This window comes from Occultella gossypii (assembly GCF_019947135.1).
Classification (GTDB): domain Bacteria; phylum Actinomycetota; class Actinomycetes; order Actinomycetales; family Beutenbergiaceae; genus Occultella; species Occultella gossypii.
Window position 1 is genome coordinate 1 of record NZ_JAGSHT010000031.1, and the last position, 55,984, is coordinate 55,984.

The following is a 55,984-nucleotide window of genomic DNA, read 5'->3' on the forward strand; positions in this document are numbered from 1 at the left end:
CCACCCAAAGGCAGCCACAAGCACCGACACTACGAAGCAACCCCCACCACAACCAAAGCTGCAATGGAAGCCGATTCAAAACCCGGCCCGACCAGCCATCTGGCACAACTGGTCAAACCAAATAAACAAACTATTCGGCATCGATTATATGACACACTGTTGAGTTCTCAAGGAGCGGACGCGCACCAACCCAGACCCGCTAAGATCCTCGCTGGGGCAACCTCTCTACCCTAGCCCAGCTTGTCCGTGTCTTCCAAATCGAGCACCGGCCGTATTGCACCGACACCGATCGTCTGACCGATCGAACTGAGTTCCGGTTCCTGGCCTTCCAGGCGCTTCGCGCCGGCCGGACCGGATCCAGGGGCTGCCTGACCGGGGACTGGCCACCTCTCGGTGTCCGTTCCTCCCTGTCGGGGCAACGAGATGTAACACTACGCGGATCGGGGGTAGTGGTCAAATCATGGTCGAGCGGCCCGAATGCGCGCGGATGAACCTTGCTCTGGCCTCGGCGGGCTGTCAGGAACGGCAGGATTCCGCCGTTCTGGCCGCGCGGGGTGCGGCTCCGGCAGCGCGTCGGGGCGGAATCTGTCGGCACCCCGGACCGGTCCGTGTGGGGCGGAACACATCACGGGTTGATGAGGTCGAATCCCAGCGCCTCGGCGGCTGCGGTCGGGTGCGCCGGCCCGGCCCAACGGCCGGCCAGGCTCTCGTGCGCCAACGACCTCGGCTCGGCGCGGTCGAGGTAGAGCTCGCCGGCGAGGTGATCGGTCTCGTGCTGGACGATCCGCGCCGGCCACCCGTGTAGGACCTCGTCGATCGGTGTGCCCTCGGGAGTCTGGGCACGCAGCCGAACCGTGCGCCATCGCCGTCGGACGGCCAGCCATCCCGGGATCGAGAGACAGCCCTCGTAGAACGCGGCGACGTCGGTGCCGACCGGTTCGTAGGTGGGGTTCGCCAAGATCATCGGCGGGCACGGCCGCCGGTCCCGCGCGTCCGCGACCGCCGGGTCGGTGGCCCCCGTGTCCTCGATGACGGCGAGCGCCAGCGGCAGCCCGATCTGAGGAGCCGCCAGGCCGACCCCTGGGGCCGCGTGCATCGTACGGAACATCGCCGCGACCAGCTCGTTGCGCAGTCCCGGGTCCAGGTCGCCCCGGTAGGGCAGGGCGCGGCGCCGAAGGACGGGATCGCCGGCCCGCACGATCGGCAGGACGCCGTCCTCGGCGCGCTCGAGCAACTCCCCGACCCGCGCCGCCAACGAGTCTGTGGCCCTCGGCCCTTCGGTCATCGACTCATGCGAGCGCGAGCCTGGTGAGGACCACGTCGCTGAGCGTGCGCGCCTCGGTGTCCGCCTGCTCCTGGTTGGCGGCTTCCACCATCACCCGCACCAGGGGCTCCGTCCCGGAGGAGCGCAGCAGCACCCGCCCGGTGTCGCCGAGCCGTTCCTGTGCGGCGCTGACTGCGGCCGAAACACCCTCATCGGAGTTCACGCGGGACTTGTCCACGCCGGGCACGTTGATCAGGACCTGAGGCAGCCGCTGGATCGCAGAGGCGAGGTCCGCGAGGGTGCGACCGGTGGCTGCCACCCGGGCGGCGAGGTGCAGCCCGGTCAGGATCCCGTCACCGGTGGTCGCGTGATCGGACATGATCACGTGACCGGACTGCTCCCCACCGAGGCTGAACCCGCCGGCTCGCATGGCTTCCAGCACGTAACGGTCTCCGACGCCGGTCTGCTCGGTGCGGATCCCCGCCTCCCGCATCGCCAGGATCAGGCCGAGGTTGCTCATCACGGTGACGACCAGGGTGTTCTGGGCCAGCCGCCCCTCCTCGGCCAGTGCCAGCGCAAGCAGGCCCATGATCTGGTCGCCATCGACCAGGGCGCCGGTGTGGTCGACCGCGAGGCATCGGTCGGCGTCTCCGTCGTACGCGACCCCGAGGTGGGATTCGGACGCCACCACGGCGGCCTGGAGCTGCTCGGGATGCGTCGAGCCACACTTCTCGTTGATGTTGCGACCATCGGGTGAGGCGTTGATGACCACGACGTCGGCCCCCGCGGCCCGGAGCACGTCGGGGCCCACCTGGCTGGCGGCGCCGTTCGCGCAGTCGACCGCGATCCGCAGACCCGAGAGGTCGTGGCCGATCGTGCCCAGCAGGTGCTGCACGTACCGGTCACCGCCCAGGCCACGGTCGTGCGTGATGCGACCGACGTCGGCGCCCGTGGGCAGTTCCCAGTCCCTACCGAGCTGGGCCTCGATGGCGTCCTCGACAGCATCGTCGAGCTTGACGCCGCCGCGCGCGAAGAACTTGATGCCGTTGTCCGCCATCGGGTTGTGCGAAGCCGAGATCATGACGGCGAGGTCCGCGTTCTCGGCGGCGGTCAGGTAGGCCACAGCCGGCGTCGGGAGAACCCCGAGGTCCTCGGTGTCCACCCCGGCGCTGGCCAGTCCGGCGATCACGGCGGCCGAGAGGAACTGTCCGGAGACACGCGGGTCGCGGCCCACGATCGCGTGCGGGCGGCGGTCGGCGAAGGTTCCGCGTTCACCCAGCACGTGCGCGGCGGCCGTGCCCAACTGCAGCGCGAGTTCGGCAGTCACCTCCCGGTTCGCAAGTCCCCGCACCCCATCGGTGCCGAAAAGTCGTGCCATGGCTCTGCCTCTCTCTGCTGCCGACGCCGCGCCCGTGGGGCGACATGACATCGGCCCCGAACGGACCACAGGGGTCGTTCGGGGCCGATGGTAGTACTGCGCCGATCAGCGCTTGGAGTACTGGGGGGCCTTACGGGCCTTCTTGAGACCGGCCTTCTTACGCTCGGTGACCCGGGCGTCGCGGGTGAGGAAACCAGCCCGCTTGAGCGTGGCGCGGTTGGACTCGCCGTCGATCTCGTTCAGCGCCCGCGCGATCGCCAGGCGCAGCGCGCCAGCCTGGCCGGACACCCCGCCGCCGGTGATGCGTGCGACGACGTCGAAGCGGCCGGTGAGGTCGAGCAGAGTGAACGGTGCGCCCACGAGCTGCTGGTGCAGCTTGTTCGGGAAGTACTCCTCGAGGGTGCGGCCGTTGACCTTCCAGGTCCCGGTGCCAGGAACCAGCCGCACGCGGGCGATGGCCTCCTTGCGGCGGCCGAGGGCTGCGCCAGGGGCGGTCAGGGAGCGGCCGGCGCCGGTGGTCGCGGCAGCGGTGGTCTCGGTGGTGTACGACGAGGGGGCTTCGCCCTCGAGCTCGTCGATCTCAGTGATGGTCTCGGACACGATTCTCCTAAGTTCTTCTTCGCGGCAGTAAGCGCGGGGCGCGTTACTGCGCGACCTGGGTGATCTCGAAGGTCGTGGGCTGCTGCGCCGAGTGCGGGTGCTCCCCACCGGCGTAGACCTTCAACTTGCGCATCTGGGCGCGGCCCAGGCGGGTCTTGGGGATCATGCCCCGGACGGCCATCTCGACGGCCCGCTCGGGGTGCTTCTCAAGCAGCTCGGCGTAGTTCGTCGCCCGCAGACCACCCGGGTAGCCGGAGTGGCGGTAGGCGAGCTTGTTCTCCCGCTTCGCACCGGTCAGCGCGATCTTCTCCGCGTTGATGACGATGACGAAGTCGCCACCGTCCACGTGCGGGGCGAAGGTGGCCTTGTGCTTGCCCCGGAGCAAGGTGGCGACCTGGGTGGCCAAGCGGCCGAGGACGACGTCGGCAGCGTCAATGACGTACCAATTGCGCTCGGTCTCGCCTGCCTTGGGGGTGTACGTACGCACGGTCGTAGCCTTCGTTTCTCTGCTGGTCTGCTTGCGGCACGCTGCCTGCCCCCTCGGCCCCTCGCGGGGCGCGGACACACAGTGGACCGGATGGTCACTTCGGTGGTTGGTGAGCGTCATCATCACGCGCGATGCGGTGAGTGGGAGGCACCGACCAGCGAACGCGGACGCACAACGACTCCACAGAGTACTCCGAGCGTGCCGTCACGGTCAAAGCGAGATGGGTCACGGCCGGAGCGACGTTCGTCACGCCGCGGTCGCGGTAGCCACAGTTCAGCGGCGCCGGAGCGCTCCGTCATCGGACCATACCGGTTCATCGGTCTCCACCACCCGCCCGTCAGCCCGCACCTGCAGGAACCTGTCGAAGGTCCGGGTGAACCACCGGTCGTGGGTCACCGCGATAACCGTGCCCTCGAACGCCGTCAGGCCCGCCTCCAGCGCCTGCGCGGAATGCAGGTCCAGGTTGTCCGTGGGCTCGTCGAGCAGCAGCAGGGTCGCGCCGGCGAGCTCCAGCAGCAGGATCTGCAGCCGGGCAACCTGCCCACCGGACAGCGTCTCCACCCGCTGCTCGGCGGCGGCCGCAAGTTCGTAGCGGTCGAGCACCCGGCCGGCCTGCTCCCGCGGGATGCCGTGCCTGCGCCCCTCACCGCGGCCGAGGATCTCCACGAGCGTGCGGCCGACGAGCGCCGGCGGCAGCGCCTGCTGCGTGAACCAGCCGGGCAGCACGCGGGAGCCGAGCACCGCGCGCCCGGTGTGCGCGACCGGGGCGGGCAGCACGTCGGTGACCGGTCGGTGCTCCACGTCGGGGTCGCTGCCGCCGCCGGCCAGCAGCCGCAGCAGGTGGGACTTGCCGGTGCCGTTCGCGCCGAGCACCGCGACGCGCTCGCCGAACCAGATCTCGAGGTCGAAGGGCTGCGTGAGCCCGTCCAGCGCGAGCCCGGTGCACACCACCGCCCGTTTGGCCGTGCGGCCGCCGGTCAGCCGCATGGTCACGCGCTGGTCCTTGGTGACCTCCTGCGGTGGCCCGACCTGCTCGAACTTCTCCAACCTCGTCCGGGCCGCCTGGTACCGCGAGGCCATATCGGCGTTGTAGGCCGCCTTCTGCTTGTACATCAGCATCTGGGTCCGCAGTTTCTGATGCTCCTCGTCCCATCGGCGGCGCAGGTCCTCCAACCGGGCCATCCGGTCGATGCGCGCCTGGGCGTAGTTCGCGAAGCCTCCTCCGTGGATCCATGCCGTGGAACCGGTGCCGGCCGGCTCCAGCGTCACGATCTGCGTGGCGGTCGCGGCCAGCAGCTCCCGGTCGTGGCTGATGTAGAGGACGGCCTTGCCACTGGCCCGCAACTGCTCCTCGAGCCAGCGTTTGGCTGGTACGTCAAGGGAGTTGTCCGGCTCGTCGAGCACCAGGATGTCGGCCGGCCCGCGTAGCAGTGCGGTGAGTACGAGGCGCTTCGCCTCACCCCCGGAGAGGCTGTCCGCGCGGCGCCACTGCGCACGCTCGTAGGGCTGTGCGAGTACGGCCATGCACATCTCGTCCCACTCGGCCTCGAGCTGGTACCCGCCGACGTCGGCCCAGTCGGCGAGGGCCTGCGCGTAGGCGAGCTGGGTGGGCTCGTCGTCGGCGAGCATCATCGCCTCCTCGGCGGCCTCGATGCGGCGCGCGACGGCGGCGGGTACCGGCGGGGCGTGCTCGACGAGCAGGTCCCGCACGGTGCGCTCGTCCGAGTCGCGACCTACCCACTGGTCCATGACCGCGAGCGACCCGGAATGCGTCACCGTGCCGGCATGCGGCGCCGATCGTCCGGTCGCGATCCGCAGGAGGGTCGACTTGCCGGCCCCGTTCGGGCCGATGAGGGCCATCCGGGCCCCCTCGCCGACGCGCATCGAGACGTCGTCGAGCAGGACCCGGCCGTCCGGGAGACTAAAGCCGATCCCGGCCAGTTCGAGGTGTGCCACGGACCCAGCATGCTGCCCGGGCGGCCGGCGAGCCAACCTGATTCCGCCTCCGACGGCCGGGGCGGACCGGAGCGGGCGGGCCGACCACCTCGGGAACCGTCCCGGGTCCGGGCGGATCTGGTGCGCACTCGGCCCGGAGGTGCCAGTCTGAGGGTATGAGCGGAACCGAGGAGACCCCAGGCACCAGCACCGATCCCGAGCTGCCCGGCGAGGGTGACAACGATCAGCTGGCGCGTGAGGACATGCTCGAGTCGCGGGCGGTGGATGATCTGCTCGACGAGGGCTACTCGCCGCCGGAGCGCGATCGAAACAACCACTGGGGTGAGACGGCCTACGAGGAGTCCCGCGGAGAGAGCCACGACCAGCAGCTCGCCCAGGAGCGACCGGAGGCCTGGCAGGAGCGCGGTGCGACCGAGTACCGCCAGGCCGACCGGGCCGGCCGGCTCGAGGACGTCCGGGACGGTTCCCGCGAGCAGGACGGCTGGGGTCGCGACGCGGGCGTGGCGGGCGGCGCCGCCTCCGCCGAGGAGGCGGCGATGCACATCGTGGTCGGCGAAGATGAGGACGCGGACGGCGAGCCCGATCCCGAGGGCGTGGTCGCCTACGTGCGCGGTGATGAGGACGGTCTGCCGGACCAGGACCGTCCGGACCGCGATGACGAGGACGACGACGAGGGCGGACCCGGTCGCCGTCGCCATTGACCGAGCCGGTCAGACCGGCCCGGAGGGCCGGTTCGGCAAGGTGCGGACCGCCCGGGAGACGCGCGCACGCTCCGCGAGTTCGCCGTCGGGCGGGTAGGCGACCTCCTCGAGGGTGAGCCCGCGCGCCGGGGCGACCGTGACGCGCGGATCGCGTCGGGCCGCGGCAAGGATCAACGAGGGCCAGTCCGGCTCGGCGCGCCCCTCCCCCACGACCAGGCACCCGCCGACCAGCGCCCGCACCATCGAGTGACAGAACGCATCGGCGCGCACGCGGGCCTCGACGAGCCCGGACTCGGGGTCCCGGTGCCACCCGAACTCCTGCAGCGTCCGGATGGTCGTGGCCCCTCGGCGGGGCTTGCAGTACGACGCGAAGTCGTGTTCGCCGACGAGGGCGCGGGCTGCTGCATCCATCGCGTCGACGTCGAGTTCGCGCTTGTGCCAGGTCACGCCGGTGCGGGACAGCGGATCCCGGTCGCCGATCCGGTCGACGAGCCGGTAGCAGTAGCGTCGCCAGATCGCCGAGAACCTGGCGTCGAAGCCGGCGGGGGCTGGCGCGACGGACCGCACCACGATGTCCGGCGCGAGTACGGCCATCAGCCTCCGAGCGAGCGCCACCCCGGGAGTCCGGTCGCTGCGTCCGGGGGTCGCCTCCCAGGCACCCCGGGGCAGATCCACGTGTGCGACCTGGCCGCGGGCGTGCACGCCCGCGTCGGTCCGGCCGGCGACCGTCAGCCGAGGGAGGTCCGGCAGCCGCAGCACCCGGGCGAGCGCGGCTTCGATGTCACCTTGGACGGTCCGCTGGCCGGGTTGGATGGCCCAGCCGGCGAGGTCGGTACCGTCGTAGGCGACGTCGAGCCGCACGCGCACGACGGCGTCGCTCGCCGGTGCGGGTCGCTCGCCGCCTGCGGGGGTCGGCTCGGGCGCCGGCGCAGTCGCGCGGTCCGGCGGGTTCGGGGCGTCGCTGTCTGGAAACACGCCCCAAGTCCATCACGACCGGGGCGAAGGTAGAGTCACGCTCGTGCAGGACACACCAGCGACGCTGGCGGTCGATTGTGGCGGAGGCGGCATCAAGGCGTCGGTGCTCGACGCCGCCGGGACCATGCACGCCCAACCGGTCCGTGCGGCCACGCCCTACCCGTTGCCCCCGGAGCGTCTCCTCTCGCTCATCGCGGACCTCGCGGGCCGGCTCCCCCCGGCCGGCCGGGTGACGGTCGGCATGCCCGGGATGATTCGGCACGGCGTGGTGGTCCACACGCCGCACTACGTCACGAAGGCCGGTCCGCGGACCCGGGTCCTGCCGGAGCTCGTGACCGCCTGGTCCGGGTTCGACATGAGGGCCGCGATCAGCGCGGAGCTCGACCTGCCGGCCCTCGTCCTCAACGACGCGGAGGTCCACGGTGCCGGGGTGATCGCCGGAGCCGGCCTGGAGCTGATGCTCACGTTCGGTACCGGGCTCGGCAACGCCGTGTTCGACGGCGGCATGCTCGCCCCGCACCAGGAGCTCTCCCAGGGTCCGGTCCGGTGGGGCCTGACCTACGACGAGTACGTCGGTGAGCACGAGCGGCTCCGGCTCGGCGACTCGCAGTGGTCCCGTCGGATCCGCCGGGTCGTGGACGCGCTGCGCCCCGTCTACCTCTGGGATCGGCTCTACATCGGCGGCGGGAACTCCCGTCGACTGACCCCGACCGTGCTCGAGAAGCTGGGCGACGACGTCGTGATCGTGCCCAACAGCGCCGGCATCATCGGTGGGGTGCGAGCCTGGTCGCTCCGGACCGAGTGAGCGGAACCACCGGTTACGCGGTGACGAGCCGGGTACGTTCCACCAGCAGCCCGGTCAGCCGGGCGAACGCCTCGGGCCGGTCGAGGCTGACCAGGTGACCGGCGCGGGGAACCACACACAGCTGCGCGTACTGCGCGGCGGCCACGAAGCGACGCTCCTGGGTGCGGAAGTGGTCCCAGGCACCGTTCACGAACCAGATCGGTGCCTCGATGGCCGCCAGGTCGGCGAGCGTGTCCACCTCGTTCATCGCGGTCAGGGCCGGCCCCATGACGCCCCACGGCACGCCCCCGGCATTGACGTCACGGGCCGCGTCCTGGGAGAGCGTCAGCCGGGCCATGGTGTTGCCGATGAACCGGCCCCGGTCGGGTAGGGCCTCGATCGCGCCCGCGACCGCCCGATAGCCCGCCAGCGCGGCCCCACTGGGCTGGGTGCAGCACGACGCCGCGAGGATGGCCGCGGGCGGCTGCTCCGCTCGGGCCGCCCAGTGCAGTGCGATGTAGCCGCCCATGGACAGGCCGACCACGACGTGCGGTCCCGGCAGGTCCGCGACCGCCTCGTCGATGGCGGCCCGGGCGCCGGCGAGGGTGAACGGTTCGTCCATCCGGTTCCCGTGTGCGGGCAGGTCCACCGCGGCGACCCGGCGCCCGGCGGCCTCGTGCAGCTCGATCTGCCCGCGCCACATCGTGGCCGAGGTCCGGATGCCGTGCACGAAGATGATCGAGGGAGTGCTCATCGATCCAGGGTACGTGGGGCGAGTGCCCTGCGGGTCGGCGAGGCGGGGCAGGACTGCCCGGGCCCACCACGCCGCGAGGCACAGCCGGCTCTGCCGGCACCGCTGCGCACAAGGCGAGGGGCCCGCCACCAGGAGATCATCCTGGCCGGCGGGCCCCTCGTTGGGACGGACGCGGCAGGTCGTGCCGCGACAGGTGTCCCAGTCCTCCGAAGAGGAGGTTCTACTTCTCGGCCGGAGCCTCGTCGTCGGCAGCGTCGGCCTCGTCGGCAGCGTCGGCCTCGTCGGCGTCCACGGCTTCGTCCGCAGCCTCGGCGTCCTCGACGACGGCGTCGCTGTCGACGTCCTCGACGTCGTCAGCCTCGTCCGTGGTCGCCTCGACGGCCGCTGTCTTGGCAGCCTTCTCCTTGACGTCCCGCTTCGTGGCGGCCTCGGCCTCGCGGACCGTGGCCTGCTTCGGGCTGACCGGCTCCGTCACGAGCTCGATGACCGCCATGGGGGCGTTGTCGCCCTTGCGCGGGGCGATCTTCGTGATCCGGGTGTAGCCACCCGCGCGCTCGGCCATCGCCGGGGCGATGTCGGCGAACAGCGTGTGCACCACGTCCTTGCGGGAGAGCACGGCAAGGACCTGACGGCGGGCGTGCAGGTCGCCACGCTTGGCCTTGGTGATCAGGCGCTCGGCGAGGGGGCGAAGACGCTTCGCCTTGGCCTCGGTGGTCGTGATGCTCTGGTGCTCGAACAGCGACTGGGCCAGGTTGGCCAGCATCAGCCGCTCGTGCGCCGGTCCGCCACCGAGACGAGGACCCTTCGTGGGCTTGGGCATGATATTTCCTCAGTTCCTAACGAGATGGAAAGACCGGCAGGTCAGTTGTAGGCGTCGAAATCGTCGCCGTCGTCGTAGGCGTTCGCCACGAGCGTCGGGTCGAAGTCCGCGGGGCTGTCCTTGAGCGAGAGGCCCAGGCCGACCAGCTTCTCCTTGACCTCGGTGATCGACTTCGCACCGAAGTTGCGGATGTCCAGCAGGTCCGCCTCGCTGCGCGCCACGAGTTCACCCACCGTGTGGATGCCCTCACGCTTGAGGCAGTTGTAGGACCGGATGGTCAGGTCCAGCTGCTCGATCGGACGGGCGAGGTCCTCCGCGACGGCGGCGTCCGTCGGGGACGGGCCGATCTCGATGCCCTCGGCCTCGGTGTTCAGCTCGCGGGCGAGGCCGAACAGCTCGACGAGGGTCTTGCCCGACGAGGCGAGCGCGTCGCGGGGAGCCATCGAACGCTTGGTCTCGACATCGACGATCAGCTTGTCGAAGTCCGTGCGCTGCTCCACACGGGTGGCCTCGACCTTGTAGGTGACCTTGAGCACCGGGGAGTAGATCGAGTCGACCGGGATGCGCCCGATCTCGGCGTCGAAGTTCTTGTTCTGCGCGGCCGAGACATAACCGCGGCCACGCTCGACGGTGAGCTCGATCTCGAGCTTTCCCTTCGCGTTGATGGTCGCGATGTGCAGGTCCGGGTTGTGGATCTCGACGCCGGCCGGCGGGGTGATGTCCGCGGCGGTGACGGTGCCGGGACCCTGCTTGCGCAGGTACATCACGACGGGCTCGTCGTTCTCCGAGGAGACCACGATGTTCTTGATGTTCAGGATGATCTCGGTGACGTCCTCCTTGACACCGGTGATCGTCGAGAACTCGTGGAGCACGCTGTCGATCCGGATGCTCGTGACCGCAGCCCCCGGGATGGAGGAGAGCAGGGTCCGACGCAGGGAGTTACCAAGGGTGTACCCGAAGCCAGGCTCGAGGGGCTCGATGACGAACCGCGAGCGGTAGTCGTCGACAACTTCCTCGGTCAGGGTGGGGCGCTGTGCGATGAGCACGGATATGTCCTTTCGGCAGGCGTCCGCCATATGACGCCATGCAAAGCCCCCCGCCCATCGGTCCGGTCGAGGGGGTCGTGCGGTACTGCGGTCATGCGTTGAGCCGGGATCGGGCCGCGGCGGTGTTCATCCCCCCGGCCCGGTCCCGAGGTACGGGATCAGACGCGGCGGCGCTTGGGCGGCCGGCACCCGTTGTGCGCCTGCGGCGTCACGTCCTGGATCGAGCCGACCTCGAGGCCGGTGGCCTGCAGGGAACGGATCGCGGTCTCGCGGCCGGAACCCGGGCCCTTGACGAACACGTCGACCTTCTTCATCCCGTGCTCCTGCGCCTTGCGGCCAGCGGCCTCAGCGGCGAGCTGGGCGGCGAAAGGCGTCGACTTGCGCGACCCCTTGAAGCCGACCTGGCCCGAGGAGGCCCAGGCGATCACCGCACCCGAGGGGTCGGTGATCGAGACGATCGTGTTGTTGAACGTGGACTTGATGTAGGCGTTGCCCGCGGAGACGTTCTTCTTCTCCTTGCGGCGCGGCTTGCGCACGCCGGCTGCCTGGCGAGTCTTGGGAGGCATTCTGAGATTCCTTCTTCTTCGGTGAGGTCGTCGATCCGGACCGGCGGTGCGCCGGTCGACGGACTACTGCTAGCGGGCGGCCTTCTTCTTACCGGCCACGGTGCGCTTCGGACCCTTGCGGGTACGAGCGTTCGTCTTGGTGCGCTGCCCGTGCACGGGCAGGCCGCGGCGGTGCCGCAGACCCTGGTAGCAACCGATCTCGACCTTGCGGCGGATGTCCGCGGCGATCTCGCGGCGGAGGTCACCCTCGAGCTTGTAGGTGCCCTCGAGGAAGTCACGCAGCGCGACGATCTCGTTATCGGTGAGGTCCTTGACCCGCAGGTCGGGGCTCAGGCCGGTGGAGGTCAGGGTCTCGGCTGCCCGGGTACGCCCGACGCCGAAGATGTAGGTGAGCGCAACCTCTAGCCGCTTTTCGCGGGGGAGGTCGACGCCGACGATTCGTGCCAACTTCTTCTCACTCCTGTGAGTATCGGAGGTCTGCCGCACCATCGTCCCGGTGTTCCGGGCCCCGGCCTCCGACCGGGGGTTGCGCCGCGTACACCCTCACGGGCGACGGCGGAGCTGATGATGCGCTGGTGGCGTCACCCCTGATCGGGGTGCGCCGGACGCGTCAGGGTGTCAGCCCTGGCGCTGCTTGTGCCGCGGGTTGTCGCAGATGACGCGCACGCTTCCGTTACGGCGGATCACCTTGCACTTGTCGCAGATCTTCTTGACGCTCGGCTTGACCTTCATGGCTCTTCCTTTGCCGCCGCGCGCGGGAACAACGCCCCGTGGGGTTTGCTCGCGACGGCTTGATCGAGAGGGGGGTTACTTGTAGCGGTAGACGATGCGCCCGCGGGACAGGTCATACGGGCTGAGTTCGACCACGACCCGGTCCTCGGGGAGGATCCGGATGTAGTGCTGCCTCATCTTGCCCGAGATGTGAGCGAGAACCTTGTGACCATTGGTGAGCTCCACGCGAAACATCGCGTTCGGCAGCGCCTCGACCACGTTGCCCTCGATCTCGATGACACCGTCCTTCTTTGCCATGTCCTCCGCTAACTGCTGTGCTGTGCATGCCGGCGTGCGTGCCGACCTGCTGGTCCGAACGAGCGCGACACCTGCCCGCGGTGGTACCGCGAACATGCCACGCCCAACGGTCTATCGTACGGCATCGCTGCCGTTTCCGGTAACCGCGCGGAGCGCCCGGGCTGCGGTCTGGCTCACACCGACTGACCTGTCGGGACCGAGCCGCCGGCTCGGCGCCGGAGACGAAGCAGGAGCCCCGGCCGTGGGGGAAACGACCGGGGCCCCTACTCGTTACCGCCGGTCCGCGCTTGGAGTCGCATCGGGCGGGTCCGGCCGGTCAACCGAGCCGAACATCACCTATCCGACCAGATCTCCCGGCCGCGACCAATGGCCCCGGGTGATGAAGAGCAGGTGATCCGCCCGGGGTGAACCGAGCCCCGGAGAGGGTGAGGAGGGGACCGTCGCCCACCCTGGCCCAGCACAGGGGCCCCGACCGTGGGGGAGACGGTCGAGGCCCCTGTGGGTTGCGGCGCGGTTCCGGGGGAGCGGAACCGCAGCCGCGTCTGAGGCGGTGGCCGAGTCGGCCACCGGGTCTACTCCGCCGCGCGCCCCTTCCGGCGTTCGCGGCCGAGGAACGTGCTGCCGAGACCGAGGATCACCAGCGGGGCAACGGACGTCACCGAGGGGCACACCCGGTGGCACCGGCTGCGCATCGGCTCGGTCATACGGGTCGGTCGTACGGTGTGCCTCATCGGCCTCCCCCATCGTCGGCGGTTCACATCACTCGGGATCCGCACGACCGCGTCGACGTCACCGAGACGCGGAGGTGGGTTCCAGACCAGATGACCAGATCCGACGCGGCTCCGCGCACACCTGGCGTGGTGATCGCCTGGTGATTCGGCAGCCGCGGACTTCCGTGGCTGCGGGTGTGGCCAAGGGTGAAGGGTGAGAGTGAGGGTGTCGGGTGGCCGACGGCAGGAGGGTCAGGCCGCCGCCGAGCGGCGGCTCACCGGCGTCAGTCGACCGGATCCACGTCCACCAGTGGAGGCAGGAGACCGAGTTCGCGGGCGCGATCGATGGCGTCCTCGCGGGTGTGCACGCCCAGCTTCCGGTAGATGTTGCGCATCTGTGTCTTGATCGTGTTCTCGGAGACGTACAACCGCCTGGCCGCGTGGGAGAGCGACAGCCCCGGGGCGATCTCGGTGAGTACCCGCAGTTCTCGCTCGCTCAGCCGGATCGCCTCGTGCGGGGCTGGGAACAGCTCAGGGGCGTCGACCAGCTCAGGACGGTAGAGGAACTCCGCAGCCTGGGGCATCGACGCGCCGATCTCCTCCAGGTCGGCGCGCGGCACCATGAGGAACGGTCGCAGCTGCCCGCTCTGCTCGGCTACCGCGATCGCCAGGTGCAGCGCATCCGCGGCCTGATCGGCCAGACCGGCCCGGTGCGACGCGCTCGCGCGCAGCAGGGCCAGGTGCAGGGAGGTCCGGGGCCGGACGCCGGCCTGGGCGACCGCATTGTCGGTGAACGCGATCGCTTCCTCGAACTCACCTGCGTACAGCGAGTGCCGGGCGTGGGCCAGGCGCTGCCAGGCGCTGTTGGGATCGGCCTCGGTGAGCATCGCGCGTGCGCGGTCCGACTGACCGGTCTGGACGAGCAGGTCCACGAGTGAGGTCACGACCACGTTGTCCGCGAGACCCGGTCCCTTGCCCTGCTCCCGCAACTGCTGCCGGTAGCTCTCCAGCATGCCGATGGAGTCGAAGCGGCTCCCGGAGTGCATCGACCGGCTCGCGTGCAACTGGAGCGCGATGGCCCGCAGGTCCGCGAGCGCCACCGGAAGCCTCGGCTCGCGCCACTGAGGGCCGACCTCGAGACGGAGCGAGTCCAGGTCGATGATCTCGTGCACGAACCGCACACTCAGCTGCTCCAGTGTGCTCGGCTCAACGTCGTCGGAGAGCGGGAGGCCGCCGACGCGCGTCAACCACCGTTGCGCACCGAGGGTGTGCCCGAGGATGGCCAGTGAGAGCGCCAATCCGGCGCCCGCCTCCCGCTTGGCCGGGGTCAGCCCGCGCTCCCCGGCCCAACGGTAGGCCTCCCGGAACGCGTATGCGGCGCCGACCGTGTCGGCGCCGAAGAGTCTCGTGATGCTCCACTGCAGGAGCAGTTCAGGCATCTCGGACAGGACGTCCTCGGTCCAGGCCCCGTCCGCGGTGAGCAGGTCGACCCGTTGTCGCTCGACGATCTCGCGGGCGATCTCGTACTGGCCTGTGGACCGGAGCGAGAGGACCTGTCCGAGCGAGAGCCGTAGCTCCCCCGTGCGGCCCAGATCGGAATCCACATCGAGCAGGCCCGCCCGCAGCGCCGACACCGAGCGCTCGGAGGTATCCACGTTGAGGATGTAGTCGCGGGCGACCAGCAGGCGCGCACTCCCCCGGACCAGCGCCGCCGGAAGTCGCCCCAACGCGTCGCGGACCTGGTCGGGGTGACCCGAGACAAGTTCGACCCAGTACGCCTCGATGATCGACGCGGTCGACGGCCAGTCCTCCGCCCGGACCGCGTGTTCCAGGGCGGCGTCGGCCACCCCGCGTTCGCGGTACCAGGCCGCCATCTCCCGGTTGGCCCGCTGATACCCCTCGGGGTCCCGCTCGGCGTACACACGAAGGATGGCGAGGCGCACCACGCTCGAGTAGTGGTAGGAGGGCAACCCGGTCGCCGCCGACCTGGTGAGCAGACCGGAACCGGTCAGATAGCCGAAGGCCCGGTCCGCCACCGCCCGCCCGAGGACGTGCGCGGCGATGTCCTCGGTGAACTCACGCGGGACGGCGATCGCCATCACGAACGGGGCGGTCGCCGCCACGTCGGGATCGGACAGCACCAGCCGGGTGTACTTCTCGACGGCGGACCAGTCGACGCGGAGCTCGCCGTCCGGGCCCCGGGTCGACTCGAGCAGGACGGCTCGCACGAGAGCCGGCCAGCCGCCGAGCTCGGTCCGCAGCCGCTGGGCCTCCGCGATACTGACGGGCAGGTCGGCTGCCTCGGCCAGGTCCGCCACCTCCGCCGTCCCGAGCGTCAGTTGCGCGACCCGGAACACGACGCCGTCCGCCGTGATCTTCGCGAGCGTCTCGATCGGTCGCTCGTCACGCATCATCACGAACAGGTGGAACGACTCGTTCTCGTTGACCAGAGCCAGGAGCTCCTCGTCGACGCCAAGGTCGGTGACGTGGTGCAGGCCGTCGATCGCGAGGACCAGGTGGCGCGCTCGCTCGTAGATCGTCCGGTGCACGTCGTCCCAGGTGTCGGAACCGGCCAGGTCCCCGAGACCGGCGTCCCGGATGCGCCGGTGGACGATCCGCCAGAACTCCTCACGCCCGACCTCGCGGCTCGGCACGTTGATCCAGATCCGGTCGTACCCGGAGCCGAGTTGGCGCAGCCAGTACGAGGCCGTGCTGGTCTTGCCCCACCCGCGTGGGCTGCGGAACACCACCAGCGAGGGCACCGAATCCAGCGCACGACGCACCTCGGGCGCGGGGACGAACCCGATCGGGACGCGAGGCATGCCGAAGCCGTCGCCTGCGCCGGGGCTCACCACGCCCATCGTCCGCTCCTCCCCGGTCACGATTCCATCGGCACACGGAGCGCCATGACCTCGAACTCGTCCCCCATCATGCTCGTCCTCGCGCCCACGCGTCGGCCTTCCGGCGAACGACCGGCCAACGGCTCAAGCGCGTTTGGTGTCGCTGCGTCCACCTTCGTGTCGTTTCGGACCGTTCGGCGGCACGGGATCACCGACGAGTCAGGCCTGATGGATGCCATGCTCGGCTGCGGCGAGCGCCTCGTTCCGGTTCGAGACGCCGAACTTCTTGTAGATCGTCCGCAGGTGCGTCTTCACGGTGTTCACCGAGAGACCGAGGTCGTGGGCGATCCCCACCGGCCCGGCGTGGACCTCGAGGGCGCGCAACACCTGCGCCTCGCGCATCGTCAGTGTCTGCATCTCATCGGCCAACGGGGCCGGCTGCTGCACCGGAGCACCCTCGGCGCCCGGCCACAGCTGGTGGATCCTGGCGTCGTCACCGGCGAGCGTCTCGAAGACATACCGCTGCATCAGGAAGAACGGCCGCCGCTGACCCGTCGCCTGCGCGAGCCGAACGGCGGTGGCGAAGGCGCGCCGGGCTTCGGTGAGGTTCCCGAGTGCGTGGTGGGCACTGGCCAGGATCACCTGACACTCCACCGCGGCCCGCCGCGAGCCGCCCGAGTCGAGCGACTTCGTGGCGTAGGAGATCGCTTCGCCGAAGGTGCGGTCGGTCAGGTGTACCTTCGCGATCGCCGCCCAGGCCACCGGGTTGCCGTCGTACCGGTCCGAGACCTCACGCGCCACCCCCGGCATCTGGGCGACCAGGAGCAGTTCCACGAGGGTCGAGCTCAGGACCGCCTCGACGAGGCTCCCGCGGGCGATGTGACGCAGTGCGGCTCGCAGGTGGTTCGTCTGCCGGAAGATCCGATCCGTGGTGCCCTCCAACACCGCATGGTGGGCTCGGATGAACACGGTCAGCGCCCAGAGTTCGTCCCGGTGCCGGGGCTCGATCATGGTTGCCACGGCCTCGTCGGCACCCGGATGAGCGGCATCGACCATGGCGAGTGCCCGCGCGATGCTGGCCGCGACGAGTGCGATGTCCCGCGCGTCCTCCGGTTGCGCGTGCTGGATCCGGTCCTGCAGCGTCGAGTCCTCCAGCCAGCGCAGGGCGAGGTCCGGTTCGCCGTTCAACGCGTGCACCAGCGCGAGGCCAACCGTACCCATCTGCAGGGCACCGGTGTCGGACGGCGAGATCAGGCCGCGCTCGCGGGCACGGCTGAACGCGTAGACGGAGGTGTCCAGGTTGCCGCCGAGCAGGCTGGAGATACCCCATTGCAGCAGGACCAGGCTCTCGTCCCGCTCGGGGTCGCCTGCCCCCGAGCGGTCCTCCTCGATGATCGAGTTGATGGTGGTGTAATCCGGGACCGCCCAGATGCTGTCCGGGGCGTGCGGGTCGAGCGCCCCCTCGACGTAGTCGACCGCCACCCGGAGTCGGGCGTTGGCAGCAACCAGGTCATCGGGGAACATCCGGGCCGCTGCGATCAGGGTGAGCGGCTGGTGGGTGAGCAGTCGCGCCCACTGCCTTTCGATGACGTCCATGGCGGTCGTCCACTGGGCCGCGTGGACGGCGTGGGTCAGAGTCTCCCCCGGGTCCTTGTTGGCGGCCGAGAGGTTCATCAGGGCCAGGTGCACCTCGCGGAAGAGCTCGGGCCGCGACTCACGCATCACCCGGATGAGTGCGTTACGGATGGCCGGGGCGTAGGAGTACATCTGCCCCTCGACCGTGTGCCTTTCACTGAGCAGGCCCGCCGCGCGCACGTTCCGTAGGATCCGGACGGTGTTCCCCTCGGGGGCGATCGCCCTGGCCATCTCGATGTCGAACTGCTCAGGGATCGCGGTACGCAGCAGGAACGAGCGCACGTTCTCGAAGCGAAGATCTCGGACCATGGTCGCGATGTAGCCGTCCACCAGGCTCCCATCGACCAGCGTTCCGCCCTCGCCCTCGCCGTCGACGCCGGAGACGGCGCGCATCAGGCCGGCGCGGATCGCGGACGGCCAGCCACCGAGGTCGACGGCGATCTGTTGGGCCTGGTCCATCGTGATCGTGACCCCGAGGCGAGTCGCCAGATCATGCACCTGCGGTCCGGTCATCCGCAGGTCGGCCGGTCCGATCATCGCCGCCTCGACGGAGAGCGCGCCCGTCGTCTCGAGTGCGCGCAGTGTCCGGGAGCCCACCACGAGGAAGAGTTGGTCGTTCTGGCGGACCAGGTCGACCATCTCGTCATCGATCGTCGCGGCACCATGCTTCAGTCCCGCCTCGTGGAAGTCATCGATGATCAGCACCAGCGGCTCGCTCCGCTCCGCGAGCAGTCCGGTCACCTCCGCATGCGGATCGGAGTCCGATGCCGAGGCACCCAGCAGGTCCGCCCGTTCGAGCCCGGACCGCAGCTCCGCCCAGAACCCGGCCAGCTCGTTGCTCGCGGTGCTGAGCGTGACGTAGACGGTGGGGTGCCGATGGCCCTCGCTCCGCAGCCACGTCACGATGGCGCTCGTCTTGCCATAGCCGCGCGGCCCGCGGAGGACGGTCAGAGGATGCTCACCGGCGAGTGTGTTGAGGACGTGCTCGCTGATCTGGGTGTCACGCGGGATCCGCGGCAGGCCAGACGGCAGCGACGCCGACCCGACTGTCACCGTGTCACCCCGGCCCGGTTCCGGCGCCGCCCGAGCCCGTCGGGGCACCGTGAACCGCGCGCACCACTCTGCGCGTTCCCAACGACCCATTGACCGAACGACCCGGGCTTACTGACGATGAGGCCCCCCTGACACACCGTTACGGGCTCGAACGCGGCTCGCAGACGATCTCACACTGGGTTGACCACCTGAGGATAACGAGAAGGCCGCAATCTTGTAAGCAATTGCTTCTGATCGAGACCTGCTCGTTACCACATCGGGCCACGCCGGTCCCTTCCGGCCACCTCGCGGGTCCTGCTCTCACGACGGATCCGGGTCGGCTCACCCGGTCAACGGCATCGCCCGCACGATCCGGAGGAGGTCCGGTGCCAGTTCCTTGCGGCAGATCAGGAGGTCGGGCACCAGGTGGTCGGCTCGGTCGAGCCGCACCTCGCCGCCGTCCATCCGGCTCGCATGGAGCCCTGCGGCGCGCGCGATGGCCACCGGCGCCGCGACATCCCAGACCGGGAGCCTGCCCAGGTGCAGGTGGGCGTCCGCCTCTCCCCGAACGACGGCGGCGGTGCGGTAGGCGACGGAGCCCGCCTGGACCGTACGGCCCCCGATCGCCGACGCGACCGCCTCCACCAGGGCGGTGCTGGTGCCCCGTTCGACGACGAGGCGGCGCTGTGCCTCCCCCGGGTACGGCGGGGTCGGTGAGTCGTTGCTCAGCACCAGGTCCAGGCCCGGCAGCGCGACGGCCGCGGCCGTGACGGTGCCGCCGACCACCAGTGCGACGCCGACGCCCCAGTCCCGGCGCCCGGCGGCGTACTCGGGGACGCCGTCCAGGGCTCCGATCAGCCAGGTGCGCAGTGCCCGGGGGTCGAAGGCGCCGGCGTGCACCCCTGATAGCACCGAGTCCATCGGGCACCGCGCGATGAGTTGCGCCGCGAGGAAGGCACCTGCACGCTGCAGTGCCAGCGCACCGAGTGCTGCCGGCTGGAGCCCGGCGCCATCGGCGCGTAGCTCCTCGAGAAGATCGGCGGTGGACCCGGCCAGTACCTGGGCGAGGTGGAGGTCGTCGAGGTCCCCATCCATGGTGGCCGCGACCGGCGACATCCCGGCAATCACAAGGGCACCACGCCCGAACTGGTGGCGAGAGGCGGGGGTGCGCCCCCGTCGGGGGTACGAGGGCGCACCCCCTCCACCCGGCGCCAACCCGTAGCGTCAATAGGCACCGCGGCCTCCGAGGACGGCGCGCGCGGTGCGCCAGAGGATCATGAGGTCCATGGACAGCGTCCAGTTGTCGACGTAGCGCAGGTCGAGCCGGATGGACTCCTCCCAGGAGAGGTCCGATCGTCCGCTCACCTGCCAGAGTCCGGTCAGACCCGGGCGGACCTGCAACCGGCGGCGAGACGCCTCGTCATAGCCGGACACCTCGCTGGCCAACGGTGGTCGGGGACCGACCAGGGACATGTCACCGCGCAGCACGTTCCACAGCTGCGGGAGCTCGTCGATCGAGAACCGGCGCAGGAACCGGCCGACGGGTGTCGTGCGCGGATCACGACGCATCTTGAACAGCGTGCCGTTGCCGTCGCTGCGGTCCTCCAGAGCTGCCAACCTGGCCTCGGCGTCGGAGTACATCGACCGCAGCTTGTACATCGTGAACGGTGCGCCGTCGAGCCCGATGCGGGTCTGGCGGAACAGCGCGGCGCCGGGCGAGCTCAGCCGGATCACGAGCGCCGCCGGGACCAGCACCAGCATGGCGACGAGCAGCAGAACCGCGGCCAGCACCCGGTCACCGATGACCTTGCCCCAACGGTGCAGCGGCCCGGGGTCGGCCGAGAGGGTCAGGACCGGCGTGTCCATCAGTCCCCGCAAGGTCACCCTGGAGGCCCCCACCTGAGCCACGTCAGGGGCCAGCAGGACCTCAACGTCGAGTGCCTCGAACTGGCGACCGAAGCGGCTGAGGTCCGCCACGGCCACGCTGTCACCAGCGATCACCACGGTCTCCACACGCAGGCTCCGAACGAGGTCGGGCACGTCAGCGACCGCGCCGAGCACCGGCACGTCCGTGGCCTCGTCGCTGGTCCCCTCGGGTGGGCAGATCCCGGTGAGCGCGAAGCCGTGCCCTGGTTCCCGGGCCAGCTCAGCGAGAACGGGCGCCAACCGCGCCGGTTGGCCGACCAGCAGGGTGCGCCGCAGCATCCGGCCGCGGGACCGGGCCCGCCGCACCACGTACCGCTGACCCGCTCGCAGCGCCAGGGCGGCGACCGTCGTGAGGGCGAGGCTCACGATCACCAGGGTTCGCGGCACTGGCACGTTCACGAAGACGAGCAGCATGCACCCGACGGCGAGGAACAGTCCGCCGCGCAGCAGCGACGTGAGCTCCTCGCGTCCCGCAGCGGCTCGGCGCCGGTCGTAGCCACCGCACAGTGCGACCGCCGCCACGAACAGGACCGCCGCGCCGAGCCCCGCGATGAATGCGATCCCGGCCGGGTAGACGAAGGCGGTGGCCGGCCAGGTGACGGCGGCGGCGATCGTGGCGTCGGAGGCGATCGCGATGGTGCGGTAGCGCCGGGAGATGACGGCCCAGGTGGGCTCCTCCTCGGCGGGAACGGTCGACGCCAACCGGGCGATCAGGTTGGTGAGGAGTTCGCCTCGACTGGAACGGATGCGGGAGGGACGGTCGGTCGTGAGGGCCACCGTGCTACCTCGTTGTCCTGTGGTCGGCGCGCGCGCGGGAGGTCTTCCCCGCTGCCCCGATGTTGTCGCGATTCGACACTGCCCCGTCCTCCGTACCGCTGCGTCTGGCTGACGCACGGGGTATCGGGCAGGATCGGCTGCCTCTCGAATCCCCGGCTGTGTGAACTCAACCATCTGACGCCGGGACCGAGAAGGTCATCCACGGATGATTGCTCCAGGGCCGTGGGTGAACGAGTTCCGCATGGCGGGTGAGGTGGGGGTGAGGCCATCGGCACCCCGAGGGCGTTGAGCGTTCCAATGCCGGACCGCGCACCCACGCGCACGAACGTGCGCCAGGATTCAGGCGATCGGGACGACCCTCACCCCGTGCCGTGCGAGGCCCGCGGCACCACCGTCGCGGGCAGTGAGAACCCAGATGCCGCCGGCGTGCACGGCCACGCTGTGCTCGAAGTGGGCGGCCCGGGAGCCGTCCACGGTGACCACCGTCCAGTCGTCGGAGAGCACCGTCGTCGTCGGCTCACCCCGCACGAGCATCGGCTCGATCGCGAGGCACATGCCGGGACGGACCCGCGGCCCGCGGTGGCCGGAACGGTAGTTCAGCACGTCCGGGGGCTGGTGCATCGCGGAGCCGATGCCGTGGCCGACGTATTCGGCAACGATGCCCAAGTCACCGGCGGCCGTGACGGCGTCGTCGATGGCCTCCCCGACCTGTCCGAGCCGGTCCGCCGTGGCGAGCGCCGCGATACCGGCCCACATCGCCTCCTCGGTGACCCGCACCAAGTCGAGGTCCGCTGGATCCGCGTCGGGGACGACCATCGAGAACGCCGAGTCACCGTGCCAGCCGTCGACGATCGCACCACCGTCGACCGAGACCACGTCGCCGGGCTCGATGACGCGCTCCCCCGGGATGCCGTGGACCACCTCGGAGTTCACCGAGATGCAGACCCGAGCCGGGAAGCCGTGGTAGTTCAGGAAGTTCGACGTCGCACCGGCGTCGGCGATCACCCCTGCAGCCACGGCGTCGAGTTCGGCCGTGGAGACCCCCGGCCGGACCTGCTCGCGGACGGCGTCCAGCAGGTCCGCGACGACGAGACCCGCCCGCCGCATGATGCGCATCTGCTCGGGGGTCTTGTACTCGATCCGGTCGCGGCCGAACACGGCAGCGCCCTCAGTCTGCGTCGAGCGCGGCCAGCAGGTGCTGGGTCACCTCATCGACACTGCCCATGCCGTCCACCTGGACCAGCAGACCACGCTCGGTGTAGAGCGTGACCAGCGGCTCGGTCTGCTCGGCGTAGACCTCGAGCCGACGGCGGATGACGTCCTCGGTGTCATCGGCACGGCCCTGTTCCTCGGCCCGGTTCAGCAGCCTGGCGACGACCTCCTCGGTGTCCGCCGTCAGCTCCACCACACGGGTCAGCGCGGTGCCCGCCCCCGCGAGCATCTCGTCCAGCTCGTGCACCTGCGCCTCGGTCCGGGGGTAGCCGTCGAGCAGGAACCCGGCTTCGGCGTCGGGCTGGGTCAGGCGGTCGGCGACCATCTTGTTGGTCACTTCGTCCGGGACGTACTCGCCCGAGTCCATGTACCGCTGCGCGAGCTTGCCGAGCTCGGTCCCCTGGGCCACGTTGGCGCGGAAGATGTCGCCGGTGGAGATCGCGGGCACGCCGAGACGGTCGGCAACCCGGGCCGCCTGCGTGCCCTTGCCCGCCCCGGGCGGGCCGAGGAGGATGAGACGAGTCATCGGAGGAACCCTTCGTAGTGGCGCTGCTGGAGTTGCGCGTCGATCTGCTTGACGGTCTCCAGGCCGACCCCCACAACGATCAGCAGCGAGACCCCACCGAACGGGATCTGGGTGCTGATGTTCATGAGCTTGAACGCGATCGTCGGGATCAGCGCGACCAGGGCCAGGTAGATCGCTCCGGCGGCGGTGATCCGCGAGATGACGAACTGCAGGTACTCAGCGGTCGGCCGTCCGGCCCGGATGCCCGGGATGAAGCCGCCGTAGCGCTTCATGTTGTCCGCGACCTCGTCCGGGTTGAACGTGATCGAGGTGTAGAAGTACGCGAAGAAGATGATCAGCACGATGTAGACGGCGATGTGGACGTTCGCGCCGGGATCCATCAGGTTGACCGCGACCCACTGCACCCAGGGCGTGGTCTGGTCCTCCACGAACTGCGCGGCCAACGTCGGCAACGCGAGCAGGGATGACGCGAAGATCACCGGGATCACACCGGACATGTTGATCTTGATCGGGATGTAGGTGCTCGACCCGCCGTACATCCGCCGGCCCACCATGCGCTTGGCGTACTGCACGGGGATGCGGCGCTGGGACTGTTCGACGAAGACGATCAGGCCGACTACGAGCAGCGCGATGACCAGGAAGATCGTGAAGTTCACGATCCCGTTGTCAGAGGTCGCGATCTGCCACATGGCGCTCGGGAAGGAGGCCGCGATCGAGGTGAAGATGAGCAGGGACATGCCGTTGCCGACACCCCGCTCGGTGATCAGCTCACCCATCCACATGATCAGGCCGGTACCGGCCGTCATGGTGACGATCATCAGGAGCATCGTGGTGACCGAGTCGTTCGGGATGATCGGCACGGTGCAGTCGGGGAACAGGTTGCCGGTCCGGGCCACGGTGATGATCGTGGTGGCCTGCAGGACGGCGAGGAAGATCGTCAGGTACCGGGTGTACTGCGTGAGTACCGCGGTGCCGGACTGGCCCTCCTTGTGCAGGGCCTCGAACCGTGGGATGACCACCCGGAGCAGCTGGATGATGATGCTCGCGGTGATGTAGGGCATGATCCCCAGGGCGAACACCGACAGTTGCAGCAATGCTCCGCCACTGAACAGGTTCACCAGGCCGAGGACGTCCTGGCCATCTCCCGCGGTGCCGATGCACTGCTGGACGTTGACGTAGTCGACGCCGGGCGTCGGGATGAAGGAGCCGAGCCGGAACACGGCCATGATGGCCAGCGTGAAGAGCAGCTTCTTCCGCAGATCCGGGGTCCGGAACGCGCGAGCGAATGCGCCGAGCAAAGGTCCTCCTGCTTGGGTCAACGGGCGTAGTGCGCAGCTCGCGCACGGCGTGACGCCCGATGGGTACCGTCCGACCTTAACGGTCGACGGGGCCGATAACGGCGTACGGCGGCGCAGGAATCATTGCTTCCTGCGCCGCCGTTCACCTGGGGTGCCTCAGGCCTGCTCGATGCTTCCGCCTGCTGCGACGATCTTGTCCTTCGCGGACGTGGAGTACGCGTTCACCGTGACGTCCAGCTTCACGCTGACCGCGCCGGTGCCGAGAACCTTGACCGGGTGGCCGCCGCGGACGGCGCCCTTGGTGACCAGGTCGGACACGGTGACCTCGCCACCCTCGGGGTAGAGCGCGGAGAGCTTGTCCAGGTTCACCACCTGGTACTCGGTGCGGAACGGGTTCTTGAACCCGCGCAGCTTCGGCAGCCGCATGTGCAACGGCGTCTGCCCACCCTCGAACCGCGCCGGCACCTGGTACCGGGCCTTGGTGCCCTTGGTACCACGGCCGGCGGTCTTCCCCTTGGAGCCCTCGCCGCGACCCACGCGGGTCTTGGCAGTCTTGGCTCCCGGGGCCGGACGCAGGTGGTGCACCTTCAGGGTGCCCGGACGCGACTCGGTGGTCGCCTCCGCCTTCGTGGGCTTGGTGGCCTTGTCGGCCTTCTTCTCCGCCTTCACAGCCTTCTCAGCCATGTCAGTCGACCTCCTCAACGGTGACCAGGTGCGCCACCGTGGTGACCATGCCACGGATCTCGGGACGGTCCTCCTTGACGACGGTGTCGCCAATTCGCTTCAGACCGAGCGAACGCAGCGTGTCGCGCTGGTTCTGCTTACCGCCGATCCCGGACTTCTTCTGGGTGACCTTGAGCTGCGTCATGACGCCACCGCCCCGGAGGTCGCGGCCTCGGCCGCGTCGCTACGTCCGGCGGCCTGCGCCCGCAGCAGCGCCGCGGGGGCGACGTGCTCGAGGGGCAGTCCACGCCGGGCGGCAACCGCCTCGGGCGGCTCGAGTCCCTGCAACGCGGCGACCGTGGCGTGCACGATGTTGATCGCGTTCTCGGAACCGAGCGACTTGCTCAGGATGTCGTGGATCCCGGCGCAGTCGAGGACGGCGCGAACCGGACCACCGGCGATGACACCGGTACCCGGCGAGGCCGGACGCAGGAAGACCACGCCGGCCGCGGCCTCACCCTGCACCTGGTGCGGGATGGTGCGCTGGATCATCGGAACCTTGAAGAAGTTCTTCTTGGCCTCCTCGACACCCTTGGCGATCGCCGCGGGCACCTCCTTGGCCTTGCCGTAGCCGACGCCGACCGTGCCTTCACCGTCGCCGACGACGACCAGGGCGGTGAAGCTGAACCGACGCCCGCCCTTGACGACCTTCGAGACGCGGTTGATGGTCACGACGCGCTCGACGTAAGTGTTCTTGTCGGCGTCGTTCCCACGGCGGTTGTCCCCGCCGCGACGGTCACGACGGTCGTTGGAGCGCTCGTTCGAACGCTCGCCGGTGCCGCCACCGGCGGTGCCGGCGCTCGTGCCGGTCCTGCTGCGCTGTGGAGCAGCCATCATGCGATCCTTTGCTTGTCGGAATGCTGGGGCGTCGTCACAGGGACAGTCCCCCCTCGCGGGCGCCCTCGGCGACCGCGGCGACACGTCCGTGGTACTTGTTGCCACCGCGATCGAACACGACGGCGTCGACACCCTTGGCCTTGGCCCGCTCGGCGACCAGTTCGCCGACCTTGCGAGCCTTGTCGGTCTTCGCGCCGTCCGCAGTGCGCAGGTCGGCCTCGAGCGTCGAGGCGGAGACCAGCGTCGTACCGGTGGTGTCGTCGACCAGCTGCGCCACCATGTGGCGCGCGGAGCGGTTCACCACCAGGCGGGGCCGCACGGCCGTGCCGGTGACACGCTTGCGCACCCGAAGGTGGCGCCGTGACCGGGCGACGCGCTTGCCCTTTCCCTTGATGGACAGTGCCATGGCTACTTACCAGCCTTTCCGACCTTGCGGCGGACCTGCTCGCCCGCGTACCGCACACCCTTGCCCTTGTAGGGCTCGGGCTTGCGGATCTTCCGAATGTTCGCGGCGACCTCGCCGACCTGCTGCTTGTCGATGCCCGCGACCGAGAACTTGGTCGGGGACTCGACGGCGAAGGTGATGCCCTCCGGGGCCGTCACGGTGACGGGGTGGGAGAAGCCGAGCGCGAACTCGAGGGTGGAACCCTTCGCGACCACGCGGTACCCGGTACCGACGATCTCGAGCTTCTTCTCATAGCCCTGTGTGACGCCCTGCACCAGGTTGGCGAGCAGCGTGCGGGTCAGGCCGTGCAACGAACGCGACTCGCGCTCGTCGTTGGGGCGGCTGACCACGATCGCGCCGTCATCGTCGCGAGCGACGGTGATGGGCGCGGGGATGGTGTGCGCAAGGGTGCCCTTGGGCCCCTTGACCGTGACCGCGGCACCGTCGATGTTGACATCGACGCCGCTGGGAACGGTGACCGGAACCTTACCGATTCGAGACATGGGGTTCTCCTCCTGATTCCCTGGTCACCAGACGTAGGCGAGGACTTCCCCACCCACGCCCTTCTTGGCCGCCTGACGGTCGGTGAGCAGGCCGGAGGACGTGGACAGAATCGCCACGCCCAGGCCGCCGAGCACCTTCGGCAGGTTGGTCGACTTCGCGTACACCCGGAGCCCCGGCTTCGAGACACGGCGCACACCGGCGAGCGAACGCTCCCGGTTCGGGCCGAACTTCAGCGAGAGGTTCAGGGTCTGGCCCACCTCGGCGTCCTCGACGGACCAACCGGTGATGTAACCCTCCGCCTGGAGGATCTCAGCGATGTGGGACTTGAGCTTGGAGTACGGCATCGAAACCGACTCGTGATACGCCGAGTTCGCGTTGCGCAGACGCGTCAACATGTCGGCGATCGGGTCTGTCATTGTCATTGGGCTGTTGCCCTTCCTCGTCGCGGTTTCCTCATCGGGACCTGCGACGTAGTCGTTTTACCAGCTGCTCTTGGTCACGCCGGGGAGCTGGCCGGCAAGGGCCATCTCCCGCAGGCACACTCGGCACAGGCCGAACTTGCGGTACACCGAGTGCGGACGGCCGCAGCGGTTGCACCGGGTGTAGGCCCGCACGCCGAACTTCGGCTTGCGGTTCGCCTTCTGGATAAGCGCGGTCTTCGCCATCCGACTCAGGCCTCCTGGAACGGGAAGCCGAGTCGACGCAGCAGCGAGCGACCCTCTTCGTCCGTGGTAGCGGTCGTGACGACCGTGATGTCCATGCCGCGCACCCGGTCGATCTTGTCGACGTCGATCTCGTGGAACATCGACTGCTCCGTGAGCCCGAAGGTGTAGTTGCCGTTCCCGTCGAACTGCTTCGGGGAGAGGCCGCGGAAGTCACGGATGCGGGGCAACGCGAACGTCAGCAGGCGGTCCATGAACTCCCACATGCGGTCGCCGCGGAGCGTCACGTGGGCGCCGATGGGCTGGCCTTCGCGCAGCTTGAACTGGGCGATCGACTTGCGCGCCCGGGTGGTCTGCGGCTTCTGCCCGGTGATCGCGGTCAGGTCGCGGATGGCGCCCTCGATGACCTTCGAGTCACGAGCGGCGTCCCCCACACCCATGTTGACAACGATCTTGGTCAGACCGGCCACCTGGTTGACGTTCTCGTGGGAGAACTCTTCGCGCAGGCCCGCGACGATCTCCTCGCGGTACTTCTGCTTGAGCCGGGGCAGCACCACTGCGCTGTCCGGGCCCGATTCGGTGACGGTGCTCATGAGATGTCCTTACCGGAACGCTTGGCGACGCGGACCCGCTGCGTGCGGGTGCGGCCGTCACGTTCGACCTCTTCCGTGCGGTAGCCGACCCTGGAGCCCTTCTTGGTCTCCGGGTCCACGACCATCACGTTGCTGATGTGGATCGGGGCCTCGACGGTCTCGATGCCGCCGGTCCGCGAGCCCCGCTGGGACTGCGCGACCTTCGTGTGGCGCTGCACGCGCTGCACACCTTCGACGATCACCCGGTCGGAGTCGACCAGGACCTCGAGAACACGTCCCTGCTGGCCCTTGTCGCGGCCCGCGATGACGACCACCAGGTCGCCCTTCTTGACCTTTGCCATGGTTACAGCACCTCCGGTGCGAGCGAGACGATGCGCATGAACTTCTTGTCACGCAGCTCGCGGCCCACCGGGCCGAAGATGCGCGTGCCACGCGGCTCGCCATCAGCCTTGAGGATCACCGCTGCGTTCTCGTCGAAGCGGATGTAGGAGCCATCCGGACGCCGGCGCTCCTTCACGGTACGAACCACGACCGCCTTGACGACGTCGCCCTTCTTCACATTGCCGCCGGGGATCGCGTCCTTGACGCTGGCGACGATGACATCGCCGATGCCGGCGTAGCGACGACCGGAACCGCCGAGAACGCGGATGCAAAGGATCTCCTTGGCACCCGTGTTGTCGGCGACCTTGAGTCGCGACTCCTGCTGGATCATGTGGATCTACTCCTGTTGTCGTGCCGGTTCTCGCCCTCGGGCGAGCCTTGCCGAACGGATGGGTTGTCAGTTGCCGCGCCCGGCTGCACGCACCCGGGCTGCGGCGGTCCTACTTGGCCTTCTCGAGGATCTCGACGACCCGCCACCGCTTGGTGGCGGACAGCGGCCGAGTCTCCATGATTAGCACGAGGTCACCGATGCCGACCTCGTTCGCCTCGTCGTGGGCCTTGACCTTGTTGGTGCGACGCATGACCTTGCCGTAGAGCGGGTGCTTGACCCGGTCCTCGACCTCGACCACGACGGTCTTGTCCATCTTGTCGCTGACCACATAGCCGCGACGGACCTTGCGGTCGGCGCGTGCCGTCTCGGCCCCGGCTTCGGGGGTGGTGGGAGTGCTCATTGTCGTTGCCTCGTTCACTTCGCGTCGGCGGTGGGCTCGGTACGAATGCCGAGCTCACGCTCGCGCAGGATCGTGTAGATGCGGGCGATGTCGCGACGCACCGTCTTCAGCCGACCGTGGTCCTCGAGCTGACCGGTGGCCGAGGAGAACCGCAGGTTGAACAGCTCCTGCTTGGCCTTCTTCAGCTCGGCGACCAGGCGCTCGCTGTCCATGCCGTCGAGCTCGGACGGCGCCAGTTCCTTGGATCCGATAGCCATCACGCGTCACCACCCTCGCGACGCACGAAACGCGTCTTCATCGGGAGCTTGTGCTGCGCGCGGCGCAGGGCCTCGCGAGCCAGCTCTTCGTTCACGCCGGCGAGCTCGAACAGAACTCGGCCGGGCTTGACATTGGCGACCCACCACTCGGGCGAACCCTTACCGGAACCCATGCGGGTCTCGGCCGGCTTCTTGGTGATGGGACGGTCGGGAAAGATGTTGATCCACACCTTGCCGCCACGCTTGATGTGGCGGGTCATGGCGATACGAGCGGCCTCGATCTGGCGGTTCGTGACGTACGCGGGCTCGACGGCCTGGATGCCGAAGTCGCCGAAAGTGACGTTCGTGCCGCCCTTGGCCGCACCACGCCGGGTGGGGTGGTGCTGCTTACGGTGCTTGGTGCGCCGGGGGATGAGCATGGCTCAGGCCTCCGTCTCGGTGCCGCCGGCCGGAGCCGCGGCGGGGGTGGATGCGGGGGCTTCGGCGGCGGGCGCCGAAGGAGCGTCGGTGCGGCGGCCGCGCGGACGGTCACCACGGTCGCCACGGCCACGAGGGGCACGGGGGCCGGAGTTGACCTGGTCCGCAGCGAACTGCTTCTCGGTCATGTCGCCCTTGTAGATCCACACCTTCACGCCGATGCGACCGAAGGTGGTGCGGGCCTCGAAGAAGCCGTAGTCCACGTACGCCCGGAGGGTGTGCAACGGCACGCGACCCTCGCGGTAGAACTCGCTACGGCTCATCTCGGCGCCACCGAGGCGGCCCGAGCACTGCACCCGGATGCCCTTGGCGCCGGCGCGCTGCGCGGACTGCATGCCCTTGCGCATCGCACGACGGAAGGAGACGCGGGAGGCAAGCTGCTCGGCGATGCCCTGTGCGACCAGCTGAGCGTCGATCTCGGGGTTCTTGACCTCGAGGATGTTCAGCTGCACCTGCTTGCCCGTGAGCTTCTCGAGCTCACCGCGCAGGCGGTCGGCCTCCGCGCCACGACGCCCGATGACGATGCCCGGGCGGGCGGTGTGCAGGTCGACGCGGACTCGGTCGCGGGTGCGCTCGATCTCGACCTTGGAGATGCCTGCGCGCTCGAGGCCAGTGGCCATCAGCTTGCGGATCTCGACGTCCTCGCGGACGTAGTCGCGGTAACGCTGCCCCTCCTTGGTGGAGTCAGCGAACCAGCGGGACCGGTGGTCGGTGGTGATGCCGAGCCGGAACCCTGTGGGGTTGACCTTCTGGCCCATCAGCGAGCCCCTCCCTTGGTCTGTCGCTCAGCCACGATCACGGTGATGTGGCTCGTGCGCTTGAGGATCTGGTTGGCCCGTCCCTGGGCACGCGGCCGGAACCGCTTCAGCGTGGGACCTTCATCCACGAACGCCTCCGCGATCACCAGGTCGCCCTCGTTGAACGCGACCGAGGCGAGCTCGGCCTTGACGCGGGCGTTTGCGACCGCGCTCTCCACTACCTTGCGCACGGTCTCCGCCGCCGCCTGGGGGGCATATCGGAGCACGGCCACGGCCTCATCGGCCTGCTTGCCGCGGATGATGTCCACGACGCGCCGGGCCTTCTGGGGCGTGACGCGCACGAACCGCGCCTGCGCCTTGGCTTCCATCGATGTCCTGCCTTCTCAAAGAGTGTGCTTGGTGAGTTCGCGTGTCGCGAGATCAGCGACGACGCGCCTTGCGGTCGTCCTTCTCATGCCCACGGAACGTGCGCGTCGGGGCGAACTCCCCCAGCTTGTGGCCGACCATCGACTCGGTGACGAACACCGGGACGTGCTTGCGACCGTCGTGTACCGCAAAGGTGTGACCCAGGAAGTCGGGCGTGATGACCGACCGACGTGACCAGGTCTTGATGACGTTCTTCGTGCCCTTCTCGTTCTGTCCGTCCACCTTCTTCTGCAGGTGGCCGTCCACGAAGGGACCCTTCTTCAGACTGCGAGGCATCTCGTCGTCGTCTCCCTATCAGCGCTTCTTGCCGGTACGGCGACGGCGCACGATGAGCTTGTCGCTCGGCTTGTTCGGACGGCGGGTACGACCCTCGGTCTGGCCCCAAGGGCTGACCGGGTGACGTCCACCGGAGGTCTTTCCTTCACCACCACCGTGGGGGTGGTCGACCGGGTTCATGGCGACACCACGGACGGTCGGGCGCTTGCCCTTCCACCGCATCCGGCCGGCCTTACCCCAGTTGATGTTCGACTGCTCGGCGTTGCCGACCTCACCGATGGAGGCGCGGCAGCGCAGGTCGACGTTGCGGATCTCGCCGGAGGGCATCCGCAGCTGGGCGTACGGGCCGTCCTTCGCGACGAGCTGCACCGAGGATCCGGCGGAGCGAGCGATCTTCGCGCCACCGCCCGGCTTGAGCTCGACGGCGTGGATGACGGTACCGACGGGGATGTTGCGCAGCGGCAGGTTGTTGCCCGGCTTGATGTCGGCGCCCGCGCCGTTCTCGATGCGGTCACCCTGCTTCAGCCGCACCGGGGCGAGGATGTAGCGCTTCTCCCCATCGGCGTAGTGCAGCAGCGCGATGCGCGCGGTCCGGTTCGGGTCGTACTCGATGTGCGCGACCTTCGCCGGCACGCCGTCCTTGTCGTGACGACGGAAGTCGATCACGCGGTAGGCGCGCTTGTGTCCACCACCGATGTGCCGTGCCGTGATCCGGCCCGAGGCGTTGCGCCCACCGCTCTTGGTGAGCGGACGGACCAACGACTTCTCCGGCGTCGTGCGGGTGATCTCGACGAAGTCGGCAACGGACGAACCGCGGCGGCCCGGCGTAGTCGGCTTGTACTTACGGATTCCCATGGGATTAGATCCTCAATCTGTTCTGGTGCGACCGCCGGCGTCAGCCGACCGCTCCGCCGAAGATGTCGATGCTGCCTTCACGCAACGTGACGATGGCGCGCTTGGTGTCCTTGCGCTTGCCCGTCCCGAAACGCGTCCGGCGCGTCTTGCCCTTGCGGTTGATCGTGTTCACGGACTCGACCTTGACGTTGAAGATCTGCTCGATGGCGATCTTGATCTCGGTCTTGTTCGAGCGCGGGTCCACCAGGAAGGTGTACTTGCCCTCGTCGAGAAGGTTGTAGCTCTTCTCGGAGACGACCGGGGAGATCACGACGTCGCGCGGGTCCTTGAGTGCTGCGCTCACTTCTGCTCCTCCTCGACCTCGGTCGAGCTGGCGACGGCGGTCGCGCCACGGCCCTGTGCGGGGCCGGCCACGAAGGCCTCGTAGGCGCCCGACGTGAAGACCACGTCGTCGCTCACCAGCACGTCGTAGGTGTTCAGCTGGTCCGGGTAGATCAGGTGCACCGTGGGCACGTTGCGCAGGCTCTTCCAGCTCAGCTCGTCCTGGCGCTCGAGCACCACGAGGACGTGGCGCGAGGAGGCAACGCCTGCGAGCACCGAGACCGCGGTGGCGGTCGACGGCGTCCCATCGGCGACGAAGGAGCTCACCACGTGCACGCGCTGCGCGCGGGCCCGGTCGGAGAGCGCGCCGCGCAGGGCGGCGGCCTTCATCTTCTTGGGGGTGCGCTGGCTGTAGTCGCGCGGGACCGGCCCGTGCACGACGCCACCACCGGCGAACTGGGGGGCTCGGGTCGAACCCTGACGGGCGCGACCGGTGCCCTTCTGCTTGTAGGGCTTGCGGCCACCACCGCGGACCTCGCCGCGGGTCTTGACCTTGTGCGTGCCCTGGCGGGCCGCCGCGAGCTGCGCGACGACGACCTGGTGGATCAGCGGCACGTTCGTCTGGACGTCGAAGATCTCCGAGGGGAGATCCACCGAGCCGGACTTCTTGCCCTTGGCGTCGATGACGTCGATCACGGTTGCGTCGGTCATGACGCTCACGCCCCCTTCACGGCGGTGCGAACCACGACGAGCCCGCCCTTGGGGCCGGGGACCGCGCCCGTGATGAGCAGCAGTCCCTTCTCGGCGTCCACGGCGTGGATGGTCAGGTTCTGGGTGGTCTGGCGGTCGTGGCCCATCCGGCCGGCCATCCGCACGCCCTTGAACACGCGCGACGGGGTGGAGGCCCCACCGATCGAGCCGGCCTTGCGGTGGTTACGGTGTGCACCGTGGGAGGCGCCGACGCCGTGGAAGCCGTGACGCTTCATCACACCGGCGAAGCCCTTGCCCTTGGTGGTGCCGATCACGTCGACACGTGTTCCGGACTCGAACGTCTCCGCGGTCAGCTCCTGGCCGACCTCGTAGGAATCGGCGTCGGAGGTGCGGAACTCGGCGGCGTGCCGACGCGGGGTGATGCCCGACTTGTCGGAACGGACCCGCAGGGGCTGGGTGACCTTGCGCGGGTCGATCTGGCCGAAGCCGAGCTGGACGGCCGAATAGCCGTCCTTGTCCACCGTGCGGATCTGGGTCACGACGTTGGTGCCCACCTGCACGACGGTGACCGGGAACTGACGACCGGCGTCGTCCCACACCTGGGTCATGCCGAGCTTCGTGCCGAGGATGGCCTTGACGGCGCGCTCGGACTGCTGGGGAGTAGAAGTCATGACTGAGTCCTCAGAGCTTGATCTCGATGTTGACGTCGGCCGGCAGGTCGAGTCGCATGAGCGAGTCCACGGCCTTCGGCGTCGGGTCCACGATGTCGATCAGCCGCTTGTGCGTGCGCATCTCGAAGTGCTCGCGGCTGTCCTTGTACTTGTGCGGAGAACGGATGACGCAGAACACGTTCTTCTCGGTTGGCAGCGGCACCGGGCCCACGACCGTCGCACCAGCGCGAGTCACCGTGTCGACGATCTTGCGCGCCGAACTGTCGATGACCTCGTGGTCGTAGGACTTGAGCCGGATGCGGATCTTTTGTCCCGCCATGGCGTCGTCTGACTCTCTCTCGTAGTACCAACTGACCGACCCCCGCGCTCGGGCGTGTCGCGCTTTGCGACACACCCCACCGCCGTACACCGGTTGGTGTGGGTCGGAAGATGACTTGTGTGATCCGTCCGCCTGCCCCGTGGGCCAGTCAATCGAATCGGTCTGGGTCGGATGCCTGGTCGAGGGTCGAACTCGCCGTGTCTGCGACTGGCCGGCAGCTGAATCAACCAGCCGACCTACGCACACGCGTGTCCTGCACCCCTCGCACGAGGCAACCTGAACAGTCTGCCACAGGTGATGGGCAGATCCCAAGTCGGGCCTCGGTGGGATACGCCACACGGCCCGACGGCGGGGGTCACCGCGGGTCGTGCCGGTCGCCCCTCGAGCCGTTCCCGACACGCTACCAGCGCGCCTGCGGCGCCGCTGGTCGGCGCGCCCACGGCGTGCGCTGGGGATGCCTCCCGTAGGTGCCGTGCGCCGGCCTGCGCCACTGGCCCCGACGGCGGTCTCCCGCCGTCGCACGACGGCTCACGCCCACGCCCTTGCCGCCGCGTGGTCACGCGCAGGACGGCAGCCTACGGTGCGCTCACGAGCCCTACGTGCGCTCACGCGGACAACCAGTGCACCGCGTGTGCTGATGCCGGTCAGGGCAGCCCGCGATGTGCTCACGCCCGGCCACGGCAGCCCCGCGATGTGCTCAAGCCCGGCCACGGCAGCCCCACGGTGTGCTCACGTGGGGCGGTGGCTACGCTCGGTCGGCGCCCGTCGCCGCTGGCGAGCACCGGGAGCGGGAACAGGACCAGGGTGCGAGCCTGGCGCCTCAGAGGCCGGTGACCGTCGAGTTCTCGTCCAGTCCGAGGATCTCGACCCGCAGACTCAGGTTCGCGACGTTGAAGCTGATGTACTTGTCGACGCCGGCGGATTCGGGTCGGTCCTGACCGACCGAGATCTCACCGATGGTCCCCCGCGCGAAACCGGCCTTGCCGGTGATGATGACCTGCTGTCCCACTCGGAACGTGCCACTGACCACCTGGCCGGTGAACACCGTGCCGCTGCCGGGGACCTGGAAGGCATCCATGAGCTTCAGCGTCGCTGAGCCCAGGCCCGCCTCGGGCGCCTCGGCGTCCCATAGCGATTCCGCCTCTGCCGGCGTCGGTCCCTTGACGTCATTCCCCTGTGTGAACCATCCCATGCGGGCCAGCGTACTGGCATCGACCGCCCGTTGGCGGGGACGGGGATGGGCACCTCTACCTACCTTGCAGCGACCGCGGCCACGATCGGGACATGACGAAGGGCCCGCCGGCGACCGGCGGGCCCTTCGTCGGTGCTGGGCTCAGGCCCAGCGGTGGATCACTTGATGATCTTGACCACGCGGCCGGAGCCGACGGTCCGGCCACCCTCGCGGATGGCGAAGCCGAGGCCCTCCTCCATGGCGATCGGCTGGATCAGCGCGACCGTCATCTCGGTGTTGTCGCCGGGCATGACCATCTCGGTGCCCTCGGGCAGCGTGATGACACCGGTGACGTCCGTGGTACGGAAGTAGAACTGCGGACGGTAGTTCGCGTAGAACGGGTTGTGACGGCCGCCCTCGTCCTTGGCCAGGATGTAGACCTGAGCCTCGAAGTCGGTGTGCGGGGTGATCGAACCCGGCTTGGAGACGACCTGGCCGCGCTCGACGTCCTCGCGCTTGGTGCCGCGGAGCAGCAGACCGACGTTCTCGCCCGCGTCAGCGGTGTCGAGCAGCTTCCGGAACATCTCGATGCCGGTGACGATCGTCTTCTGCGGGGCGCGGATACCGACGATCTCCACCTCCTCGTTGACCTTGAGCTGGCCACGCTCCACACGACCGGTGACGACGGTGCCGCGCCCGGTGATGGTGAAGACGTCCTCGATCGGCATGAGGAAGGGCTTCTCGATGTCGCGGACCGGGTCCGGGACGTTCTCGTCGACAGCGTCCATGAGGTCCTCGACGGACTTGACCCAGACCGGGTCGCCCTCGAGCGCCTTCAGGCCGGAGACGCGCACGACGGGCACGTTGTCGCCGTCGAACTCCTGGCTCGACAGCAGCTCACGGACCTCCATCTCGACGAGCTCGAGGATCTCCTCGTCGTCGACCATGTCGGACTTGTTGAGCGCGACGAGCAGGTAGGGCACACCCACCTGGCGGGCGAGCAGCACGTGCTCGCGAGTCTGGGCCATCGGACCGTCGGTCGCCGCGACCACGAGGATCGCGCCGTCCATCTGCGCGGCACCGGTGATCATGTTCTTGATGTAGTCAGCGTGACCGGGGGCGTCAACGTGCGCGTAGTGGCGCTTCTCCGTCTGGTACTCCACGTGGGAGACGTTGATCGTGATACCGCGCTGACGCTCCTCCGGAGCGTTGTCCACCTGGTCGAACGGGGTGAACGTGTTCAGGTCGGGGTACTTGTCAGCGAGCACCTTGGAGATGGCAGCGGTCAGCGTCGTCTTGCCGTGGTCGACGTGACCGATCGTGCCGATGTTGACGTGCGGCTTGGTCCGCTCGAACTTGGCCTTCGCCACTTGGTTCCTCCTGGAACTTGGGTAGTTGTACGCAGCATCTGGGGTGACTGGCTGTCGCCCCACTGAGGCTGAGCGATCCTACGGGTCGGTTTGGTGATGGTGAAACAGGGTCGACCTGTGGGACTACTCGCCCCGGGTCTTCTTGATGATCTCCTCGGAGACATTCCGAGGCACTTCGGCGTAGTTGCTGAACTGCATCGAGTACACCGCACGACCCTGGGTCTTGGACCGCAGGTCGCCGATGTAGCCGAACATCTCCGACAACGGCACCAAGGCGCGAACCACCTTAACGCCGCTCGCGTCCTCCATCGACTGGATCTGGCCGCGGCGGGAGTTCAGGTCGCCGATGACTTCGCCCATGTACTCCTCGGGCGTGCGCACCTCGACGTCCATGACCGGCTCCAGGAGCACCGGGTCGGCGCGCCTGACGCCTTCCTTCAGTGCCATCGAGCCGGCGATCTTGAAGGCCATCTCCGAGGAGTCGACGTCGTGGTACGCGCCGTCCAGCAGAGTGGCCTTGATACCCACGAGCGGGTAGCCGGCGAGCACGCCGACCTGCAGGGCGTCCTGCACACCGGCGTCGACGCTCGGGATGTACTCCCGCGGGACGCGGCCACCGGTGACCTTGTTGTCGAACTCGTAGAGTTCGCCGGCGTCGCTCTGGAGCGGCTCGAAGGACATCTGGACCTTCGCGAACTGGCCCGAGCCACCGGTCTGCTTCTTGTGGGTGTAGTCGAGCTTGTCCACCTTGCGGCGGATCGTCTCGCGGTAGGCGACCTGCGGCTTGCCGACGTTCGCCTCGACGCGGAACTCGCGTCGCATGCGGTCCACCAGGATGTCCAGGTGGAGCTCGCCCATGCCGCCGATCTCGGTCTGGCCGGTGTCCTCGTTGAGGGATACGGTGAACGTCGGGTCCTCGGCCGAGAGCTTCTGGATGGCCGTGGAGAGCTTCTCCTGGTCACCCTTCGTCTTCGGCTCGATCGCCACGAAGATGACCGGGTCCGGGAAGGACATCGACTCGAGCACGATCGGCGCGTCCAGGGCCGCCAAGGTGTCACCGGTGGTGGTGTCCTTGAGCCCGATCGCGGCGTAGATGTGGCCGGCGTGGGCCTCGTCGACCGGGTTCTCCTTGTTGGCGTGCATCTGGAACAGCTTCCCGATGCGCTCCTTGCGGCCCTTGGTCGTGTTCATGACCTGGTCGCCGGGGTGGGCGAGACCGGAGTACACGCGGATGAACGTCAGGGTCCCGAAGAAGGGGTGCGACGCGATCTTGAACGCGAGCGCGGAGAACGGCTCGGACTCGGACGGCGCGCGGGTCAGTTCGACCGACTCGTCCTTCGGGTCGTGGCCGATCATGGGGGGCACGTCGATCGGGGACGGCAGGTAGTCGATGACCGCGTCGAGCATCGGCTGCACACCACGGTTCTTGAAGGCGGAGCCACAGAACACCGGGTAGGCCTCGGAGTTGATCGTCATCTTGCGGATGCCGGCCTTGAGCTCGGGGACGGTGAACTCCTCACCCTCCAGGAACTTCTCCATGAGCTCGTCGGACGCCTCGGCGACGTCCTCGACCAGCTGGGCGCGGTACTGCTGGGCGCGCTCGAGCAGGTCGGCGGGGATCTCCTGCGTCTCGTACGCGGCGCCCATCGTCACGTCGCCCTTGGAGTCACCGGGCCACACGAAGGCCTTCATGGTGACCAGGTCGACGACACCGACGAACTCGCTCTCGGACCCGATCGGCAGCTGCATGACCAGCGGCTTGGCGCCGAGTCGCTTCACGATGGTCTCGACCGTGTAGTAGAAGTCCGCACCGAGCTTGTCCATCTTGTTGACGAAGCAGATGCGCGGCACGACGTACTTGTCGGCCTGACGCCACACCGTCTCGGACTGCGGCTCGACACCTTCCTTACCGTCGAACACGGCAACGGCACCGTCGAGGACGCGCAGCGAACGCTCAACCTCGACCGTGAAGTCCACGTGACCCGGGGTGTCGATGATGTTGATCTGGTTGCCGTCCCAGAAGGAGGTGACCGCGGCGGAGGTGATGGTGATGCCGCGTTCCTTCTCCTGCTCCATCCAGTCGGTGGTCGACGCGCCATCGTGCGTCTCACCGAGCTTGTGGTTGACCCCCGTGTAGAACAGGATGCGTTCCGTGGTGGTGGTCTTGCCGGCATCGATGTGGGCCATGATGCCGATGTTGCGGACCTTGGTGAGGTCGGTCAGCACGTCGAGTGCCACAGTTGCTCTCTTCTGGTCGATACGAGCGTGATCAGGTGGGTCATGGCACCGGTGGTGCCGGTGCCATGACCGGTTCGACTACCAGCGGTAGTGCGCGAAGGCCTTGTTCGACTCGGCCATCTTGTGGGTGTCCTCGCGGCGCTTGACCGCGGCACCGAGGCCGTTCGAGGCGTCGAGGATCTCGTTCATGAGACGCTCGGTCATCGTCTTCTCGCGGCGGGCGCGGGCGTAGTCCACGAGCCAGCGCAGGGCCAGCGTGGTCTGACGCGAGGCGCGGACCTCGATCGGCACCTGGTAGGTGGCGCCACCGACGCGGCGGGACCGGACCTCAAGGGTCGGGCGGACGTTCTCCAGCGCGCGCTTGAGCACGACGGCCGGGTCGGACTGAGTCTTCTCACGGACGCCCTCCAGGGCGCCGTAGACGATCCGCTCAGCGGTGGACTTCTTGCCGTCCATGAGCACCCGGTTCACGAGCTGGGTGACCGTCGGCGAACCGTAGACGGGATCGATCGCGAGCGGCCGCTTCGGGGCCGGACCCTTACGAGGCATTACTTCTTCTCCTTCTTCGCGCCGTAACGGCTGCGAGCCTGCTGACGGCCGCGAACGCCCTGGGTGTCGAGTGCGCCACGCACGATCTTGTAACGAACACCCGGGAGGTCCTTCACACGGCCACCGCGCACGAGCACGATGGAGTGCTCCTGCAGGTTGTGACCGACGCCGGGGATGTACGCCGTGACCTCGATCTGGCTGGACAGTTTGACGCGGGCCACCTTGCGCAGAGCCGAGTTCGGCTTCTTCGGGGTCGTCGTGTACACGCGGGTGCACACACCGCGACGCTGCGGGCTGCCCTTGAGGGCAGGCGTCTTGGACTTGCTCACTTTGGCGTGGCGACCCTTGCGGACCAGCTGCTGAATGGTGGGCACTACATCTCCGTCTCGAAAGGCTGACTGCTCATGGTGATCGGGGTGCGATCAGGACCGGAACACTGCTGGCGCCCGGCGTATTCCACCCCGACGTGACCCCCGCGCTCGGGCGTGTCGTCCCCCTGCTCTTCACGCACACTGCGCCCATCACGGGTGTTGTGGTGGTCGGTGTGCGTGCCGGACGGGGGTGACCCACCGCACGCTCATCCTTGTCCGAGCCCGTTTCGGGGCGACGACCAGGTAACAGCGCGCACGCGAGAGCCCGACAGAGCGGGCACTGCCGACCAGAGTACTCTCCGCGCGTCGGAAGCGTCAAAGCCGAGGGGCACGGTGTGGTGCGAAACACTCCCCTGTGCCGGGCTGGACCGAGCCGGTGAAGTTCCCACCCAACCGTAGCGCCGATCCGGTCGTCGTGGTGGGACCCGGATTCGAGGAGTCCACGATCCGGACGCACACTACGCTCGATGCAGGTGGGTGAGCCGCTCCCGGACGGTGGGTGAACAGGAGAGTCGACGATGACGACACACGGTGATCAGGACGCCGTCGTCGGGTCTGCGCCCGTCACCGTCGGCGACGTTGCGCAGGACCCGTCCGCTTCTGGTGCCGGCACGACCGGCCGGAGCACTCGCCCGGTCCGTTACGCGGTCGGGATGTTCGGGACGTCGATCCCGATCAACATGTTCACGGCCTTCATGGCGTTCTTCTACATCGACGAGCTCGGCATGGACGGCCGGGCCTACGCGGCGGTCATGGCCGTGTACGCGGTCATCGACGCGATCGACAACCCCGTGTACGGCTACCTCTCCGACCGGACCCGGACCCGGTGGGGACGCCGGCGTCCGTGGATGATCGTGGCCGCGCCGGTCCTGGCGATCTCCTTCATCCTGTTCTTCTCCCCGCCCACCGGCCTCGAGGGCGCCACCCTCATCGTCTGGTTCGCCGTGTTCACCGTGCTGACCGGCACGTCCGACTCCCTCGTGAACGCGAACTACGGCGCCCTGCTGCCGGAGCTGTTCCGGAACGAGCGGCGGCGCGCCGTCGCGAACTCCCTGCGGCAGGGCTTCCAGCTGGTCGCGATGATCATCTCCGTGGCGCTGACGCCCATGATCACCGACGCGATCGGCTACTCCCGGACCGCCATGATCTTCGGGGCCGTCGCCGCCGCCGTGATCATCTACTGCGCGCTCGGCGCCCGCGAGGATCCGCGCGCACTATCCGCCGACCAGCCGCGGTTGCTCGACTCGCTCCGGGTGATCGTGACGAACCGGAAGTTCTGGCTGATCGCCCTCACCAGCGGGCTCTATTCGGCAGGCATGGCACTCGTGATCGCGGCGGTCGCGTTCTTCGTCAAGTACACGCTGGAGCTACCCGGCACCAGCGCGACCTACCTGCTCGCCACCGTCATCGGGATCTCCGCGCTGTGCCTCGTGCTCTGGACCCGGCTGGTGAGGCGGTGGGGGCCGGAGCCGATCTGGCGGATCGCGCTGATCGTGTTGGCGCTCGCCCTGGCGTCCATGTCCCTGGCGAACTCCCTGGCGACCGCGATCGCCTGCGGCGCCCTGGTGGGCCTGGGCTACAGCGGGGTGATGGCCACGATGGACCTCATCGTGGCCCGTCTTCTGGACGAGGACACCGCCCGCACGGGGGTGCGCCGCGAGGGCATGTTCCTGTCCGCATTCGGCTTCTTCAACCGGCTGAACGCGTTCGTGAAGTCCCTCGGCTTCCTCGCCGTGGCGGCATTGTTCGGGTTCCACAGCGGTGATGACACCGGCACCCGTCCCGACGAGGCCGCCCGGTTCCTGCTGTCCACGTTCCCGTTCATCCTGGTCGCCTGCGCGGCGATCCTGTCGCGCTTCGTCCGCTTCGATCGCGGAGCGGCAGCGGAGATCCTCCCGTCGGTCACCGTTGGCGACCCAGCAGGCGGCGCCGGTGACGAGGTCGCCGAGGCGGCGGCGATCCACCGCCCCGGCACCGACGCGCCGGGGACCGACGACGCCGGCCCGCCCGGGCCGCCCGGCCGGGCGGACGACGTGCCTCGACCACGACCATGACCACGTCCGTCATCATCACCGCCGACGATCTCGGCCTCTCCCCCGGCGTCAACCGCGCCGTCGCCGCCCTGGCCCGCGCCGGGGCCGTGACCGCCACGTCCCTGCTCGTCGGGCGGCCACACGCCGAGGCGGCCCTCGAGCTCGACCTGCCGATCGCCGTCGGGCTCCACGTGGAACTCGACCCGGCCCGGCTCGCCACCGCGAGCCACGACGAGATCGAGACCGCCATCGAGGACCAGGTGGCCTGGATGCGGACTCGAGGCGCCGTGCCCACGCACCTGGACCTGCACACCGGAGCGCTGTACGGCCTCGGCCCGGCGTCCACCCGGCCGGGCGGGGTGCTCGTGGAGGCGATCGCCGTGGCCGCCCGACACCGCCTGCCGCTTCGGCTGCCCAGGCGAACGCCCGACGGCGCCGGCGTGGCCGAGGCGCATCGGCTCGCCGTCGCACTGGCTGACGACTCCGGCGTCCGCCTCCCGGAGACGATCCGTACCGATCCGCGGCCGACCGCAGCGATCGACGGCCCGGACGACACGGCCCGCTACTACGCCGACCTGACGGCCACCCTCCCGGCCGGGGTCAGCGAGATCTTCCTGCACCCGGCGGATGTGGCCACCGACGAGCTCGGTGCGAAGCGCGTCTGGGAGTACCAGTTGCTGCGCGGCCGCGCCCTGCTCACGGCCCTCGCGGACACGGGCGTCACGGCGACCGATTGGGCGAGGATCTGAGCTGCGCCAGGACGCGCTCCGTGTCTGCGGGCGTGCCCAGGAGCAGGACCGGCGGCACACCCGGGTCCGCGGCCCACGCGCGCATCCTCCTACGCTTGCTCCGCCACGACTGGAAGTGCCAGCGGATGATGGAGTCACTCGACAGCGCGTTGCGGAGGGTTTCGACATTGCCGTTGCACAGTGGCGCCTTGGTGACGATGTTGCGGTAGGTGCGCCGCACCAGCCGGGTCAGGGAGACGAGCCGCGGGTAGTCCAGTGCGACGATCACGTCCGCGCGGCGGAAGATGGTGTCCAGGTGCCGGGCGTACGCGGTATCGACCACCCACCGCCGGCCGCTCAGGGTCGAGGCGATGTACTCCTCGAACTGCTCCGGTGGCGCCGGCACCCAGCCGGGCTCCCAGTAGTGCTCGTCCACCAGGGTGACGGGCAGGCCGAGCTCCGCCCCGAGGTGCTGCGCCAGGGTGGACTTCCCCGACCCGGTCACGCCGTAGCAGAGCACCCGGCGGGCACGACGCAGATCCGCCACGCTCCCCCGGCCCATCCCGCGATGATAGCCCGCCGGGCACCGGTCACCATTGACTCCCATCCGAGCGGCGAGTAAGTTCTCGCTCTTGTGTCCGCCCTCGCCGTGTATGCCGGTCTCGGCTGGCGGCGATGGTCCGCGTACCGCACCGCGGCCGCCGCGGGCGCATTCACGAACACGGTCTTCGGCCTCATCAAGGCGGCGATCACGATGGGGGCGATCGGGGCCGCCGGCGGGATGCTGGCCGGTTACGACGCTCTCACGGGGGCCACCTACGCCTGGCTCGCCCAGGCACTCATCGGTCCGGTGAACGTCTTCACCTGGTCCGAGCTCGCGGAGCGGATCCGGTCCGGGGACATCGCGATCGACCTGGCCCGCCCGATCGATCCGCAGGCCGGCTACCTGGCCGCGGACCTGGGCCGGGCCGCGTTCCAGCTCGTCCCCCGCGCCGCCCCACCGCTGGTGGTCGGCGCACTCGTGACCGGGCTGGCCCTGCCCGCTGAGCTCCTGCCCTATCTGCTCGGCCTGGTCTCGGTGACGCTCGCCGTCGTGGTCTCGTTCGCCTGCCGGTGGCTGGTCAACCTGGCGGCCTTCTGGCTGCTGGACCTCCGGGGCGTCATGACGCTCTACCTCGTCGCATCGAACCTCCTGTGCGGTCTCGTGGTGCCCGTGCACTGGTTCCCGCCCTGGCTCGCAACGGTGGCGGCGTGGACGCCGTTCCCGGCGATGCTGCAGCACCCGATCGACATCATCATGGGGCGCGCGGCGGGACCGGAGGCGTTGGTGCTGCTCGGCGAGCAGGTCGCGTGGGCGATCGGCCTGCTCGTGGTCGGGCGCGCGGTGTTCGAGATCGGGGCGCGGAAGGTGGTGGTGCAGGGTGGGTGAGGTCCTCGCGCCCTACCGGGCCCTGCTCGCTTCCCGGCTGCGCTCCCAACTGGCCTACCGGCGCTCGTTCGTCCTGGACCTCATCGGTGCGGTCGGTATCGGTGTGCTCGAGCTCGCCGAGGTGCTCGTGATCTTCTCCTCGATCACCGTCCTGGGCGAGCTCGACCTGGCCGGGGCACTGCTGCTGTTCGCCTTCGCCGGGATCGGCTTCTCGCTCGCGGACATGGCGGTCGGGCATGTGGACTCGCTACCGCGGTACCTCCGCTCGGGCACCCTGGACGCGTTCCTGCTGCGTCCGCTGCCGGTCCTGGCCCAGCTGATCACCAGCGACCTGCAGCTTCGTCGCTTGGGCCGCACAGCGGTCGCTGCGGTGGTGCTGGTGATCGCGCTGTCGATGAACACGATCGCGTGGACGCCGGCACTCGTGGTCCTGGCCGTCCTGACGCCGTTGTTCAGCGCGATCATCTTCGCGGCGCTGTTCGTGTGCGCGGCCGGGGTGCAGTTCTGGCTCGTGGAGGGCGGCGAGTTCGCGAACGCGTTCACCTACGGCGGCTCGTACGCGGCGTCCTACCCCACCTCGATCTTCAGTCTGCCGATGCGCGTGCTGTTCACGTTCGTGGTCCCGGCCGCGTTCACCGCGTACCTGCCCACCCTCGTGCTCCTCGGCCACGCCGGACCGGCGTGGACACCGGCGGTCCTGGGGTGGTTCGCGCCGGTCGCGGCCGCCGGCATCTGGACCGTCGCCCTGCTCGGTTGGCGGGCGGGCCTACGTCACTACACAGGAGCGGGGTCATGACCGAACCGATCATCAGCGCCACCGGCCTCGGCCGGGACTTCGTGATCCGGACCGGTCGCGGACTGCGCCGCAGGCGCAGCATCACCCGCGCCGTCGCCGACCTGGACTTCACGATCGAGGCAGGGGCCGCCGTCGGGTACATCGGCGCCAACGGCGCCGGGAAGTCCACCACCATCAAGATGCTCACCGGCATCCTGGTACCGACCGCCGGTCGCGTGCACACCTGCGGGCTGGACCCGCACCGCCACCGGCGCGAGCTTGCGCGGCGGATCGGGGTGGTGTTCGGGCAACGGTCCCAGCTGTGGTGGGACCTGCCGCTCGCCGAGTCCTATCGCGCTCTGGCGGCGATCCACCGGCTCGGCCCGGACACGCTGCGGACCCGGCGGGGCACCCTGGTCGAACGCCTCGACCTCGGTGAGTTCCTCGAGACGCCGGTGCGTCAGTTGAGCCTCGGACAGCGCATCCGGGGTGAGATCGCGGCGGCACTGCTGCACTCCCCCGAACTGCTCATCCTGGACGAGCCGACCATCGGTCTCGACGTGCTGAGCAAGGAACGCTTGCGCCAGTTCCTGCTCGAGGAGCGGGCCGCCGGGGACACGACGCTGCTCCTGACCACGCACGACATGGACGACGTGCAGCGCCTGACCGACCGCATCATCGTGGTCGACCACGGCCGGATGGCCTACGACGGCACCCTGCCCGGCCTCGTGGAGCGGGTCGGCGCCGACCGCGTGATCGTCGTCGACCTCGAGGAGACCACGGCGCCGCTGGCGGACGTCGCCGGCACCAGGCTCCTCGGCGTCGAGGCGGACGGGCTCCGTCAGCGGCTCGCCTTCACCCCAGGATCGACCACGGCGGCCGCGGTCCTGGCACACGTGTCGGCACGTGCCGAGGTGCGCGACCTCACGATCGAGGAGCCGGACATCGAGGACGTGGTCCGGCGGCTGTACGCGAGCGGGACCTAGCCGTACCGCCGAGCGCCGGCGAGGCCCGTCGCACCGGATCGGGCGCCGCTGCGGCCGGGGAGGACTGACTGCGGGCGAGAGGGTCAGGCCGCAACCTTCTCGCGCACGGCCGCGATGATCTGGTCGTAGAGGCCGCGCACCTCGTCGGCCGGGGCCGCCTCGAGGATGTCGCCCTCCGGGGTCAGATCCTGGCCGAAGCTGAGACCCGGGCCGTCGAGACGGAGCGCCTTGACGCGGTCGAGGACCTCGCCGAACTGGCGGGCGGACCCGGCGGCGGCGCCCCAGCCGTAGCCGATGATGCCGATCGGTAGGTCGCTCCACTCGGCATGGAGGGTGTCGATGGCGTTCTTCACGACGGCCGGGTATCCGGCGTTGTACTCGGGCAGGGTGACGATGAGCGCGTCGTAGGCGCGCACCCGCTCCGACCACGCCAGGGTGCTGGCCTGGGTGTAGTTGCCGGCGGACGGGAGTTCGGGCTCCGCGAGGAAGGGCAGGGCCACCTCGGCAAGGTCGATGATGTCGATCTCGGTGTCGTTCGGCGCCTGGGCGCCGACCCACTGGGCGACCTTGGTGCCGATCCGGGTCGGACGGGAGGAGCTGACGACGATGCCGATCTTGTGAGAAGTCATGCACCTCTCAATAGGTGAACTTTCAATAACATTCCCCTCTTCGCCAGATGTGACTGGCCTCACCGCGACCACGCACCGCGTCCGCCCGGGCCGGCGGCCACCGATCCGGTGCCGGACACACGAATGGTCCGGCACCCCTCGCGGGATGCCGGACCATTCAGTGGTCGATCAGGTCGTGCGACTCAGCGGAAGTCCGCCTCGAAGCCGCGGCCCAGGTCGAGCTCCTCGAGCGCGATCGCCTCGCCGGAGCCCTCGGAGACCGGCGTGTAGTCGATCTCGTCGTAGCCGAAGCTCGGGTAGATCTCGGCCTTCGCGGCCTCGGTCGGCTCGACGCGCACGTTGCGGTAGCGCGGCAGGCCGGTCCCGGCCGGGATGAGCTTACCGAGGATGACGTTCTCCTTCAGACCCAGCAGGGAGTCCGAGCGTCCGCTCATCGCGGCCTCGGTCAGCACCTTCGTGGTCTCCTGGAAGGACGCCGCGGACAGCCACGACTCGGTCGCCAGCGAGGCCTTCGTGATCCCCATCAGCTCGGGTCGACCCGAAGCCGGCTGGGCACCCTCGGAGACGACCCGACGGTTCTCGTCCTCGAACCGCGAACGCTCGGCCAGCTCACCCGGCAACAGCCGGGACTCACCGGAGTCGAGCACCGTGACCCGACGCAGCATCTGCCGGACGATGACCTCGATGTGCTTGTCGTGGATGTCCACGCCCTGGGAGCGGTAGACCTCCTGGACCTCGTCCACGAGGTGCTTCTGCACCGCGCGCGGACCGAGGATCCGCAGCACCTTCTTCGGGTCAACCGCACCGGCGACCAGCTGCTGGCCGACGGCGACGTGGTCGCCATCGTGCACCAGGAGCCGCGACCGCTTGGTGACCGGGTAGGCGATCTCCTCGCTGCCGTCGTCGGGCGTGATCACCAGGCGACGCGAGCGCTCGCTCTCGTCGATGGCGATGCGGCCGGCGATCTCCGCGATCGGGGCCTCACCCTTGGGGGTGCGGGCCTCGAACAGCTCGGTCACACGGGGCAGACCCTGCGTGATGTCCTCGGCGCTCGCCACACCACCGGTGTGGAAGGTCCGCATCGTCAGCTGGGTGCCGGGCTCACCGATGGACTGGGCCGCGATGATGCCGACGGCCTCACCGATGTCGACCAGCTTGCCGGTGGCCAGCGAGCGGCCGTAGCACTTGGCGCAGGTACCGACGCGGGACTCACACGTGAGCACCGACCGGACCTTGAGCTGCTCCACGCCGGCCTCGATGAGCTTGTCGAGGAGCACGTCCCCGACGTCGTCACCACCCTCGCCGAGCACCTCGCCGTCGGGCGACGAGACCGAACCCGCGAGGCTGCGTCCGTAGACGCTGGTCTCGACGGTGTCCGCGCGGCGCGCCTGCCCGCTGGGCGTGCGCTCCAGGATCGGCAGGGTCAGACCCCGCTCGGTCCCGCAGTCGTCCTCACGGATGATGACGTCCTGCGACACGTCCACGAGACGACGGGTCAGGTAGCCCGAGTCGGCCGTCCGCAGCGCGGTGTCGGCCAGACCCTTACGGGCACCGTGGGTGGCGATGAAGTACTCGACCACCGACAGACCCTCGCGGTAGTTGGACTTGATCGGCCGCGGGATGATCTCACCCTTCGGGTTGGCCACCAGGCCGCGCATACCGGCGATCTGACGCACCTGCATCCAGTTACCACGGGCACCCGAGCCGACCATCCGGTTCACCGGGTTGTTCTTCGAGAAGTTCGCCCGCATGGCTGCGGCGACCTCGTCGGTGGCCTGGTTCCAGATCTCCACGAGCTCCTGACGACGCTCGTCGTCGGTGAGCAGACCGCGGTCGTACTGGCCCTGGACCTTGGCGGCCTTCGCCTCGTAGCCCTCGAGGATCTGCGCCTTGTTCGACGGTGTCGCGACGTCGGAGATCGAGATGGTCACGCCCGAGCGGGTCGCCCACTTGAAGCCGGCCTCCTTGAGCGCGTCCAGGCTGGCCGCGACGACCACCTTGGGGTAGCGCTCCGCGAGGTCGTTGACGATCCCGGACAGCACCTTCTTGTCCACGATCGTGTTGATGAACGGGTAGTCCACCGGCAGGGCCTCGTTGAACAGGGACCGGCCGAGCGTGGTCTCGAACAGGATCGCGTCGCCCTCGGAGTAGCCCTCCGGCGCCTCCCAGCCCTCCGGCGGGACCAAGTCGGTCAGCCGCAGGGTGATCTTCGCGTTCAGGTCGAGCTCGCCCGCGTCGAAGGCCATGAAGGCCTCCGCCGGGGAGGTGAAGGCACGGCCCTCGCCGAGCGCATCCTCACGGTCCGACGTCAGGTGGAACAGACCGATGATCATGTCCTGCGAGGGCATGGTCACCGGACGACCGTCCGACGGCTTGAGGATGTTGTTGCTCGAGAGCATCAGGATGCGGGCCTCGGCCTGCGCTTCCGAGGAGAGCGGCAGGTGGACGGCCATCTGGTCACCGTCGAAGTCGGCGTTGAACGCACCACACACCAACGGGTGCAGGTGGATCGCCTTACCCTCGACCAGCTGTGGCTCGAAGGCCTGGATGCCCAGTCGGTGCAGCGTCGGTGCCCGGTTCAGCAGCACGGGGTGCTCGGTGATGACCTCTTCGAGCACGTCCCACACGACGGAGCGCGCGCGCTCCACCATGCGCTTGGCGCTCTTGATGTTCTGCGCGTGGTTGAGGTCCACGAGCCGCTTCATGACGAACGGCTTGAAGAGCTCGAGGGCCATCTGCTTGGGCAGCCCGCACTGGTGCAGCTTGAGCTGCGGGCCGACCACGATGACGCTTCGACCGGAGTAGTCGACGCGCTTGCCGAGCAGGTTCTGACGGAACCGGCCCTGCTTGCCCTTGAGCATGTCCGAGATCGACTTGAGCGGGCGGTTGCCCGGGCCGGTCACCGGACGACCACGGCGGCCGTTGTCGAACAGCGAGTCGACGGCCTCCTGGAGCATCCTCTTCTCGTTGTTGACGATGATCTCGGGTGCGCCGAGGTCCAGCAGTCGCTTCAACCGGTTGTTGCGGTTGATCACGCGGCGGTAGAGGTCGTTCAGGTCGCTGGTCGCGAACCGGCCACCGTCGAGCTGCACCATCGGACGCAGGTCCGGCGGGATCACCGGGATGCAGTCCAGCACCATGCCCAGCGGAGAGTTGTTCGTCGTCAGGAACGCGTTGACGACCTTCAGCCGCTTCAGGGCACGGGTCTTGCGCTGGCCCTTTCCGGTGCGGATCGTCTCGCGCAGCGAATCGGACTCCGCCTCGAGGTCGAAGGTCTCCAGGCGCTTCTGGATCGCGCCGGCACCCATCGAACCCTCGAAGTAGTTGCCGTAGCGGTCCTGCAGCTGGCGGTACAGCATCTCGTCGCCCTCGAGGTCGGCGACCTTGAGGTTCTTGAACCGGTCCCAGACCTGCTCGAGGCGGTCCAGCTCGTTGTCCGCACGCTTGCGGATCTGAGCCATCTCGCGCTCGGCGGAGTCCTTGACCTTACGGCGCGCGTCGGCCTTGGCACCCTCGGCCTCGAGCTCGGCCAGGTCGGCCTCGAGGCGCTCGCTGCGGTTGGCGACGTCGAGGTCGCGACGCTTCGAGATGTCGGCCTTCTCCAGGTCGATCTCGTTCTGCAGACTCGGCAGGTCCTCGTGACGGCCATCGGTGTCGACCGAGGTGATCATGTAGGCCGCGAAGTAGATGACCTTCTCGAGGTCCTTCGGCGCCAGGTCGAGCAGGTAGCCCAGACGGGACGGAACACCCTTGAAGTACCAGATGTGCGTGACCGGGGCGGCGAGCTCGATGTGGCCCATCCGCTCGCGTCGGACCTTGGAGCGGGTCACCTCGACGCCGCAGCGCTCACAGATGATGCCCTTGAAGCGCACGCGCTTGTACTTGCCGCAGTAGCACTCCCAGTCCCGGGTGGGGCCGAAGATCTTCTCGCAGAAGAGGCCGTCCTTCTCGGGCTTCAGGGTGCGGTAATTGATGGTCTCCGGCTTCTTGACCTCACCGTGCGACCAGGCGCGGACCTCGTCCGCGGTCGCGAGACCGATACGTAGCTCGTCGAAGACGTTGACGTCGAGCAATTTTCCTACTTCCTTCGGTGAAACACCGTGTGGAACCAATCAGGATGAGGGGGGCGTCAGCGGGGGGGGGGCGGGGGGCCCCCCCCCGGCCCGGGGGGCGCGAGAGCTACTTCCTGCGGTTAAACCCCGGGTGGAACAAATCTGGTTGTGGGGGGCGTCTGGGGTCGGGTCACGTGGACCCGACCGCTGACGGGGCCGCTCAGATCTCTTCGACGCTGCTCGCGTCGGGACGACGGGAGAGGTCGATACCGAGCTCCTCAGCGGCCCGGTACACCTCCTCGTCGGTGTCACGCATCTCGATCGAGGTCCCGTCGGAGTTGAGCACCTCGACGTTCAGGCACAGCGACTGCATCTCCTTGATGAGCACCTTGAAGGACTCGGGGATGCCCGGCTCGGGGATGTTCTCGCCCTTGACGATGGCCTCGTAGACCTTCACGCGGCCGGGGACATCGTCGGACTTGATGGTGAGCAGCTCCTGCAGCGCGTAGGCGGCGCCGTAGGCCTCAAGGGCCCACACCTCCATCTCGCCGAACCGCTGACCACCGAACTGCGCCTTACCACCCAGCGGCTGCTGCGTGATCATCGAGTACGGACCCGTCGAACGCGCGTGGATCTTGTCGTCCACCAAGTGGTGCAGCTTCAGGATGTACATGTAGCCGACAGCGATCGGCTCCGGGAACGGCTCGCCGGAGCGGCCGTCGAACAGCCGCGCCTTGCCGGACGCATCCACGAGCCGGTCCCCGTCCCGGGTGGGGGTCGTGGAGTCCAACAGGCCCGTCAACTCGTCCTCGTGCAGACCGTCGAACACCGGCGACGCCACGGGGGTTCCGGGTGCGCCCTTGAGCGCCTCCGGGGCGAGGTTCTTCGCCCACGCCGGGACCTTCCCGTTCTTGGCATCCTCGATGCCGGCCTCCCAGCCCTGCTTCGCGACCCACCCGAGGTGGGTCTCGAGGACCTGGCCGACGTTCATCCGGCCGGGCACGCCGAGCGGGTTCAGGATGATGTCCACAGGGGTGCCGTCCTCAAGGAACGGCATGTCCTCGATGGGCAGGATCTTTGAGATGACACCCTTGTTGCCGTGGCGGCCGGCGAGCTTGTCGCCGTCGGTGATCTTGCGTCGCTGCGCGATGTAGACACGCACCAGCTGGTTCACACCCGGGGGCAGCTCGTCGCCGTCCTCGCGGTTGAACTCACGCACCTCGATCACCGTGCCGGACTCACCGTGGGGCACCTTCAGCGAGGTGTCGCGCACTTCACGCGCCTTCTCACCGAAGATGGCGCGCAGCAGGCGCTCCTCCGGAGTCAGCTCGGTCTCACCCTTCGGCGTGACCTTGCCGACCAGCACGTCACCGGCGCCGACCTCGGCACCGATACGGATGATGCCGCGCTCGTCGAGGTCCGCGAGGACCTCGTCGGAGACGTTCGGGATGTCCCGGGTGATCTCCTCCGGCCCCAGCTTCGTGTCGCGGGCGTCGACCTCGTGCTCCTCGATGTGGATCGAGGAGAGGACGTCGTCCTGGACCAGGCGCTGGGAGAGGATGATCGCGTCCTCGTAGTTGTGACCCTCCCACGACATGAACGCGACCAGCAGGTTGCGCCCGAGTGCGAGTTCACCCTCATCCGTGGCCGGGCCGTCCGCGAGCACCGAACCGACCTCGACCCGGGCTCCCTCTTCGACCAGCACACGCTGGTTGTAGGAGGTGCCCTGGTTGGAGCGACGGAACTTGGCCACCCGGTAGGTGAACGTGGAGGCGTCGTCCTGGGCCACGACGATCGCGTCCGCGGAGACCTCCTGCACGACACCCGGCTTGGTGGCCACGATCACGTCACCGGCGTCGACCGCCGCACGGCGCTCCATACCGGTACCCACGAGCGGGGCCTCGCTGCGGACCAGCGGCACGGCCTGGCGCTGCATGTTCGCACCCATGAGGGCACGGTTCGCGTCGTCGTGCTCGAGGAACGGGATCATCGCGGTGGCGACGGAGACCATCTGACGCGCGGAGACGTCCATGTAGTCCACGTTCTCCGCTGCGATGTCCAACGTGTCCCCGCCGCGGACCCGGACCAGCACGTCGGACTCGGCGAAGTGGCCGTCCTCGGTGAGTGGGGCGTTGGCCTGCGCGATGACGTACCGGTCCTCGTCATCGGCGGTGAGGTAGTCCACATCGTCGGTGACGCGACCCTTGATGACCTTGCGGTACGGGGTCTCGACGAAACCGAACGGGTTGATGCGGGCGTACGTCGCCAGCGAACCGATCAGACCGATGTTCGGACCCTCAGGGGTCTCGATCGGGCACATCCGGCCGTAGTGCGACGGGTGAACGTCACGGACCTCCATGCCGGCGCGGTCACGGGACAGACCACCCGGGCCGAGCGCGGACAGGCGACGCTTGTGCGTCAGACCCGCGAGCGGGTTGTTCTGGTCCATGAACTGCGACAGCTGGCTGGTCCCGAAGAACTCCTTGATGGAGGCCACCACGGGACGGATGTTGATCAGGGTCTGCGGCGTGATCGCCTCGACGTCCTGAGTCGTCATCCGCTCGCGGACCACGCGCTCCATCCGGGACAGCCCGGTACGCACCTGGTTCTGGATCAGCTCACCGACGGCGCGGATGCGACGGTTGCCGAAGTGGTCGATGTCGTCGGTCTCGACGCGAACGGCCACCTCCTTGCCGTCCTTCAGGCCGGGGATCTCGGCCTCGCCCTTGTGCAGGGCGGCGAGGTACTTGATCGTGCCGACGATGTCATCGCGGGAGAGGACCGAGTCGTCGATCGCAGCATCGACGCCGAGCTTCTTGTTCACCTTGTAGCGGCCGACCTTCGCCAGGTCGTAGCGCTTGGCGTTGAAGTAGAAGTTGTCGAGGAGCGCCGTGCCGGCCTCGACCGTGGGCGGCTCGCCCGGGCGAATCTTGCGGTAGATGTCGAGGAGCGCCTCGTCCTGCGTGTGGACACTGTCCTTCTCGAGCGTCTCCAGCACGGACGGGTACTCGGCGAACGACTCGCGGATCTCGCTCTCGGTCATGCCGAGGGCCTTGAGGAAGACCGTGACCGACTGCTTCCGCTTCCGGTCGACGCGGACGCCGACTGCGTCACGCTTGTCGATCTCGAACTCGAGCCACGCGCCACGGGACGGGATCACCTTGGTGGTGAAGATGTCCTTGTCGGACGTCTTGTCCGGGGTGCGCTCGAAGTACACACCGGGCGAACGGACGAGCTGGGAGACGACGACCCGCTCGGTACCGTTGATGATGAACGTGCCGCGCTCGGTCATCAGCGGGAACTCGCCCATGAAGACCGTCTGCGACTTGATCTCGCCGGTCGTGTAGTTGACGAACTCCGCCGTGACGAACAGCGGCGCGGAGTAGGTGAAGTCCTTCTCCTTGCATTCGTCGGCGGTGTACTTCGGCGGCTCGAACCGGTGGTCCCGGAACGACAGCGACATCGTCGCCCCGAAGTCCTCGATCGGCGAGATCTCCTCGAAGATCTCCTCGAGACCGGAGGTCATGGTGACGTCGTTGTTGCCCGAGTCGACGGCAGCCTGAACCCGCGCCTGCCAGTCCTCGTTACCGAGCAGCCAGTCGAAGCTGTCGGTCTGCAGCCCGAGAAGGTCGGGTGCCTGGAGAGGCTCGTGGATCTTTGCGAAGGAGACCCGGCGAGAGGCGGTACGTTGGGCGATGGCGTCGGTGGTCGGAGCAGAAGGGGTGCGCGAGGCAGCCAAGAGGGGTCCTTCCCTACGAATTGTGTGCACGCGCGCCGGACCACCCCAAACAAACCCCGCCCGAACTTCGCCCGGGCCAGACATCGCGCACGCGGACGTGTGTGATGGACCCGGTTCGGGAAGCGTGTGCTGGGGGCAGAAGACAGCGCAAAGCGACAGCATAGCCACTTTGGCTACGTCTGTCCAGTGGCGACGAGGCCCGCACCGGAATCGGTGCGGGCCTCGTCATTGTGGCCTCGTTATTGGCGTGGCCGGGTAATGCCGGCGGGCTGCCCGGCTCCGAGCGCCCGGTGTCATCGCCTTGCGGCGTGAACCGGCGGAACTGACCACCCGCCGTCAGATCACTTGACGGTGACGGTGGCGCCGGCGCCTTCGAGGGTTTCCTTCGCCTTGTCGGCGACGTCCTTCGCCACGCCTTCGACGATCGCCTTGGGGGCGCTGTCAACGAGGTCCTTGGCCTCCTTCAGGCCGAGGCTCGTGAGGGCGCGCACCTCCTTGATGACCTGGATCTTCTTGTCGCCGACGGAGTCGAGGATGACGTCGAACTCGGTCTGCTCCTCGGCCTCGTCGTCGCCACCACCGGCGGCGGGGCCGGCGGCGACCGCAACGGCGGCCGGAGCGGCGGCGGTGACCTCGAAGGTCTCCTCGAACTGCTTCACGAACTCGGAGAGCTCGATCAGGGTGAGCTCCTTGAAAGCGTCAATGAGCTCGTCGGTGCTGAGCTTCGCCATGATGGCGTTCCTTCCTGTTGGTCCTGCTTGCGGAGAAGCAGTGTGTGGTTGGTCGAAGACCGGGCCTCAGGCCGCGGACTCCGTCGCCTGCTTCTCACGCAGGGCTTCGATGGTGCGCACCGCCTTGGCAGCGGGAGCGTTGAAGACGTAGGCCGCCTGGTGCAGCTTCGCCTTGAACGCGCCGGCCGCCTTGGCCAGGAGCACCTCGCGGGACTCGAGGTCCGCGAGCTTGGTGACGTCCGCGGACGTCAGGGCGCGCCCGTCGAGGACACCACCCTTGATAACCAGCTTGGGGTTCGCCTTGGCGAAGTCACGCAGGCTCTTCGCCGCCTCGACCGGATCACCGGAGATGAAGGCGATGGCCGACGGCCCGGTGAGCTCGCCATCGAACGCGTCGATGCCGGCTTCCTTGGCCGCAATGCCGGTGAGCGTGTTCTTCACCACGGCGAAGCTGGTGGTACCGCCGAGATCGGTGCGCAGCGCCTTGAGCTGGGCCACCGTGAGCCCGCGGTACTCGGTCAGCACAGCGGCCGTGGACTGGCGGAACTTCTCCGTCAGTTCGGCAACTGCTGCCGCCTTGTCAGGCCGTGCCATGGGCCCTCCTTCCGAGATGTGCCGCGAAGGTCGAGGGCGCACATACGGAAAGAACCCCGCGCAGATGCACGGGGTTCGGATTCGGAACGCTGACGCTCCGGCACTTGATCGAACTCGTCCACCTACGCTGGCTCCGCATCTGCGGACTTGGCCCCGTCGTGTGACGGGCGACCGGCGGTCTTGGGCAAGTTCCACTGTACACAGCCGCTGGTGCCTGACCAAATCCCAGGGCCTGTGTGATGTGCCACTGACCCGCCCCGGTCGTCCGGCGCCCCGAACGCAGTCGGTCCGGCCCCTCCGATGGAGGGACCGGACCGGGCGTGCGA

The 55,984-nt window shown here is 68.7% G+C and carries 59 protein-coding genes; 7 read left to right on the forward strand and 52 right to left on the reverse strand.

The genetic code is table 11. From position 1 onward, the window contains the following. Positions 1–625: 625 nt before the first annotated feature. From KCQ71_RS25805 to KCQ71_RS25825, 5 genes are all read right to left on the reverse strand, one after another. On the reverse strand, positions 626–1,285 hold the full coding sequence (locus KCQ71_RS25805; protein WP_223411568.1) for a peptide deformylase: 660 nt from the start codon (positions 1,283–1,285) through the stop codon (positions 626–628). A gap of 4 nt (positions 1,286–1,289) precedes the next feature. Beyond that, complete coding sequence (gene glmM / locus KCQ71_RS25810; protein WP_223411569.1) at positions 1,290–2,642, reverse strand: phosphoglucosamine mutase; 1,353 nt, start codon at positions 2,640–2,642, stop codon at positions 1,290–1,292. A 105-nt stretch (positions 2,643–2,747) separates the two neighbouring features. Then, the gene (gene rpsI, locus KCQ71_RS25815) at positions 2,748–3,242 is read right to left on the reverse strand and encodes a 30S ribosomal protein S9 (protein ID WP_223411570.1); all 495 of its coding nucleotides are present in this window, start codon (positions 3,240–3,242) and stop codon (positions 2,748–2,750) included. Between the two features lie 43 nt (positions 3,243–3,285). After that, entirely contained in the window at positions 3,286–3,729 is a 444-nt protein-coding gene (rplM, locus tag KCQ71_RS25820) for a 50S ribosomal protein L13 (protein ID WP_223411571.1), read from the reverse strand. A gap of 273 nt (positions 3,730–4,002) precedes the next feature. Further along, positions 4,003–5,685 carry an ABC-F family ATP-binding cassette domain-containing protein gene (locus tag KCQ71_RS25825; RefSeq protein WP_223411572.1) on the reverse strand — a complete coding sequence of 561 codons (1,683 nt, stop codon included), beginning with the start codon at positions 5,683–5,685 and terminating at the stop codon, positions 4,003–4,005. Positions 5,686–5,840: 155 nt separating this feature from the next. Here KCQ71_RS25825 and KCQ71_RS25830 point away from each other — a divergent pair, with 155 nt between their 5' ends. Then, positions 5,841–6,386 (forward strand): DUF5709 domain-containing protein, encoded by a 546-nt coding sequence (locus KCQ71_RS25830; RefSeq protein WP_308116698.1) that lies wholly within the window; start codon positions 5,841–5,843, stop codon positions 6,384–6,386. Positions 6,387–6,395: 9 nt separating this feature from the next. Here KCQ71_RS25830 and truA read toward each other — a convergent pair whose 3' ends face one another. Beyond that, on the reverse strand, positions 6,396–7,253 hold the full coding sequence (gene truA / locus KCQ71_RS25835) for a tRNA pseudouridine(38-40) synthase TruA (protein ID WP_223411607.1): 858 nt from the start codon (positions 7,251–7,253) through the stop codon (positions 6,396–6,398). A gap of 151 nt (positions 7,254–7,404) precedes the next feature. Here truA and KCQ71_RS25840 point away from each other — a divergent pair, with 151 nt between their 5' ends. Beyond that, positions 7,405–8,166: an ROK family protein gene (locus KCQ71_RS25840; protein ID WP_223411573.1), complete on the forward strand. Its 762-nt coding sequence runs from the start codon at positions 7,405–7,407 to the stop codon at positions 8,164–8,166. A 13-nt stretch (positions 8,167–8,179) separates the two neighbouring features. Here the strand turns inward: KCQ71_RS25840 and KCQ71_RS25845 are convergent, their stop codons facing one another. From KCQ71_RS25845 to rpsL, 40 genes are all read right to left on the reverse strand, one after another. After that, positions 8,180–8,899: an alpha/beta fold hydrolase gene (locus KCQ71_RS25845; protein WP_223411574.1), complete on the reverse strand. Its 720-nt coding sequence runs from the start codon at positions 8,897–8,899 to the stop codon at positions 8,180–8,182. Between the two features lie 220 nt (positions 8,900–9,119). Then, the gene (gene rplQ, locus KCQ71_RS25850) at positions 9,120–9,719 is read right to left on the reverse strand and encodes a 50S ribosomal protein L17 (RefSeq protein ID WP_223411575.1); all 600 of its coding nucleotides are present in this window, start codon (positions 9,717–9,719) and stop codon (positions 9,120–9,122) included. A gap of 41 nt (positions 9,720–9,760) precedes the next feature. Then, positions 9,761–10,765, reverse strand: a complete 1,005-nt coding sequence (locus KCQ71_RS25855) for a DNA-directed RNA polymerase subunit alpha (protein ID WP_154792940.1) — start codon at positions 10,763–10,765, stop codon at positions 9,761–9,763. 158 nt (positions 10,766–10,923) lie between these two features. Continuing rightward, complete coding sequence (gene rpsK, locus KCQ71_RS25860) at positions 10,924–11,331, reverse strand: 30S ribosomal protein S11 (RefSeq protein WP_223411576.1); 408 nt, start codon at positions 11,329–11,331, stop codon at positions 10,924–10,926. Between the two features lie 69 nt (positions 11,332–11,400). Then, positions 11,401–11,778, reverse strand: coding sequence for a 30S ribosomal protein S13 (gene rpsM, locus KCQ71_RS25865; protein WP_223411577.1), 378 nt, complete (start codon positions 11,776–11,778; stop codon positions 11,401–11,403). Positions 11,779–11,949: 171 nt separating this feature from the next. Continuing rightward, positions 11,950–12,063, reverse strand: coding sequence for a 50S ribosomal protein L36 (gene rpmJ, locus KCQ71_RS25870; RefSeq protein ID WP_133110088.1), 114 nt, complete (start codon positions 12,061–12,063; stop codon positions 11,950–11,952). Between the two features lie 75 nt (positions 12,064–12,138). Then, a complete protein-coding gene (gene infA / locus KCQ71_RS25875; protein ID WP_133110087.1) occupies positions 12,139–12,360 on the reverse strand; it encodes a translation initiation factor IF-1 in 222 nt (73 codons plus the stop codon). Between the two features lie 994 nt (positions 12,361–13,354). Then, a complete protein-coding gene (locus KCQ71_RS27475) occupies positions 13,355–15,931 on the reverse strand; it encodes a helix-turn-helix transcriptional regulator (protein ID WP_283248807.1) in 2,577 nt (858 codons plus the stop codon). A gap of 198 nt (positions 15,932–16,129) precedes the next feature. After that, positions 16,130–18,598, reverse strand: a complete 2,469-nt coding sequence (locus KCQ71_RS27840; protein WP_223411578.1) for a helix-turn-helix transcriptional regulator — start codon at positions 18,596–18,598, stop codon at positions 16,130–16,132. Between the two features lie 321 nt (positions 18,599–18,919). Next, positions 18,920–19,693 (reverse strand): inositol monophosphatase family protein, encoded by a 774-nt coding sequence (locus tag KCQ71_RS25890; protein WP_223411579.1) that lies wholly within the window; start codon positions 19,691–19,693, stop codon positions 18,920–18,922. A gap of 108 nt (positions 19,694–19,801) precedes the next feature. Then, positions 19,802–21,280 carry a sugar transferase gene (locus KCQ71_RS25895; RefSeq protein ID WP_223411580.1) on the reverse strand — a complete coding sequence of 493 codons (1,479 nt, stop codon included), beginning with the start codon at positions 21,278–21,280 and terminating at the stop codon, positions 19,802–19,804. Between the two features lie 339 nt (positions 21,281–21,619). Further along, positions 21,620–22,438, reverse strand: coding sequence for a type I methionyl aminopeptidase (gene map, locus KCQ71_RS25900; RefSeq protein ID WP_223411581.1), 819 nt, complete (start codon positions 22,436–22,438; stop codon positions 21,620–21,622). 10 nt (positions 22,439–22,448) lie between these two features. Then, the gene (locus KCQ71_RS25905; RefSeq protein WP_223411582.1) at positions 22,449–23,018 is read right to left on the reverse strand and encodes an adenylate kinase; all 570 of its coding nucleotides are present in this window, start codon (positions 23,016–23,018) and stop codon (positions 22,449–22,451) included. Further along, entirely contained in the window at positions 23,015–24,316 is a 1,302-nt protein-coding gene (gene secY, locus KCQ71_RS25910; protein WP_223411583.1) for a preprotein translocase subunit SecY, read from the reverse strand. Before secY ends, KCQ71_RS25905 begins: the two co-directional genes overlap by 4 nt. Positions 24,317–24,472: 156 nt before the next feature. Then, positions 24,473–25,000, reverse strand: coding sequence for a 50S ribosomal protein L15 (gene rplO, locus KCQ71_RS25915; RefSeq protein ID WP_223411584.1), 528 nt, complete (start codon positions 24,998–25,000; stop codon positions 24,473–24,475). 1 nt (position 25,001) lies between these two features. Continuing rightward, complete coding sequence (gene rpmD, locus KCQ71_RS25920; RefSeq protein ID WP_223411585.1) at positions 25,002–25,184, reverse strand: 50S ribosomal protein L30; 183 nt, start codon at positions 25,182–25,184, stop codon at positions 25,002–25,004. After that, positions 25,181–25,873 (reverse strand): 30S ribosomal protein S5, encoded by a 693-nt coding sequence (gene rpsE / locus KCQ71_RS25925; protein WP_223411586.1) that lies wholly within the window; start codon positions 25,871–25,873, stop codon positions 25,181–25,183. The genes rpmD and rpsE overlap by 4 nt, the downstream gene beginning before the upstream one ends. Positions 25,874–25,910: 37 nt before the next feature. Then, positions 25,911–26,282: a 50S ribosomal protein L18 gene (gene rplR / locus KCQ71_RS25930; protein ID WP_223411587.1), complete on the reverse strand. Its 372-nt coding sequence runs from the start codon at positions 26,280–26,282 to the stop codon at positions 25,911–25,913. A gap of 2 nt (positions 26,283–26,284) precedes the next feature. Continuing rightward, a complete protein-coding gene (rplF, locus tag KCQ71_RS25935) occupies positions 26,285–26,824 on the reverse strand; it encodes a 50S ribosomal protein L6 (RefSeq protein WP_223411588.1) in 540 nt (179 codons plus the stop codon). Between the two features lie 24 nt (positions 26,825–26,848). Further along, positions 26,849–27,247 (reverse strand): 30S ribosomal protein S8, encoded by a 399-nt coding sequence (gene rpsH, locus KCQ71_RS25940; RefSeq protein ID WP_154792927.1) that lies wholly within the window; start codon positions 27,245–27,247, stop codon positions 26,849–26,851. A gap of 57 nt (positions 27,248–27,304) precedes the next feature. Then, entirely contained in the window at positions 27,305–27,490 is a 186-nt protein-coding gene (locus KCQ71_RS25945; protein WP_133110073.1) for a type Z 30S ribosomal protein S14, read from the reverse strand. A gap of 5 nt (positions 27,491–27,495) precedes the next feature. Further along, the gene (gene rplE, locus KCQ71_RS25950; RefSeq protein ID WP_223411589.1) at positions 27,496–28,080 is read right to left on the reverse strand and encodes a 50S ribosomal protein L5; all 585 of its coding nucleotides are present in this window, start codon (positions 28,078–28,080) and stop codon (positions 27,496–27,498) included. Further along, entirely contained in the window at positions 28,077–28,421 is a 345-nt protein-coding gene (gene rplX / locus KCQ71_RS25955) for a 50S ribosomal protein L24 (RefSeq protein ID WP_223411590.1), read from the reverse strand. Before rplX ends, rplE begins: the two co-directional genes overlap by 4 nt. A 2-nt stretch (positions 28,422–28,423) precedes the next feature. Continuing rightward, positions 28,424–28,792: a 50S ribosomal protein L14 gene (gene rplN, locus KCQ71_RS25960; RefSeq protein WP_133110070.1), complete on the reverse strand. Its 369-nt coding sequence runs from the start codon at positions 28,790–28,792 to the stop codon at positions 28,424–28,426. Between the two features lie 109 nt (positions 28,793–28,901). Continuing rightward, a complete protein-coding gene (gene rpsQ, locus KCQ71_RS25965) occupies positions 28,902–29,192 on the reverse strand; it encodes a 30S ribosomal protein S17 (RefSeq protein WP_223411591.1) in 291 nt (96 codons plus the stop codon). Positions 29,193–29,206: 14 nt separating this feature from the next. Continuing rightward, on the reverse strand, positions 29,207–29,449 hold the full coding sequence (gene rpmC / locus KCQ71_RS25970; RefSeq protein WP_133110068.1) for a 50S ribosomal protein L29: 243 nt from the start codon (positions 29,447–29,449) through the stop codon (positions 29,207–29,209). After that, positions 29,449–29,868 (reverse strand): 50S ribosomal protein L16, encoded by a 420-nt coding sequence (rplP, locus tag KCQ71_RS25975; RefSeq protein ID WP_154792923.1) that lies wholly within the window; start codon positions 29,866–29,868, stop codon positions 29,449–29,451. The genes rpmC and rplP overlap by 1 nt, the downstream gene beginning before the upstream one ends. A 3-nt stretch (positions 29,869–29,871) precedes the next feature. Continuing rightward, on the reverse strand, positions 29,872–30,684 hold the full coding sequence (rpsC, locus tag KCQ71_RS25980; RefSeq protein WP_223411592.1) for a 30S ribosomal protein S3: 813 nt from the start codon (positions 30,682–30,684) through the stop codon (positions 29,872–29,874). Next, positions 30,684–31,052 carry a 50S ribosomal protein L22 gene (gene rplV / locus KCQ71_RS25985; RefSeq protein ID WP_154792921.1) on the reverse strand — a complete coding sequence of 123 codons (369 nt, stop codon included), beginning with the start codon at positions 31,050–31,052 and terminating at the stop codon, positions 30,684–30,686. The genes rpsC and rplV overlap by 1 nt, the downstream gene beginning before the upstream one ends. A gap of 52 nt (positions 31,053–31,104) precedes the next feature. Beyond that, positions 31,105–31,386: a 30S ribosomal protein S19 gene (rpsS, locus tag KCQ71_RS25990; RefSeq protein ID WP_159622916.1), complete on the reverse strand. Its 282-nt coding sequence runs from the start codon at positions 31,384–31,386 to the stop codon at positions 31,105–31,107. Positions 31,387–31,404: 18 nt separating this feature from the next. Continuing rightward, positions 31,405–32,241, reverse strand: coding sequence for a 50S ribosomal protein L2 (gene rplB, locus KCQ71_RS25995; RefSeq protein WP_223411593.1), 837 nt, complete (start codon positions 32,239–32,241; stop codon positions 31,405–31,407). Between the two features lie 40 nt (positions 32,242–32,281). Continuing rightward, positions 32,282–32,584: a 50S ribosomal protein L23 gene (gene rplW / locus KCQ71_RS26000; protein WP_154792919.1), complete on the reverse strand. Its 303-nt coding sequence runs from the start codon at positions 32,582–32,584 to the stop codon at positions 32,282–32,284. Further along, a complete protein-coding gene (gene rplD, locus KCQ71_RS26005) occupies positions 32,581–33,273 on the reverse strand; it encodes a 50S ribosomal protein L4 (protein WP_223411594.1) in 693 nt (230 codons plus the stop codon). Before rplD ends, rplW begins: the two co-directional genes overlap by 4 nt. Before the next feature lie 5 nt (positions 33,274–33,278). Further along, complete coding sequence (rplC, locus tag KCQ71_RS26010; RefSeq protein WP_223411595.1) at positions 33,279–33,944, reverse strand: 50S ribosomal protein L3; 666 nt, start codon at positions 33,942–33,944, stop codon at positions 33,279–33,281. A 10-nt stretch (positions 33,945–33,954) separates the two neighbouring features. Then, positions 33,955–34,263, reverse strand: coding sequence for a 30S ribosomal protein S10 (gene rpsJ / locus KCQ71_RS26015; protein WP_006946210.1), 309 nt, complete (start codon positions 34,261–34,263; stop codon positions 33,955–33,957). Positions 34,264–35,083: 820 nt separating this feature from the next. Next, positions 35,084–35,455 carry a hypothetical protein gene (locus KCQ71_RS26020; protein WP_223411596.1) on the reverse strand — a complete coding sequence of 124 codons (372 nt, stop codon included), beginning with the start codon at positions 35,453–35,455 and terminating at the stop codon, positions 35,084–35,086. Between the two features lie 158 nt (positions 35,456–35,613). Further along, positions 35,614–36,804, reverse strand: coding sequence for an elongation factor Tu (tuf, locus tag KCQ71_RS26025; protein ID WP_223411597.1), 1,191 nt, complete (start codon positions 36,802–36,804; stop codon positions 35,614–35,616). A 123-nt stretch (positions 36,805–36,927) separates the two neighbouring features. Further along, complete coding sequence (gene fusA / locus KCQ71_RS26030) at positions 36,928–39,042, reverse strand: elongation factor G (protein ID WP_223411598.1); 2,115 nt, start codon at positions 39,040–39,042, stop codon at positions 36,928–36,930. Between the two features lie 78 nt (positions 39,043–39,120). Beyond that, on the reverse strand, positions 39,121–39,591 hold the full coding sequence (gene rpsG, locus KCQ71_RS26035) for a 30S ribosomal protein S7 (protein ID WP_154792913.1): 471 nt from the start codon (positions 39,589–39,591) through the stop codon (positions 39,121–39,123). Further along, on the reverse strand, positions 39,591–39,965 hold the full coding sequence (gene rpsL / locus KCQ71_RS26040) for a 30S ribosomal protein S12 (protein WP_223411599.1): 375 nt from the start codon (positions 39,963–39,965) through the stop codon (positions 39,591–39,593). The genes rpsG and rpsL overlap by 1 nt, the downstream gene beginning before the upstream one ends. A 515-nt stretch (positions 39,966–40,480) precedes the next feature. On the opposite strand from rpsL, the gene KCQ71_RS26045 reads away from it, so the two are divergent. After that, the gene (locus KCQ71_RS26045; RefSeq protein ID WP_223411600.1) at positions 40,481–42,016 is read left to right on the forward strand and encodes an MFS transporter; all 1,536 of its coding nucleotides are present in this window, start codon (positions 40,481–40,483) and stop codon (positions 42,014–42,016) included. Then, positions 42,013–42,744: a ChbG/HpnK family deacetylase gene (locus tag KCQ71_RS26050; protein WP_223411601.1), complete on the forward strand. Its 732-nt coding sequence runs from the start codon at positions 42,013–42,015 to the stop codon at positions 42,742–42,744. The genes KCQ71_RS26045 and KCQ71_RS26050 overlap by 4 nt, the downstream gene beginning before the upstream one ends. On the opposite strand, the gene KCQ71_RS26055 is transcribed toward KCQ71_RS26050, so the two are convergent. After that, positions 42,716–43,285: a P-loop NTPase family protein gene (locus KCQ71_RS26055; protein ID WP_223411602.1), complete on the reverse strand. Its 570-nt coding sequence runs from the start codon at positions 43,283–43,285 to the stop codon at positions 42,716–42,718. The two genes, KCQ71_RS26050 and KCQ71_RS26055, sit on opposite strands and share 29 nt — an antisense overlap. Before the next feature lie 72 nt (positions 43,286–43,357). Here KCQ71_RS26055 and KCQ71_RS26060 point away from each other — a divergent pair, with 72 nt between their 5' ends. Genes KCQ71_RS26060 through KCQ71_RS26070 form a run of 3 tightly spaced genes read left to right on the forward strand, consistent with a single transcriptional unit; the run spans position 43,358 to position 45,913 of the window. Next, positions 43,358–44,152 carry an ABC transporter permease gene (locus KCQ71_RS26060; RefSeq protein ID WP_223411603.1) on the forward strand — a complete coding sequence of 265 codons (795 nt, stop codon included), beginning with the start codon at positions 43,358–43,360 and terminating at the stop codon, positions 44,150–44,152. After that, positions 44,145–44,948 (forward strand): ABC transporter permease, encoded by an 804-nt coding sequence (locus tag KCQ71_RS26065; protein ID WP_223411604.1) that lies wholly within the window; start codon positions 44,145–44,147, stop codon positions 44,946–44,948. Before KCQ71_RS26060 ends, KCQ71_RS26065 begins: the two co-directional genes overlap by 8 nt. After that, positions 44,945–45,913, forward strand: a complete 969-nt coding sequence (locus tag KCQ71_RS26070; protein ID WP_223411605.1) for an ABC transporter ATP-binding protein — start codon at positions 44,945–44,947, stop codon at positions 45,911–45,913. The genes KCQ71_RS26065 and KCQ71_RS26070 overlap by 4 nt, the downstream gene beginning before the upstream one ends. An 83-nt stretch (positions 45,914–45,996) precedes the next feature. On the opposite strand, the gene KCQ71_RS26075 is transcribed toward KCQ71_RS26070, so the two are convergent. The 5 genes from KCQ71_RS26075 to rplJ form a co-directional block, all read right to left on the reverse strand. Further along, positions 45,997–46,542, reverse strand: coding sequence for an NADPH-dependent FMN reductase (locus KCQ71_RS26075; protein WP_223411606.1), 546 nt, complete (start codon positions 46,540–46,542; stop codon positions 45,997–45,999). A gap of 182 nt (positions 46,543–46,724) precedes the next feature. After that, positions 46,725–50,615 (reverse strand): DNA-directed RNA polymerase subunit beta', encoded by a 3,891-nt coding sequence (locus tag KCQ71_RS26080; RefSeq protein ID WP_223408336.1) that lies wholly within the window; start codon positions 50,613–50,615, stop codon positions 46,725–46,727. Between the two features lie 199 nt (positions 50,616–50,814). After that, the gene (gene rpoB, locus KCQ71_RS26085) at positions 50,815–54,333 is read right to left on the reverse strand and encodes a DNA-directed RNA polymerase subunit beta (protein WP_223408338.1); all 3,519 of its coding nucleotides are present in this window, start codon (positions 54,331–54,333) and stop codon (positions 50,815–50,817) included. 341 nt (positions 54,334–54,674) lie between these two features. Next, positions 54,675–55,064 carry a 50S ribosomal protein L7/L12 gene (rplL, locus tag KCQ71_RS26090; RefSeq protein ID WP_223408340.1) on the reverse strand — a complete coding sequence of 130 codons (390 nt, stop codon included), beginning with the start codon at positions 55,062–55,064 and terminating at the stop codon, positions 54,675–54,677. Positions 55,065–55,130: 66 nt separating this feature from the next. Then, positions 55,131–55,658, reverse strand: coding sequence for a 50S ribosomal protein L10 (gene rplJ, locus KCQ71_RS26095; RefSeq protein ID WP_154792903.1), 528 nt, complete (start codon positions 55,656–55,658; stop codon positions 55,131–55,133). Between the last annotated feature and the right edge of the window lie 326 nt (positions 55,659–55,984).

What these genes read in the sequence shown, in the direction of transcription:
- KCQ71_RS25805 (WP_223411568.1), bottom strand. Translation starts at nt 1,285, where the DNA reads ATGACCGAAGGGCCGAGGGCCACAGACTCGTTGGCGGCGCGGGTCGGG.
- glmM (WP_223411569.1), bottom strand. Translation starts at nt 2,642, where the DNA reads ATGGCACGACTTTTCGGCACCGATGGGGTGCGGGGACTTGCGAACCGG.
- KCQ71_RS25830 (WP_308116698.1), top strand. Translation starts at nt 5,841, where the DNA reads ATGAGCGGAACCGAGGAGACCCCAGGCACCAGCACCGATCCCGAGCTG.
- KCQ71_RS25845 (WP_223411574.1), bottom strand. Translation starts at nt 8,899, where the DNA reads ATGAGCACTCCCTCGATCATCTTCGTGCACGGCATCCGGACCTCGGCC.
- rplQ (WP_223411575.1), bottom strand. Translation starts at nt 9,719, where the DNA reads ATGCCCAAGCCCACGAAGGGTCCTCGTCTCGGTGGCGGACCGGCGCAC.
- rpsK (WP_223411576.1), bottom strand. Translation starts at nt 11,331, where the DNA reads ATGCCTCCCAAGACTCGCCAGGCAGCCGGCGTGCGCAAGCCGCGCCGC.
- rpmJ (WP_133110088.1), bottom strand. Translation starts at nt 12,063, where the DNA reads ATGAAGGTCAAGCCGAGCGTCAAGAAGATCTGCGACAAGTGCAAGGTG.
- infA (WP_133110087.1), bottom strand. Translation starts at nt 12,360, where the DNA reads ATGGCAAAGAAGGACGGTGTCATCGAGATCGAGGGCAACGTGGTCGAG.
- KCQ71_RS27475 (WP_283248807.1), bottom strand. Translation starts at nt 15,931, where the DNA reads ATGGGCGTGGTGAGCCCCGGCGCAGGCGACGGCTTCGGCATGCCTCGC.
- KCQ71_RS25890 (WP_223411579.1), bottom strand. Translation starts at nt 19,693, where the DNA reads ATGTCGCCGGTCGCGGCCACCATGGATGGGGACCTCGACGACCTCCAC.
- KCQ71_RS25905 (WP_223411582.1), bottom strand. Translation starts at nt 23,018, where the DNA reads ATGACTCGTCTCATCCTCCTCGGCCCGCCCGGGGCGGGCAAGGGCACG.
- rplO (WP_223411584.1), bottom strand. Translation starts at nt 25,000, where the DNA reads ATGGCTGAGAAGGCTGTGAAGGCGGAGAAGAAGGCCGACAAGGCCACC.
- rpmD (WP_223411585.1), bottom strand. Translation starts at nt 25,184, where the DNA reads ATGACGCAGCTCAAGGTCACCCAGAAGAAGTCCGGGATCGGCGGTAAG.
- rpsE (WP_223411586.1), bottom strand. Translation starts at nt 25,873, where the DNA reads ATGGCTGCTCCACAGCGCAGCAGGACCGGCACGAGCGCCGGCACCGCC.
- rplR (WP_223411587.1), bottom strand. Translation starts at nt 26,282, where the DNA reads ATGGCACTGTCCATCAAGGGAAAGGGCAAGCGCGTCGCCCGGTCACGG.
- rplF (WP_223411588.1), bottom strand. Translation starts at nt 26,824, where the DNA reads ATGTCTCGAATCGGTAAGGTTCCGGTCACCGTTCCCAGCGGCGTCGAT.
- rpsH (WP_154792927.1), bottom strand. Translation starts at nt 27,247, where the DNA reads ATGACAATGACAGACCCGATCGCCGACATGTTGACGCGTCTGCGCAAC.
- KCQ71_RS25945 (WP_133110073.1), bottom strand. Translation starts at nt 27,490, where the DNA reads ATGGCGAAGACCGCGCTTATCCAGAAGGCGAACCGCAAGCCGAAGTTC.
- rplE (WP_223411589.1), bottom strand. Translation starts at nt 28,080, where the DNA reads ATGAGCACCGTCACCGAATCGGGCCCGGACAGCGCAGTGGTGCTGCCC.
- rplX (WP_223411590.1), bottom strand. Translation starts at nt 28,421, where the DNA reads ATGGCAAAGGTCAAGAAGGGCGACCTGGTGGTCGTCATCGCGGGCCGC.
- rplN (WP_133110070.1), bottom strand. Translation starts at nt 28,792, where the DNA reads ATGATCCAGCAGGAGTCGCGACTCAAGGTCGCCGACAACACGGGTGCC.
- rpsQ (WP_223411591.1), bottom strand. Translation starts at nt 29,192, where the DNA reads ATGAGCACTCCCACCACCCCCGAAGCCGGGGCCGAGACGGCACGCGCC.
- rpmC (WP_133110068.1), bottom strand. Translation starts at nt 29,449, where the DNA reads ATGGCTATCGGATCCAAGGAACTGGCGCCGTCCGAGCTCGACGGCATG.
- rplP (WP_154792923.1), bottom strand. Translation starts at nt 29,868, where the DNA reads ATGCTCATCCCCCGGCGCACCAAGCACCGTAAGCAGCACCACCCCACC.
- rpsC (WP_223411592.1), bottom strand. Translation starts at nt 30,684, where the DNA reads ATGGGCCAGAAGGTCAACCCCACAGGGTTCCGGCTCGGCATCACCACC.
- rplV (WP_154792921.1), bottom strand. Translation starts at nt 31,052, where the DNA reads ATGGAAGCCAAGGCGCAGGCGCGGTTCGTGCGCGTCACGCCCCAGAAG.
- rpsS (WP_159622916.1), bottom strand. Translation starts at nt 31,386, where the DNA reads ATGCCTCGCAGTCTGAAGAAGGGTCCCTTCGTGGACGGCCACCTGCAG.
- rplB (WP_223411593.1), bottom strand. Translation starts at nt 32,241, where the DNA reads ATGGGAATCCGTAAGTACAAGCCGACTACGCCGGGCCGCCGCGGTTCG.
- rplD (WP_223411594.1), bottom strand. Translation starts at nt 33,273, where the DNA reads ATGACCGACGCAACCGTGATCGACGTCATCGACGCCAAGGGCAAGAAG.
- rplC (WP_223411595.1), bottom strand. Translation starts at nt 33,944, where the DNA reads ATGACTTCTACTCCCCAGCAGTCCGAGCGCGCCGTCAAGGCCATCCTC.
- rpsJ (WP_006946210.1), bottom strand. Translation starts at nt 34,263, where the DNA reads ATGGCGGGACAAAAGATCCGCATCCGGCTCAAGTCCTACGACCACGAG.
- KCQ71_RS26020 (WP_223411596.1), bottom strand. Translation starts at nt 35,455, where the DNA reads ATGGGATGGTTCACACAGGGGAATGACGTCAAGGGACCGACGCCGGCA.
- rpsG (WP_154792913.1), bottom strand. Translation starts at nt 39,591, where the DNA reads ATGCCTCGTAAGGGTCCGGCCCCGAAGCGGCCGCTCGCGATCGATCCC.
- KCQ71_RS26045 (WP_223411600.1), top strand. Translation starts at nt 40,481, where the DNA reads ATGACGACACACGGTGATCAGGACGCCGTCGTCGGGTCTGCGCCCGTC.
- KCQ71_RS26050 (WP_223411601.1), top strand. Translation starts at nt 42,013, where the DNA reads ATGACCACGTCCGTCATCATCACCGCCGACGATCTCGGCCTCTCCCCC.
- KCQ71_RS26055 (WP_223411602.1), bottom strand. Translation starts at nt 43,285, where the DNA reads ATGGGCCGGGGGAGCGTGGCGGATCTGCGTCGTGCCCGCCGGGTGCTC.
- KCQ71_RS26070 (WP_223411605.1), top strand. Translation starts at nt 44,945, where the DNA reads ATGACCGAACCGATCATCAGCGCCACCGGCCTCGGCCGGGACTTCGTG.
- KCQ71_RS26075 (WP_223411606.1), bottom strand. Translation starts at nt 46,542, where the DNA reads ATGACTTCTCACAAGATCGGCATCGTCGTCAGCTCCTCCCGTCCGACC.
- rplL (WP_223408340.1), bottom strand. Translation starts at nt 55,064, where the DNA reads ATGGCGAAGCTCAGCACCGACGAGCTCATTGACGCTTTCAAGGAGCTC.
- rplJ (WP_154792903.1), bottom strand. Translation starts at nt 55,658, where the DNA reads ATGGCACGGCCTGACAAGGCGGCAGCAGTTGCCGAACTGACGGAGAAG.